The organism is Microcoleus sp. D2_18a_D3 (genome assembly GCF_036702455.1).
Lineage (GTDB): Bacteria > Cyanobacteriota > Cyanobacteriia > Cyanobacteriales > Microcoleaceae > Microcoleus.
This window is the reverse complement of record NZ_JAUBTK010000018.1, coordinates 1-57671: the sequence shown is the minus strand read 5'-3', so window position 1 is coordinate 57671 and position 57671 is coordinate 1. Positions and strand designations below refer to the sequence as shown.

General features: G+C 45.7%; 54 protein-coding genes and 1 pseudogene (1 of these 55 running past the window's edge). 28 read left to right on the top strand and 27 right to left on the bottom strand.

Translation table 11 applies throughout. From position 1 onward, the window contains the following. Both QUB06_RS11180 and fraC read right to left on the bottom strand, forming a co-directional pair. Window positions 1–228 carry the beginning of a DUF5357 family protein gene (locus QUB06_RS11180; protein WP_333435339.1) on the bottom strand. Its footprint begins 771 nt before the window's first position, so only the first 228 of its 999 coding nucleotides appear in the window; its start codon is at window positions 226–228; the stop codon falls past the left edge of the window. Window positions 229–233: 5 nt separating this feature from the next. After that, a complete protein-coding gene (gene fraC / locus QUB06_RS11175; RefSeq protein WP_333290676.1) occupies window positions 234–752 on the bottom strand; it encodes a filament integrity protein FraC in 519 nt (172 codons plus the stop codon). Window positions 753–979: 227 nt separating this feature from the next. Here fraC and QUB06_RS11170 point away from each other — a divergent pair, with 227 nt between their 5' ends. From QUB06_RS11170 to QUB06_RS11150, 5 genes are all read left to right on the top strand, one after another. After that, complete coding sequence (locus QUB06_RS11170; protein WP_333435338.1) at window positions 980–2113, top strand: cob(I)yrinic acid a,c-diamide adenosyltransferase; 1134 nt, start codon at window positions 980–982, stop codon at window positions 2111–2113. A 268-nt stretch (window positions 2114–2381) separates the two neighbouring features. Then, window positions 2382–2570 (top strand): hypothetical protein, encoded by a 189-nt coding sequence (locus QUB06_RS11165; RefSeq protein WP_333435337.1) that lies wholly within the window; start codon window positions 2382–2384, stop codon window positions 2568–2570. A 6-nt stretch (window positions 2571–2576) separates the two neighbouring features. Beyond that, entirely contained in the window at window positions 2577–4556 is a 1980-nt protein-coding gene (locus QUB06_RS11160) for a calcium-binding protein (protein ID WP_333435336.1), read from the top strand. Between the two features lie 369 nt (window positions 4557–4925). Then, entirely contained in the window at window positions 4926–5264 is a 339-nt protein-coding gene (locus QUB06_RS11155) for a DUF6883 domain-containing protein (RefSeq protein WP_333435335.1), read from the top strand. Beyond that, window positions 5248–5529: a DUF4926 domain-containing protein gene (locus tag QUB06_RS11150; RefSeq protein WP_333435370.1), complete on the top strand. Its 282-nt coding sequence runs from the start codon at window positions 5248–5250 to the stop codon at window positions 5527–5529. Before QUB06_RS11155 ends, QUB06_RS11150 begins: the two co-directional genes overlap by 17 nt. A 135-nt stretch (window positions 5530–5664) precedes the next feature. Here the strand turns inward: QUB06_RS11150 and QUB06_RS11145 are convergent, their stop codons facing one another. From QUB06_RS11145 to petN, 4 genes are all read right to left on the bottom strand, one after another. Further along, window positions 5665–5853, bottom strand: coding sequence for a CsbD family protein (locus QUB06_RS11145; RefSeq protein WP_333025464.1), 189 nt, complete (start codon window positions 5851–5853; stop codon window positions 5665–5667). A 91-nt stretch (window positions 5854–5944) separates the two neighbouring features. Continuing rightward, the gene (locus QUB06_RS11140; RefSeq protein WP_333435334.1) at window positions 5945–6181 is read right to left on the bottom strand and encodes a DUF167 domain-containing protein; all 237 of its coding nucleotides are present in this window, start codon (window positions 6179–6181) and stop codon (window positions 5945–5947) included. Window positions 6182–6371: 190 nt separating this feature from the next. Next, window positions 6372–6965: a DJ-1/PfpI family protein gene (locus tag QUB06_RS11135; RefSeq protein WP_333287327.1), complete on the bottom strand. Its 594-nt coding sequence runs from the start codon at window positions 6963–6965 to the stop codon at window positions 6372–6374. Window positions 6966–7057: 92 nt separating this feature from the next. Beyond that, window positions 7058–7147: a cytochrome b6-f complex subunit PetN gene (petN, locus tag QUB06_RS11130; RefSeq protein ID WP_071883976.1), complete on the bottom strand. Its 90-nt coding sequence runs from the start codon at window positions 7145–7147 to the stop codon at window positions 7058–7060. An 82-nt stretch (window positions 7148–7229) separates the two neighbouring features. On the opposite strand from petN, the gene QUB06_RS11125 reads away from it, so the two are divergent. Then, window positions 7230–7709 (top strand): hypothetical protein, encoded by a 480-nt coding sequence (locus QUB06_RS11125; protein WP_333435333.1) that lies wholly within the window; start codon window positions 7230–7232, stop codon window positions 7707–7709. Between the two features lie 76 nt (window positions 7710–7785). On the opposite strand, the gene QUB06_RS11120 is transcribed toward QUB06_RS11125, so the two are convergent. The 6 genes and pseudogenes from QUB06_RS11120 to QUB06_RS11095 all read right to left on the bottom strand — a co-directional run. Then, the gene (locus QUB06_RS11120; protein ID WP_333435332.1) at window positions 7786–8460 is read right to left on the bottom strand and encodes an SDR family oxidoreductase; all 675 of its coding nucleotides are present in this window, start codon (window positions 8458–8460) and stop codon (window positions 7786–7788) included. Window positions 8461–8631: 171 nt separating this feature from the next. Continuing rightward, window positions 8632–9243, bottom strand: a complete 612-nt coding sequence (locus QUB06_RS11115) for a class I SAM-dependent methyltransferase (RefSeq protein WP_333140198.1) — start codon at window positions 9241–9243, stop codon at window positions 8632–8634. A gap of 234 nt (window positions 9244–9477) precedes the next feature. Then, window positions 9478–10521: a biotin synthase BioB gene (bioB, locus tag QUB06_RS11110; protein ID WP_333435331.1), complete on the bottom strand. Its 1044-nt coding sequence runs from the start codon at window positions 10519–10521 to the stop codon at window positions 9478–9480. Window positions 10522–10538: 17 nt separating this feature from the next. Further along, complete coding sequence (bioA, locus tag QUB06_RS11105; RefSeq protein WP_333435330.1) at window positions 10539–11843, bottom strand: adenosylmethionine--8-amino-7-oxononanoate transaminase; 1305 nt, start codon at window positions 11841–11843, stop codon at window positions 10539–10541. Between the two features lie 236 nt (window positions 11844–12079). Continuing rightward, a complete protein-coding gene (locus tag QUB06_RS11100) occupies window positions 12080–13492 on the bottom strand; it encodes an adenylate/guanylate cyclase domain-containing protein (protein ID WP_333435329.1) in 1413 nt (470 codons plus the stop codon). Between the two features lie 251 nt (window positions 13493–13743). Next, window positions 13744–15063, bottom strand: a pseudogene (locus QUB06_RS11095) (adenylate/guanylate cyclase domain-containing protein); the annotation flags it as partial. A gap of 604 nt (window positions 15064–15667) precedes the next feature. Here QUB06_RS11095 and QUB06_RS11090 point away from each other — a divergent pair. Together QUB06_RS11090 and QUB06_RS11085 are read left to right on the top strand one after the other, a co-directional pair. Next, complete coding sequence (locus QUB06_RS11090) at window positions 15668–16417, top strand: class I SAM-dependent methyltransferase (RefSeq protein ID WP_333435328.1); 750 nt, start codon at window positions 15668–15670, stop codon at window positions 16415–16417. A gap of 251 nt (window positions 16418–16668) precedes the next feature. Continuing rightward, entirely contained in the window at window positions 16669–18027 is a 1359-nt protein-coding gene (locus QUB06_RS11085) for an FAD-binding oxidoreductase (protein ID WP_333435327.1), read from the top strand. A gap of 148 nt (window positions 18028–18175) precedes the next feature. Here QUB06_RS11085 and QUB06_RS11080 read toward each other — a convergent pair whose 3' ends face one another. Both QUB06_RS11080 and QUB06_RS11075 read right to left on the bottom strand, forming a co-directional pair. Then, entirely contained in the window at window positions 18176–18559 is a 384-nt protein-coding gene (locus tag QUB06_RS11080; RefSeq protein WP_333435326.1) for a hypothetical protein, read from the bottom strand. Window positions 18560–18907: 348 nt separating this feature from the next. After that, window positions 18908–19798 carry an ABC transporter permease gene (locus QUB06_RS11075; protein WP_333345114.1) on the bottom strand — a complete coding sequence of 297 codons (891 nt, stop codon included), beginning with the start codon at window positions 19796–19798 and terminating at the stop codon, window positions 18908–18910. 117 nt (window positions 19799–19915) lie between these two features. Between QUB06_RS11075 and QUB06_RS11070 the strand changes: the two genes are divergently transcribed. The 7 genes from QUB06_RS11070 to QUB06_RS11040 all read left to right on the top strand — a co-directional run bounded on the left by QUB06_RS11070 (window position 19916) and on the right by QUB06_RS11040 (window position 22783). Continuing rightward, complete coding sequence (locus QUB06_RS11070; RefSeq protein ID WP_333435325.1) at window positions 19916–20173, top strand: hypothetical protein; 258 nt, start codon at window positions 19916–19918, stop codon at window positions 20171–20173. A gap of 73 nt (window positions 20174–20246) precedes the next feature. Next, on the top strand, window positions 20247–20663 hold the full coding sequence (locus tag QUB06_RS11065; protein ID WP_333175417.1) for an element excision factor XisH family protein: 417 nt from the start codon (window positions 20247–20249) through the stop codon (window positions 20661–20663). Continuing rightward, window positions 20651–20986, top strand: coding sequence for a XisI protein (locus tag QUB06_RS11060; RefSeq protein ID WP_333435324.1), 336 nt, complete (start codon window positions 20651–20653; stop codon window positions 20984–20986). Before QUB06_RS11065 ends, QUB06_RS11060 begins: the two co-directional genes overlap by 13 nt. A 228-nt stretch (window positions 20987–21214) precedes the next feature. Next, window positions 21215–21415, top strand: a complete 201-nt coding sequence (locus QUB06_RS11055; protein WP_333332312.1) for a hypothetical protein — start codon at window positions 21215–21217, stop codon at window positions 21413–21415. Continuing rightward, window positions 21406–21816: a type II toxin-antitoxin system VapC family toxin gene (locus QUB06_RS11050; RefSeq protein WP_096831080.1), complete on the top strand. Its 411-nt coding sequence runs from the start codon at window positions 21406–21408 to the stop codon at window positions 21814–21816. Before QUB06_RS11055 ends, QUB06_RS11050 begins: the two co-directional genes overlap by 10 nt. Before the next feature lie 135 nt (window positions 21817–21951). Further along, window positions 21952–22431: a DUF433 domain-containing protein gene (locus tag QUB06_RS11045; protein WP_333435323.1), complete on the top strand. Its 480-nt coding sequence runs from the start codon at window positions 21952–21954 to the stop codon at window positions 22429–22431. Further along, window positions 22421–22783, top strand: coding sequence for a type II toxin-antitoxin system PemK/MazF family toxin (locus QUB06_RS11040; protein WP_333435322.1), 363 nt, complete (start codon window positions 22421–22423; stop codon window positions 22781–22783). The genes QUB06_RS11045 and QUB06_RS11040 overlap by 11 nt, the downstream gene beginning before the upstream one ends. Window positions 22784–22873: 90 nt before the next feature. Here the strand turns inward: QUB06_RS11040 and QUB06_RS11035 are convergent, their stop codons facing one another. Continuing rightward, a complete protein-coding gene (locus QUB06_RS11035) occupies window positions 22874–23401 on the bottom strand; it encodes a hypothetical protein (protein WP_333435321.1) in 528 nt (175 codons plus the stop codon). A gap of 33 nt (window positions 23402–23434) precedes the next feature. Then, window positions 23435–23935: a hypothetical protein gene (locus QUB06_RS11030; RefSeq protein ID WP_333211230.1), complete on the bottom strand. Its 501-nt coding sequence runs from the start codon at window positions 23933–23935 to the stop codon at window positions 23435–23437. 423 nt (window positions 23936–24358) lie between these two features. Here QUB06_RS11030 and QUB06_RS11025 point away from each other — a divergent pair, with 423 nt between their 5' ends. Together QUB06_RS11025 and QUB06_RS11020 are read left to right on the top strand one after the other, a co-directional pair. Then, entirely contained in the window at window positions 24359–25768 is a 1410-nt protein-coding gene (locus QUB06_RS11025; protein ID WP_333435320.1) for an NB-ARC domain-containing protein, read from the top strand. A 55-nt stretch (window positions 25769–25823) separates the two neighbouring features. Then, complete coding sequence (locus tag QUB06_RS11020; RefSeq protein WP_333435319.1) at window positions 25824–26411, top strand: Uma2 family endonuclease; 588 nt, start codon at window positions 25824–25826, stop codon at window positions 26409–26411. Between the two features lie 73 nt (window positions 26412–26484). On the opposite strand, the gene QUB06_RS11015 is transcribed toward QUB06_RS11020, so the two are convergent. The 4 genes from QUB06_RS11015 to QUB06_RS11000 form a co-directional block, all read right to left on the bottom strand. After that, window positions 26485–26829 (bottom strand): DUF433 domain-containing protein, encoded by a 345-nt coding sequence (locus QUB06_RS11015; RefSeq protein ID WP_333435318.1) that lies wholly within the window; start codon window positions 26827–26829, stop codon window positions 26485–26487. 155 nt (window positions 26830–26984) lie between these two features. Next, window positions 26985–28007, bottom strand: a complete 1023-nt coding sequence (locus QUB06_RS11010) for an ATP-binding cassette domain-containing protein (RefSeq protein WP_333081691.1) — start codon at window positions 28005–28007, stop codon at window positions 26985–26987. A 604-nt stretch (window positions 28008–28611) separates the two neighbouring features. Further along, window positions 28612–28800 (bottom strand): hypothetical protein, encoded by a 189-nt coding sequence (locus QUB06_RS11005; protein WP_015175516.1) that lies wholly within the window; start codon window positions 28798–28800, stop codon window positions 28612–28614. A 356-nt stretch (window positions 28801–29156) separates the two neighbouring features. After that, window positions 29157–30080: a histone deacetylase gene (locus QUB06_RS11000; protein ID WP_333435317.1), complete on the bottom strand. Its 924-nt coding sequence runs from the start codon at window positions 30078–30080 to the stop codon at window positions 29157–29159. Between the two features lie 396 nt (window positions 30081–30476). Between QUB06_RS11000 and gyrA the strand changes: the two genes are divergently transcribed. Continuing rightward, entirely contained in the window at window positions 30477–33173 is a 2697-nt protein-coding gene (gene gyrA, locus QUB06_RS10995) for a DNA gyrase subunit A (protein ID WP_333435316.1), read from the top strand. Window positions 33174–33232: 59 nt separating this feature from the next. Here the strand turns inward: gyrA and QUB06_RS10990 are convergent, their stop codons facing one another. Continuing rightward, the gene (locus QUB06_RS10990; protein WP_333435315.1) at window positions 33233–33565 is read right to left on the bottom strand and encodes a type II toxin-antitoxin system PemK/MazF family toxin; all 333 of its coding nucleotides are present in this window, start codon (window positions 33563–33565) and stop codon (window positions 33233–33235) included. Next, window positions 33550–33744, bottom strand: coding sequence for a hypothetical protein (locus QUB06_RS10985; protein WP_242716913.1), 195 nt, complete (start codon window positions 33742–33744; stop codon window positions 33550–33552). Before QUB06_RS10985 ends, QUB06_RS10990 begins: the two co-directional genes overlap by 16 nt. A gap of 146 nt (window positions 33745–33890) precedes the next feature. Between QUB06_RS10985 and QUB06_RS10980 the strand changes: the two genes are divergently transcribed. Beyond that, entirely contained in the window at window positions 33891–34547 is a 657-nt protein-coding gene (locus tag QUB06_RS10980) for a Uma2 family endonuclease (protein WP_333435314.1), read from the top strand. A gap of 221 nt (window positions 34548–34768) precedes the next feature. After that, window positions 34769–36061 carry a ribonuclease D gene (locus QUB06_RS10975; RefSeq protein WP_333435313.1) on the top strand — a complete coding sequence of 431 codons (1293 nt, stop codon included), beginning with the start codon at window positions 34769–34771 and terminating at the stop codon, window positions 36059–36061. 207 nt (window positions 36062–36268) lie between these two features. On the opposite strand, the gene QUB06_RS10970 is transcribed toward QUB06_RS10975, so the two are convergent. The 3 genes from QUB06_RS10970 to QUB06_RS10960 all read right to left on the bottom strand — a co-directional run bounded on the left by QUB06_RS10970 (window position 36269) and on the right by QUB06_RS10960 (window position 39903). Next, window positions 36269–36613, bottom strand: a complete 345-nt coding sequence (locus tag QUB06_RS10970) for a hypothetical protein (RefSeq protein ID WP_333435312.1) — start codon at window positions 36611–36613, stop codon at window positions 36269–36271. 104 nt (window positions 36614–36717) lie between these two features. After that, window positions 36718–37221, bottom strand: a complete 504-nt coding sequence (locus tag QUB06_RS10965; protein ID WP_333435311.1) for a GNAT family N-acetyltransferase — start codon at window positions 37219–37221, stop codon at window positions 36718–36720. Window positions 37222–37371: 150 nt separating this feature from the next. After that, complete coding sequence (locus tag QUB06_RS10960; protein ID WP_333435310.1) at window positions 37372–39903, bottom strand: vWA domain-containing protein; 2532 nt, start codon at window positions 39901–39903, stop codon at window positions 37372–37374. Window positions 39904–40115: 212 nt separating this feature from the next. Between QUB06_RS10960 and QUB06_RS10955 the strand changes: the two genes are divergently transcribed. From QUB06_RS10955 to QUB06_RS10945, 3 genes are all read left to right on the top strand, one after another. Beyond that, window positions 40116–41102 (top strand): AEC family transporter, encoded by a 987-nt coding sequence (locus QUB06_RS10955; RefSeq protein WP_333435309.1) that lies wholly within the window; start codon window positions 40116–40118, stop codon window positions 41100–41102. A gap of 169 nt (window positions 41103–41271) precedes the next feature. Beyond that, on the top strand, window positions 41272–46815 hold the full coding sequence (locus QUB06_RS10950; RefSeq protein WP_333435308.1) for a protein kinase domain-containing protein: 5544 nt from the start codon (window positions 41272–41274) through the stop codon (window positions 46813–46815). A gap of 319 nt (window positions 46816–47134) precedes the next feature. Further along, the gene (locus tag QUB06_RS10945; RefSeq protein WP_333435307.1) at window positions 47135–48790 is read left to right on the top strand and encodes a calcium-binding protein; all 1656 of its coding nucleotides are present in this window, start codon (window positions 47135–47137) and stop codon (window positions 48788–48790) included. A gap of 66 nt (window positions 48791–48856) precedes the next feature. On the opposite strand, the gene QUB06_RS10940 is transcribed toward QUB06_RS10945, so the two are convergent. Beyond that, window positions 48857–49219 carry a hypothetical protein gene (locus QUB06_RS10940; protein WP_333435306.1) on the bottom strand — a complete coding sequence of 121 codons (363 nt, stop codon included), beginning with the start codon at window positions 49217–49219 and terminating at the stop codon, window positions 48857–48859. A gap of 399 nt (window positions 49220–49618) precedes the next feature. Between QUB06_RS10940 and QUB06_RS10935 the strand changes: the two genes are divergently transcribed. Further along, complete coding sequence (locus QUB06_RS10935; RefSeq protein WP_333435305.1) at window positions 49619–50461, top strand: photosystem II manganese-stabilizing polypeptide; 843 nt, start codon at window positions 49619–49621, stop codon at window positions 50459–50461. 462 nt (window positions 50462–50923) lie between these two features. Continuing rightward, the gene (locus QUB06_RS10930; protein WP_333408788.1) at window positions 50924–51697 is read left to right on the top strand and encodes an RNA polymerase sigma factor SigF; all 774 of its coding nucleotides are present in this window, start codon (window positions 50924–50926) and stop codon (window positions 51695–51697) included. A 340-nt stretch (window positions 51698–52037) separates the two neighbouring features. Here the strand turns inward: QUB06_RS10930 and QUB06_RS10925 are convergent, their stop codons facing one another. Continuing rightward, window positions 52038–53204, bottom strand: coding sequence for a pyridoxal phosphate-dependent aminotransferase (locus QUB06_RS10925; RefSeq protein ID WP_333435304.1), 1167 nt, complete (start codon window positions 53202–53204; stop codon window positions 52038–52040). A 237-nt stretch (window positions 53205–53441) separates the two neighbouring features. Between QUB06_RS10925 and QUB06_RS10920 the strand changes: the two genes are divergently transcribed. The 3 genes from QUB06_RS10920 to QUB06_RS10910 all read left to right on the top strand — a co-directional run. Beyond that, complete coding sequence (locus QUB06_RS10920) at window positions 53442–53954, top strand: adenine phosphoribosyltransferase (protein ID WP_190740620.1); 513 nt, start codon at window positions 53442–53444, stop codon at window positions 53952–53954. Between the two features lie 232 nt (window positions 53955–54186). Next, on the top strand, window positions 54187–55227 hold the full coding sequence (locus tag QUB06_RS10915) for an ABC transporter permease (RefSeq protein WP_333435303.1): 1041 nt from the start codon (window positions 54187–54189) through the stop codon (window positions 55225–55227). Window positions 55228–55352: 125 nt separating this feature from the next. Continuing rightward, the coding region (locus QUB06_RS10910) for a leucine-rich repeat domain-containing protein (RefSeq protein WP_333435302.1) at window positions 55353–57671 on the top strand (2319 nt) is incomplete at its 3' end.

Here is a 57671-nt window from a genome sequence, read left to right as displayed (position 1 = left end):
TGAAAGTGTAAAAAATAACCAGCTCATATCAAAAAGCAGAGTTCTCGTCCGCCAGTCAGTGACTGCCGCCACTGTCAGCAAAGCTAAAAAGATGCTGAGCAGTAAAGGAGTCTTCCAGTGGACAACTTTAGGCGGAATCATCGCCTTTTGGATTTTTTTATTGGTTTCCCAAAGGTTATTCGTCAGCTTAGTGAGTTGCTGAGTGACATCAAAAAATTGCTTCATCATAAATTTCAATAGACGCTTTGCAAAAACAACAAGGTTAAAATAACGAGATTGCTAACAGTGTGGGCGATTAAAATTCCCCCAAACTGGGTAGTTACTTGAAAAGTTTTTTTGGGAGGACGGCGGGTGAGGGTTGGCGGCCCTAAAAACTGAGGTTTGGAAGCTTTTTTATTGCCGGCAACCATGTTCTCTATGAATTCTAATCCCTGCCATTTAGCTAGAAAAGTTACTGCTAATACTGAGAGTGCTATCATAGTTATTGGAGCGTAAACATTATCCGCTCTTCCTAATAAGATATAACCGATAAGCTGTTCCCGCAAATCTTTGCTAAGAACGCTTTCTATGCCGAAAAAAACTAACCAGCCTACGCAAGTGCAAGAGAGATTGAGGATGGCTGTATATTCAATGCTGGTTTTGGGGCCGAGTTTAAGTAGTTTTTGCAAAAACCACGATTCGATCGCGATCGCCAAAAACATAATTAAAATTTGCACCAAAACAGTCCGAAATGGGAAAACACTCGCAATCATAAGCCTTTAGGTATATCAGTCCGTGTTAAATTTTAATTGTACAGCACAAACGGAATAATCTTAACCGGAGGTTTGAGCACCAGATTGCGTTAGATCGCTGCTTAAAAAATTGGGGGTTAGGACTTATCGTATAATCTGTTGAGATCCGCCAACAGAATGGAAAAATTAAACATTCAAGGCGCGCGATCGAATACCCACCCCGATACAGACTCAAATAACTGCTGATTATGGTAAGGAATGGCATTGGTATTCGGACAGCCTCATCCCGGTCGGAACGCGCCGCGGGTCAGATTCACGTCTACGACGGCGCTGGTAAAGGCAAGTCTCAGGCAGCTTTGGGAGTAGTGTTGCGCTCGATCGGGCTGGGTATCAATTCTGACTCGCCCACGCGAGTCTTGTTGCTGCGCTTTCTTAAAGGCCCCGGCCGCTCCTACGACGAAGACGGGGCAATAGAAGCCTTGCAACGGGCATTTCCGCACTTGATCGACCAAGTGCGAACCGGCAGAGCCGAATATTTTGGGGCCGAAGCAATCACCCGCTTCGATCGCGCCGAAGCTCAGCGAGGGTGGGATATCGCCAAAGGAGCGATCGCAAGCTCGCTCTATTCCGTCGTGGTACTAGACGAACTAAACCCCGTATTGGACTTGGGTTTGCTGCCAGTTGACGAAGTAGTCCAAACCCTCAAAAACAAACCAGAATATTTAGAAGTCATCGCCACAGGCCGAGCGGCCCCGGAAGCTTTGCTGGAGATTGCCGACTTGCACTCAGAAATGAAGCCCCACTATCACCCCGCAGCGGCAGAGCATCATATTTCCGGTATCGAAATATACACTGGAGCGGGAAAAGGCAAGTCTACGAGCGCTTTGGGCAAAGCTTTGCAGGCAATAGGTAGGGGTATCAGTCAAGACCAATCTCACCGGGTGTTAATCGTGCAATGGCTCAAAGGTGGCACGGGTTATACAGAAGATGCGGCGATCGCAGCTTTGCGCCAAAGCTATCCACAGCTAGTAGACCACCAGCGGTGCGGCCGAGATGCTATAGTTTGGCGGGGGCAACAGCAAGAGCTAGACTGCATAGAAGCAGAACGCGGCTGGGAAATCGCCAAATGTGCGATCGCCAGCGGCTGGTACAAAACGATTATTCTCGACGAACTCAATCCCACAGTAGACTTAGAACTGCTGCCGGTAGAGCCGATCGTCGAAGCCCTGCTACGCAAGCCGCGGGATACAGAAATTATTATCACCGGGCGCTGCCACAAACCCCACGCTTACTTTGACTTGGCAAGCGTACACTCCGAGGTATACTGTCACAAACACTACGGCGATCGGGGCGTAGAACTAAAGCGGGGCGTAGACTTTTAAAGCCCGGAGCGGTACTCGGTTCAATCCGGGTCAGAATTATTAAATGACGGCCCTGCCTGGAAAACCGGAAATTGCCACAAAGCTTTGTTACCAAGTAACAAATCTCCCAATTTCCCTTGTCTTCCCGATCACCCAGATCAGCCTTTTTTAATCTTTAATTTCCTCCCCCGGACGCGATCCCCGACCGCCAATCCAGAATGGAACATTAAGAATATGAGCCGCGTCTTATAGAGCGTGAGCACATGAGACAGTGCACCAGGATTATTAAATGGTGAAGACTTTGAAAATAAAAGCTTACAAGCAAAAAATCCGCGAGGGAGAAAGTCTAGACAGGGTTAACGCCAGTAGGCTAGACTTGCGGCTGGCAAACAGGTTAAACTACAGCGGAATCCAAACATTCGGTGTTCTAGGCAGTGTCTGTAGTCGCACCAGCGATGACCAACAAGTAGAGGAGTGAAGCTTTATGACAACGTTAGATGACAATCCTAATCAACTAGATTTAAACCTTCCGGGACTAGGCCCGGATACAGTATTCGCCGGAGAGGGGGCGGATTTCGTAAGAACTTCCACCCTGGGCGGCAGCTTAATATTTGGCCAAGGCGATAACGATACTCTGATTTCAGTTGGCCCGAACGATACCATATACGGCGGCGACGACGAAGATTCAATCAGATCTCAGCGCATTCCGGCTTTGCTGTTTGGCGACGCAGGCAATGACACCATAATCGCTGAAGCCCGCGCTACCCTGGCCGGCGGCGAGGGAGAAGACATCCTCCAAGGTACTGTCGAAGCTAACCTGATGTTTGGTAATCAGGGGGAAGATACGATGCTGGGAGGGGCGCAGAGAGGAGACTCCCTCTACGGCGGTAAGGACAATGACAAGATCGGCTTCTTCATCGCAGGCGGTGGCAACAACCTCTCTTTAGACGGTGGTTTGGGTATTGGCTTCGCTGGCAATGAAGGCAGCAACTTCTTGCGGGGTGATTTGGGCGACGACTTAGTTGTAGGTATCAATGTAAGAGACAGTCTTTATGGCGGTAGAGGCAACGACACCCTAAGAGGTGTGGCCAGCAACAGCTACCTGTCGGGCGATCTGGACGACGACATCTTATTCATTACCAACCGTACCCAGACAAGCCCGTTTGCTCAGGGCAGCGTCATTACGATCGGCATTGAGAGAACCACCTTGATTGGTGGTGGCGGCAACGATTCTCTCACCGGGGCGATCGGCGAGTTTGAAGCCGGCAGAAACTTCTTTGAGGGCGGCGACGGCAACGACACGATCACGGTTTTTGCCACGCAGGATACCGCGCTGGGAGGTGCAGGCGACGACTTCATCGAGTCATCCAGGGTATCGAATCTAACTTTGAGCGGAGGCGCCCAGAGTTCCTTTGGAGGCTTCGCGGGTCGCAACTTGCTCGACGGCGGAGTGGGCAATGATACGATCGTTGCAGCTTTTGTGACGGATACAATGGTCGGCGGTGAAGGCAACGACAACCTGAGCGGTACCTTTACTAACGCAGCCGGTGGAGATGGCAACGATACTATCGATGCTACCAAGGCCATTTTTGCTGGTACTGGTACTGCTTTGATTACTCTCGATGGCGCGCTGGGCAACGATTCGTTAATTGGCTACACCAATCCTACTACTGGCAGCAGCTTTACCGTCACCAACCTCATGAATGGTGGCGAGGGAAGTGACACCATCATCTTTGGCACCCAGTTTGATAAAGTGATCGGCAACTTTGCGGGTAACGACTTCATCTCCTACGCTAGCGGCGTCAGCTTTGACGATATTACAGCGCCAAACTTGATTAGCGATACCTTAGGCAGCAACTTCATTATTGGTGGCAACGGCACTGATGTCATCACTACTGGTAACGGGGATGACATCCTGTTCGGCGACTCATCCAGTGCCGACTCCCTCGCTGGGGACGATACCTTAAATTCCGGCGCCGGAAACGACACCATGCTGGCCGGCTTTGGAAACGACTATTTGATCGGCGGCGACGGTAACGACTCTCTCGGCGGCGGGCCTGGTGCTGACACCCTGATTGGCGGATCGGGTAATGACAGTTTCTACTACAACAACTTCGGCGAGGGCGCCGATGGTACTAACCCAGACCAAATCGGCGATTTTACGAGCGGTCAAGACAAGTTTATCTTCCAAATCAATGGCTCCAACGGCTTCCCCAACTTGAGGGTACGGGATAATACGAATCAACTTTCATCGAAGGCGTTCTTGGTGCTTGAGAGTGGGTCTTACGATGGCACTTTTGGTCCAGCCGGGGCGGGCGCGTCAGAGCCGTTCGTCTTTTATCAAAATGCAGACGGACGACTAGGATATGACTCTAACGGTGTTAGTAATGCTGGCGGAGTAGTTACGCTGGCAATTCTGAATGGCAGACCGGGCATTACGCTTACTGACATTACCCTGATTTAATTTGGGTAAAAGTGGGTGGGGTGGATTCTGAAACATCGCCCTACCAACTCTCAAAACTAATTGTGCTTTGTTTCGAGCTGGGGATATCCATCCCTGGCTTTTTTGTGGGCATGAGCATGGGGCATCGGCCAAACAGGGCATTGGCCAAAAAGCATCTTCGCCAAACAGCATCTTCGCCCTGGGTAGCGGAGGGATCGGGTCGAAAAGTAGAATCTGTAGGTGCGGGTTCACCCATGAATTTTGCCACCCCTCAATAATTTTGATAAACCCGCCCCCCAACTCAAAGACGATATAATTGACATATGAGTAAAAGTCGATTATTGTAGCCGACTAATATTCTCTTTTGTCCTTCAAAAACAGTTATTAATAGTGAAACTGCCCAATGGTCATCTAGCAGATTTAGGCAATAAAATAGAAGAATATTCTCTAAATCCGAATCATCAAGAAGGAAAAAATAAAGCTGTTTTGTTGGCCAGTAAGTTAGGCATTACCCTAAAAAATGCTGAAATGCTCAAACAGGCTTTAAAAGAAGCTGCTATCAACGAAGATGTTGTTATTCAAAAAAACAATGAATACGGCACACATTACAACATGAAATTATTGCTGAAAACCGAAGTAGGTGAATCTCTGATTCTAGCAGCTTGGATCGTCCGCTTAGGTGAAAGTTTCCCCAGATTAACAACAAGTTGTTATCCCGTCAAAAAGTGAGGTAAAAACAAGGAAAACAATTAAAGACCTAGATATTGTTGCTTTAACAGAAGACTTAGAAGCAACCCATTTTGAAACAAAACAAATCATTAAATTATATAAAGGACAAGTAGGAACAGTTGTGATGGAATTTGAGGGCAGTGCTTTTGAGGTAGAATTTTCTCATCAAGATGGCACAACTTATGCAATGGAAACAATTCCCGCTACAAAATTAATGCTTTTGCATTATGAATTACTAGAATCTGTAGGGGTAGTTAGCCGATGAATTTTGCCAGCAATTATCGTTGGTAAAACCCGCCCCAAGATATTGGTACAAATGATTTAGGCTAATTATAAAAAATCCCGCAAACTATATGTTTGCGGGATTGAGTAGGCAGGAAACTTGTAGCGAATACTGTTACTAAGCTCGGTCTACAATCTCTTTTGCTTTATCTTTGAGGTCTTCTTTCAGGTGAATTGCTGATGCTTCATCCTGCTTGGCTTGACCTTCTAATTTATCTTTCTGATTGCCTGTAACTTCGCTAGCAGCTTCTTGGATTTTGCCTTCAATATTCTTCGCTGTGGCTTCGACTCTATTTTCAATGCTCATAATTTTATATTCTAACTCTACAACTACTAATATATGATTTTAAAGTTGAGTCTGTATCTCTCTTTAGATAGATTTGTTATTACCTTTATTTCTAAGTTAAAGGTTCGATTGGAATTTCCACAAGTTTATTTCGGGAGGAAAAACCCGATTTAATGCCGATCGCAGATTTCGGCACTTTAAACTTTTTCGCCAACAGCATGATTAATTCTTGGTTGGCTTTACCCTCGACTGGCGGCGACTTGAGATGTATTGTGAGGCTGCCGTCGGGTTGTTCCGCGATGCTTTGCTGTTTGGAATTCGGTTTAACTTTGACTGTGAAAATTTTCATGTGACTAATAACTAATAACGGGAGCATCTCAATGAAAGCAGCAAAGCTCGAAATTGGAATTAGGAGTCAGGAGTCAGGAGCCAGGAGAAAAGAGTCAGAAGGAAGAAGAAAGAAGTGTTTTTGCAAATATGAGATGCTCCCCTAATAACTGATGACTAATGACTAATGACTAATAACTAATGACTAATAACTAATGACTATCTGAATGTTCGATCTTCGTTCCCAAAACTTTCAGGAATTCAGCCAGCCAGTTAGAATGTGCTGGCCACGCGGGGGCGGTGACTAAATTGCCATCGACTACGGCTTCGGTAACGGGAACTTCTGTATATTTGCCGCCGGCCCGGAGTACGTCAGGGCTGCAAGCGGGGTATGCGGTGCAGCGTTTGCCTTCGAGTACGCCGGCGGCAGTTAGGACTTGCAAGCCGTGACAAATAGATGCGATCGGCTTTTTGCTGTTGGCAAAGTAGCGGGTAATTTGCAGCACTTGTTCGTTGAGGCGGATGTATTCTGGGGCGCGTCCTCCCGGGATAATCAAAGCGTCGTAGTCGGCCGGGTTGATTTCGTCAAAAGTCGCGTTTAAAGTGAAGTTGTGACCGGGTTTTTCGCTGTAGGTTTGATCGCCTTCAAAGTCGTGAATTGCGGTGCGAATTGTTTGACCTGCTGCTTTGTCCGGGCAGATGGCGTGGACGGTGTGACCTACCATTTGCAAGGCTTGGAAAGGAACCATTACTTCGTAGTCTTCTACAAAGTCGCCGACTAGCATTAATATTTTTTTGGCAGTCATGTTTACAACTCCTGTTATTTTGATTTGGTTAAATAGCATTGACCAAAAATGCGGGGCAGTTAAAAAGCTTGCCCCGCAAGCTATTCTGGAATCTAGAAACCGTTGCGTCCCCAAATGACCATTGAAATTGAGAAGGAGAACAGAACTAGCACCGAAACCCAACCGAGTGACAAAATATCCATAGCTATTTATTGAACAAACTGTACAAAGTGACTCCAAACCTTATGATAAGTCAATTTGAGCCATTTTAAGAATGAGGGCGCCGTGAAGGACTCGTCAAATTTTAGTGCCGCTGAACGGGTAGAATCTTTGAAGGCAGGGAGTGTTGCTGCTTTGTCTTGTTTGCTGGGTTTTGGGGCGATCGCCCTTGGTAATAGCTTAATTCTGGCGCATAGGTTGGATTCTCTGGCGAGTTTGCAGGTAAGGGAAATTGACCTAAATTTTGCCTTCAGAGGGGCGATCGCACTTTTGGGCGGTTTTTTGTTCGGCGTGACTTACCGCTATGCGATTCGCCGAGATGTTAACCCGCAGCTTAAATCTGGTGCGGTGTTGGCTTTTGGGTTGGTGCGGGCTTTTGGACAATTGGATGCTGGATTGTTTTTTGAACCCGGGAAGATGCCCGCCCTACAGGAGTTATTGCCGTTTGCTGTTCGCGGTGCCGAGAGTCTAGTATTGTTTGCGATCGCGGGTTTGGTTTTGGATTGGGCGATCGGGCGATCGTGGATTAAGCCTTTCGATTCTTGAGATTTGCAAGCGCGGGAGTGGGGGCGGGTTTACGAGACGATCGGTCACAGGCCGAGATTGTTGGTAAAATCCGCCCCTACAGGTTTAACACCTCAAATTCTGGATTGCCGTAAACCATCTGTTTATCTACCGCCGACACAACTTTATTGTTAGCAGCATCAGAAACTAAACACTGACAAACTAGCTGCGCTACATCTGCCCGGTGAATCGTTCCAGAAACTCGACAATCTTCTGTTAAAATACCGTTGCCGGTTGCAGGTTCCGATTTGAGTCCGCCGGGACGAATCACTGTATAAATCATCCCGCTTTCTATCAAATGATTTTCGGCTTTTTCTTTCTCAATTAAAACCGGGCGCAAAGTTTCTAAAGCTTGGGGCGGCAAAGCGCCGGCACTGTTACCGCTACCGATGGATGAAACTAAAATAAATTTTTGCACGCCTGCTTTGAGGGCCGCATCAATCAAGTTTTTGTTGCCCCAATAATCGGATAGTTCTCGATCTTTTGGCAAGCCGCCAATTGTGCTGATTACGGCATGAATTGGCTCACCGCCAGCCATCGCAGCTTCCATAGCTGCTGCATCCAAAGCATCGCCCGTCAAGACTTTGATGCCCATTGCTTCTAATTCGGTGCTGGTTGCGGGCGATCGCAAAAGTGCTGTTACTTGCATCTTTTGTGCTGTCAGACATTTCGCTATTTCTAAGCCGACTCCTCGACTAGCACCAGCTAAAAAAATGTGGGATTTCTCTGTCATATCAATTTTTATTTAAGGGGTGCACCAAGTGGTTTATTTGAATGTAGATTATACAACAATCCTCTGTCAATTGGTGAATAAGTTTTTTTATTTAACCGCAGAGGGCGCAGAGTACGCAGAGGAAGAGAGGGGAATGATTTGCAATTACCTATTCCCAATTTCCAATTTACGTTAGATTTTTTTGCCCACCATTACTACCCAAGATTGAGCTTCGCGGGGTAAGCCGGGGGGGCGATAGTAGTGATTGACAATTGCAAATCCTGCTTGTTCCAAACAAGGCGCTAAAGTATGATATTCCCATCCGGCAGTATAGCGTTTTCCGGTTGGCCGCTCGTCGTATCCCTCCCAATTTCCCCGGCACATTGACATGACAATTGCACCGCTAACAACTAAGGCTTTGTGCAAATCTTGCAGCACTTTCACCATCTCGTCGCTGGGAACGTGAATCAGGGAAGCATTGGCAAAAATACCGTCAAATTCTGCTTTTGGCAAGTCGAGATTCAGAAAAGATTGCTGCCAAACTTCGCATCCCGATAACTTCTTAGCTATTTCTACAAAAGCTGGAGTTGCATCTAAGCCTACAACTGTGTGTCCTTGGCTCTTGAACGCTACTAAATCTCGTCCCGGCCCGCATCCTATATCTAAAATTTTACCGGGATTGCGGGGCATAGCAGCGGTCAATGCCTCGCGATTTTGCGATACGTCGTGATGCCAAGTTCCTTCTCGGAAAGATTCGGCAGTTAGCTGGTATTCTGCGATCGTAATTTCTTCGCGTTTGTCCACAATTTCCCCCTCTTGTATTATTTTAGATTTTAGATTTTAGATTTTAGATTGAAGAATGTTAACCGTAGAATAAGGGTTTCTGGCTACAATCTAAGAACCTACGGCTGATACATTTGCTACGTCAGAAACCCGGTTTCTCTTCCCCATGCGTAAGCGTGAAGTAGAGATATTGGGTAGGGACACGGCACGGCCGTGTCCTACTCTATTTCATCCGATTGAAAACTACTATAATAGTTAAACAACCAGGGTTTTTTGTTCGGATTTGGTAACTGCTGAATCAACTTCTAAAAGAGAACCTTCCGGGGATTCGATCGCAAATCCTGCATCTCGAATCATGTCCCAATCTTGATGGGCAGCTTGTCCGGGAGTTGTCAGATAATCGCCAACAAAGATAGAATTAGCGGGGTAAAGTCCGAGAGGTTGCAGCGATCGCAAATGCACTTCTCGTCCCCCAGCAATCCGAATTTCTTGGCTAGGAAGCAAAAATCGGAACAAACAGAGAATTCGCAAACATTGGCGGGGAGTTAACCTGTTCACATCTGCAAATGGTGTCCCCGGAATCGGAATGAAAAAGTTAACCGGCACGCTAGTAACGCCCAAATTGCGAAGCGAAAGCGCTAAATCGATCGCATCATCATCCGATTCGCCCATCCCCAAAATTCCGCCGGAACAAGTTGTGATCCCCGCTGCTTTTACGTGTTCGACGGTTTCCACGCGATCGCCAAAAGTGTGAGTGGTGCAAATATCCGTGTGATATGATTCGGAAGTATTGAGATTGTGATTTACGCGATCGACTCCAGCTTTAGCCAGCCGATGAGTTTGCTCCTCGCTCAACAATCCCAAACAAGCGCAAATTTTTAGGTTATAATTTGCCTTCACAGTCTCGACAGCATCCAAAACGCGATCGAAAGTAGATGCGCTAGGTTGGCGGCCAGAAATCACCAAACAAAACGTACCAGCTTTTAAATCTGCTGCGCGTTGGGCGGCATCTAGAATTTTATCCTTAGCTAAAAGCGGATATTTCTCAATTTCCGCAGTCGAAATTTTTGACTGAGAACAATAATGGCAATCTTCAGGACAAAGACCACTTTGAGCATTTAACAAATAGTGCAGCCTGACTCGGTTTCCCCAGTAGTGGCGGCGCACCCGATAAGCTGCGTTTAGTTGTTCCAGCAAAACCTCATCCGGTGCGCGCAATACGGCTAAAGATTGCTCGCGAGAGATACATTTGCCCGCCAGCGCGTCGTCAGCCAAATCGTTCCAATTGGGTAAATTCATTACTAAAATTAAAGGGTTTACAGAGTATCCAAAACCTGACGAATCACCCGATAAATCGATTCTAGTTCATCAGGAGAAATGCAGTAGGGAGGCATCAAGTAAAGCGTATTTCCCAAGGGGCGGAGCAAAAACCCCGCTTCGAGAAATTTGGCTTTCAATACAGGAGCGATGTCATTAAAATAACCGGAAACGCTTTCGGTTTTCACATCCATTGCTGCGATGGTGCCGCAAGTCCGAATCCGTTCGAGTTTAGGATGATTTCTCAGCCATTGATTCAGGTATTGGCGGTGCAGTTTTTCCATCCCTTGATAAACATTTGGGTTTTGCTCCAAAAGCTCCATAGATGCTACACTCACCGCACAAGCTAAAGGATTTCCGGTGTAAGAATGACCGTGAAAAAAAGCTTTGTCCGATTCATCTCGCCAGAAAGCTTGATAAATATCCTCCGATGCCATTGTGACAGCAAGTGGCAAACAGCCGCCAGACAATCCTTTAGACAAACACAGGATATCCGGTGAAGTTGCAGATTTAACAGAGGCAAACAGTTCGCCCGTGCGGCCAAAACCAGTCATTACTTCATCGTAAATCAACAATACATTAAACTGGCGGGCAAGTTGTGCGATCGCCTGCAAAAACTCAGGGCGGCACATTCGCATTCCCCCGGCACCTTGCACCAAAGGTTCAATAAAAATTCCCGCATAGCCACCCTGCTTTAACAAAAACTCCAATTTCTCTAAACTCCCCGCCTCCTTGCTTTCCACCTCCTCATCGCCGTCAAAAGTCGCCGGAAAAGGAACAACATCCCCAGCAAACATTAAAGGTGCAAAAGATTCCCACCACAGCGAACTTCTGCCAGCAGACATCGCGCCCACAGTATCGCCGTGATAACCTCCCTCAAAACTAATAAAGCTAGTGCGGTTAGTTTCTCCGAGATTGCGCCAATATTGAAATGCCATTTTCAGAGCAACTTCAACAGCAGTCGAGCCGTTATCAGAAAAGAAAATCCGCGTTAAAGAAGCAGGCGTATGAGTGAGCAATTTACTCGCAAGTTTCTCGGCAGGTTCGTGAGTAAATCCGGCAAAGATTACGTGTTCTAACTTTTGGGCTTGTTCGTAAAGAGCCTCTGCCAGAACTGGATGGCTGTGGCCGTGAACAGTCACCCACCAACTAGAAATGCAGTCAAGAATTTGCCGCCCGTCTGCTAATTCCAGCACCGATCCTTTGCCGCGAATTACCTTCAGCGGCGGGGCAGCCGTTTTCATTTGCGTGAAGGGCTGCCAAATCGGTGAATTTGAAGAATTCTGTTCCTGATTCGCAGTCATTTTTGCCCCGATTACTAATATTAATCTGCCTTTTAATATAGCAATAATAACGCCCTTATGAACTTTTTATTTTTGATTTTTTCTTCTTCTCTTCCTACCCTTCGGGAACGGCTTCGCCGAACGTGTCCTTCGCGTCTTCGCGGTTCGTTAAAAAAAATCTAGTTGGGTGTCGATGCCCCATGCCTGGGAACGTCAGCCCATACCACGTATTCGCCGGCAATGGTTAAAATTGTCAGTTACAATTTTCTGCCTTTGAGCAAATAAGTCGTCATAGATCCTTTGCCTTTAACATTAATTTTACCCCGCTTTTCCAACAAATACTTATCGCACAGCAACTCATAAGTTGAGTTGCTAACTTGAATTTTACCCGGAAGTCCCTGAGATTCCATGCGGCTTGCTGTATTCACAGCATCTCCCCACAAATCGTAAATAAACTTTTTAGTGCCGATGACACCTGCTACAACAGGCCCAGTATTAATGCCAATGCGGATATTGAGAGGTTTACCGCATTCGTCGCGAAATTTCATAATTTCTTGCTGCATTTCTAAGGCCATTTCGGCAATAGATTCGGCGTGATTTGTACAGGGAAGTGGCAAACCGCCTGCTACCATATAATTGTCGCCGATAGTCTTAATTTTTTCTAAGCCATATTGTTCGCTTAAGCGATCGAAAGATGAAAATATTTTGTTAAGCAACTCGACTAATTCTTCAGGAGACGTGCGCGAAGATATTTCGGTAAAGCCCACAATATCAGCAAACAAAACCGTAACCTCGGCAAATCCATCCGCAATATTTATCTGACCTTGTTTTAGGCGATCGGCAATCATTACCGGTAAGATATTTAGTAATAAACGTTCCGACTTTTCTTGTTCGGCGCGCAATACTTCCTCAGCTTGTTTCCGCTGTGCAATTTCCTGGTAAACTCGGTGAAACATTTGATTGAATGCGACCATGAGTTCTCCCAACTCGTCATCCCGCTTGACAGACAGAGAGTAGAAATCAGGTTGTGCTCGATCTTTACTCAAAGCGTCTCCGGCAGCGATCAAGTCATCGCGCAATCTCAAGAGAGGTGAAATTACTGTCACCCCTAAAAAAAACATAGTCACAGAAGTGACAAAGGCTGATATAATGATGACTAGAACCGCAATCCGCCCGATAAATGCGTAGAGTTCCGGTTGAACGGTGGAAGCATCGTGGCGAACAATTAAGATGTAATCGCCTCCAAAATGTCGCTCCGTCCAAGCAATATCGTAGCGCTTGCCATCGAAATTGTGATGGTGAACTATACGAGCTTTTTTTAGTTGCTGTAAACTGATTTCTGGCGGTTCGCCAAGTGTATATATTAGCTCACCGTTAGCTTGGTAAATAGATACTCCTAAGACTACTTGAGAATCTTTAATAAGATTTTTTACTTTTTCTTGCAAGAAAGTGCGATCGGAAATGTCTTGCTGTAGCAAAAACTCTAGGGAATCAACAGTCGCCCGAGATACCTGTTCCAGTTGACTTAAAAGTTCATTTTCGCGCCGAAAATAAGAGGGAACTAAAATAATTCCCTCTATGACAAGAATGCTAACAAATACCCACAAAGCTATTTGCCTAGACAAGCGAGATTTGAAAAATTTCAAAAATGAGAAAATCCGCAATAACATAAAACTTACTATTTTGCAAATGGCTAATGTAGGACCTAGGAAAAAAAACCGGGTTTCTGCTAATCAATTTTGGGTGTGTCAACGAAGCAACCGCGCAGAAACCGGGTTCTCAAATCTCCTGTGTAATTCCTGTAATTGTCAGTAGTCAACAGCCAGCAGCTATTAACTGTTAGTTCTTGGCTGACGACTAACAACGAATTACTGATGACTCTCGACTAACTAGCAGACCCCTTAATAATATAATAAACAAATTAAACCGAAACTGCGCTGACTAGCCTGCCTCCAAGCAGATAAGTATTCATATCGCCCTTGCCTTTGACGTGGATAATTCCTCTGTCTTCAAACAGATACTTATTTCTCAAGATATCGTAAGTTGATTGTGTGACTTGAATCGCGCCGGCAATCCCGTGGGATTCCATGCGGGATGCTGTATTGACGGCATCGCCCCAGAGGTCGTAAATGAATTTTTTAGTGCCAATGACTCCCGCAATTGCAGGCCCGGTATTGATACCGATGCGAAGGTTAATTCCTGCATGATGTTTGGCATTAAATTTTGCTAATTCCTCCTGCATATCTAAAGCCATTTCCGCAATACTTTCGGCGTGGTTGGTGGTGGGGTTGGGCAAACCTCCGACTACCATGTAAGCATCTCCAATGGTTTTGATTTTTTCCAACCCATACTTTTCCGTTAAACCATCGAAGGCTGAAAAAATTTCGTTGAGGAACTTGAGCAATTCTTCGGGAGATATTTGTGCTGAAAGCACGGTAAAGCCTACGATATCTGCAAACAAAATCGTGACTTCTGCGAAGCCGTCAGCAATACTGCTTTGACCGTCTTTTAACCTAGCAGCAATGGATTCGGGTAAAATATTGAGCAGCAGGCGATCGCTCTTTTCCTGTTCTTTTACCAATTCTACATTAGTTTCTTGCAATTGTGCCGTGCGTTCCCTGACGCGCTGTTCTAATTGTTTAGCATTTTGGCGCAACCGGCTGATAGATAAAGTTAATCCAGTCACCCCTAAAACTGAAAGTCCTACTAACAGTAAAAACAGGTTTTTAAGTTCACTTTGAGTAGTTTGAGTGATAGTAGCGAGAGGTTGACTAATTTCTAATATCCCCCGCACATCTCCTACTTTCCAATCACTTTTAGGACTGTCGCGGTGAGTATTGTGACAGTTAATGCAGCTAGAACTTAGAATATCTGCCTCGGCATATCGAAAGGCTGGCTTGCCGCGAAAAGTATCAATTCGGAAAAATTTTTCTTTCGGGTTTTTCGTCAAATAGGTAATAGCTTGCCGTTCAAAATCGTCTCGGACTCCGCCTTCTTTTCGCCGCCAGGGAAACGGGTAGTCGCTGTAGAGACGAAGCGATACTTCGGGATTTTTCTTGGTGATATTTTTTCCGAGTTCTATTAAGAAAGTGGCCGGTACCGGAATTGTTACTTTTGTCGGCTTGTAGTCATGAGTAAAGTTAATCGCTTTAGTGGCGGTGAGAGGAGTGACAACATCGGAACTGTAAAGGGTGCGGGATTCTTTAATAGCTTGGGCATAGAGGGTGGCATTTTGGAGGGCTTGCGATTCGATTAGGGTGGAGGAAAGACGAGACATATTTGCCATCGCTACTCCTACACCTACACAAAATAAAATTGTCACCGCAAGCAGAATTCGCTTATAAATTAATTGGCTGATGGCAGCCCGAATTCGAGAACTCAACTGGCGCATGGTATCCTCAAGTGTGATGTTTAATCTTGATGGGAATTTATGCACTACTAACATAACACTGCTTTTTCAGACTGTTTTGCTGGCGTCCGGGGTAAAGCAAGACTCTCTGGGTGTAACGGAGGGTGAATCGATTTTAGATTTTAGATTTTAGATTTTAGATTTTAGATTAAAGCATTCACCCCACGGATAAATTCGGGGGGCAAGTTTCATCGGATACAGGTTTTTTATTTCTGGACGGATGAATCTGGGGGCTTGTATCGTGGAGGCTTTCGCTTAATTATTGTTTACCGCGAGGGTTTCGCTTATCCGTAAGAATACGCATAACTTTATAGTGGTTTTCTGTTGAGTGAAGTACAGATGATCGGGTAAGGACACGGCGGTGGCCTCTCCCTACTTCATGCAATTTTTGCTTTATATCGGTTAGGATAGCAATTGTAGTCTATGGTTGGCGATCGTGAATTCTGACTCTACTGCCTCACCTGCGCGCAAGGAAATTTTGCCGGGAGAAGTTTTCGTCAATACTGCCAATTTTGATACGGGTATTCGGCGACTTTTACCTAAATATGACGAAATGTTGGATGTATTAGCAGGCTGCATTGCTAACGCAAACCACCGCATTTTAGAACTCGGCTGCGGTACGGGGGAACTCACTTTAAAAGTTCTGCAACGCTACCCGTCTGCGGAAATAGTGGCTGTCGATTACTCGCCGCGAATGCTAGATTTTGCCCGCGCCAAAATAGAGTCGGCAGGATACGCAGCCCGGTGGACTGGCATAGAAATTGACTTTGGAGAATGGGCGAACAATCCAAATTTCTCAGGCTTGGGCGATAAATTTAATGCTTGCATTTCCTCTCTGGCAATTCACCATCTTGAGGATGACATGAAGTTGAAATTGTTTCAACGCATTCGCGAAAGTTTAAATGCTGGTGGCTGTTTTTGGAATGCCGATCCTCTTTTAGCAGAATCAGCAGCAATGAAAGATATTTATCAAGCGGCGCGAGAAGATTGGGCGCTAAATCAGGGGGAAACCTTAGCACAAATTCGCGCAAATGTGGGGACGAGTGTCTCTTACGGCTATTCTAATCCCGATCGCCTAGCTACACTTTCGGCACAGTTGGAAATGCTGGTAAAAGCTAGATTTGACACTGTTGCAGTTCCTTGGAAATACTACGGTATGGCGGTGTTTGGCGGATTTGTTAATTGAGAAAAGCAGTCCGGGAGGCAGAACTTCTATATGTAGGGTGCGCGAATAAGCACCTTACTGCTTAAAGAAAGATTGCAATTAGTATTTTATGTTACTAAGTTCTGCTTGAGAAAATATATAATATGAATTCCGGTTGCATTGGAATGATTAAACCGCAGAGAACGCAGAGAACGCAGAGTCAGAGAACAGAGAGATGAATAATTCCGATGCTAAGGGATTTGATATAATACTGCGAGCATAAAGGAAACAAAATGACTGCAACTGCGATTCAAAGTATTGACTGGGATGCTTTTTCTTCGGAACTATCGGGAATCGAAATAATTAGCGATCGCGCGCAAGTTGTCAAGCTATCTCAAGACTATTATCACTTCAGTCCTGTTTTGCAACCTCTCTTAAGTGATAAAACAGGAGATTTAGTAGTTCGTCCCGCCAGCGAAGCGGAAGTTTTGCGGATTGCTGCAGCCTGCGTCAAATTCAAAATTCCGCTAACTGTCAGAGGTGCAGGAACGGGCAATTACGGGCAGTGCATTCCCCTCAAGGGCGGCGTCATTTTAGATACCAGCAAAATGAACAGTATCCGCTGGATAAAACCGGGTTTAGCTTGCGTAGAACCGGGGGTGAAAATGTCGGTTTTCGACAAACAAGCGCGAGAAACTGGTTGGGAATTGCGGATGGTTCCCTCAACCTATCGCACCGCAACGATTGGGGGATTTATCGGCGGCGGTAGCGGGGGAATTGGTTCGATAACTTACGGGCAATTGCGCGATCGGGGAAATCTTCATGCGGTTCGAGTCGTTACAATGGAAGATGAGCCCCGCGTCATGGAATTGCGCGGCGATGAAGTGCAAAAAGTCAATCACGCTTACGGTACAAATGGAATTATTACTGAGTTAGAAATTCCCCTCGCCCCTGCTTATGCTTGGGCGGAAATCATCGTCGCTTTTGACGATTTTATGACATCGGCTAACTTCGGTCAAGCTTTGGGCGATGCTGACGGAATTATCAAAAAACTAATTTGTGTTTGTGCTTGGCCGATTCCTGCTTATTTTGCTGCTTTCCGCGATGCAATTCCTGAAGGTAAGCACTGCGCTTTGTTAATGATAGCTGAATCTTGTCTGGAACCGCTGCAAGATTTGGTGCGCCAATATGGCGGGACAATTTGCTATCAAAAAAACGCGCAAGCAGCGAGCAAAGGTGCAGCAATTGCTGAATTTACTTGGAATCATACAACTCTGCACGCTCGCAGCGCTGACCCGTCTCTGACTTATTTACAGACGCTTTTTCCAGCAGATAAAAATTTGAAGTTAATTGAGGAACTGTACAATTATTATGGGGATGAGGTGATGATGCACTTGGAGTTTTTGCGGATGAATGGCAGGGCGATCGCCGCGGCTTTGCAAATAGTTCGCTACACTACGGAATCACGGCTCAATGAAATTATTCGCTATCACGAAGAGCAAGGCGCAATGATTGCTAATCCTCACACTTATATATTGGAAGATGGAGGGATGAAAAGTATTAATGTGGAACAGTTGCAGTTTAAAGAGTTGGTCGATCCTTACGGTTTGCTTAATCCGGGTAAAATGCGGGCGTGGTTGGAACGGGATTAAGGGCGATGGTTTTTAGATCGTTCGGCGGTTGAAACCGCTGCTAGACAAACGAAGTCCGCCTACGCGGACTAAGAAATAAAATTAAAACTCGGCGGTTGAAACCGCTGCTAGACAAACGAAGTCCGCCTACGCGGACTAAGAAAGCAATTTAAGGGACGGGGGCGGTAATTTCTGCAGGTGCGATCGCCCCTGGTGTAGGTACAGCTTGGTTTTCCAGTAGTAGGCGCTGTTTGTTGCGAAATTCTGCGGCCGCATCGTTCAAATTTTGGCGCTGTTCGGTATTAAATTCTTCCATGCTGCGGCCGCCGCCCAATTTCGATCGGTGAATTAAATCAAATATTCCCCTTCCGCTGCTGTCGCCGGAAAAGGGGTCGGTATTGTCTTGAGTTTGAAAGTCTTGCAGCGGTTGGGCATTATTTAAACCGCTGGCTTGAGCGAAGCTTGCTTGAGGCCAGAACAGAGCACAGGATGCGATCGCGCTTGCAGCAATCCCAATCATCAATTTGCCCGATTTGGAAGTTTTGGTGTTCATAATTTATTTGTTGAACTTTCAAAAAAACAATTCTATCTAAACAATATTCTGACTTGTGAGTAAATATTATATTACTTCACTGGGGCTAAGGACAGGGCAATGCCCATTGGTGTCAACTTAAGCTTTTAGTCCCGCAGTCCTCTCGCTTACCCGGCAGTCCGCCAGGGAATGAATTCCCTGTCTCATAGCGAAAGTCCTCTGAAAGAGGACTGAAGAAGTCATTAGTCCTATCCAAGAGGACTTTGGCTTTGAGAGTCTTGTTTCAACCCCTGACTGACTATCGGTTTTAGCTTAAGTTGACAGGACGAAAGGCATCCTAGAATTGACGGTGCGGGTTAAACGATCACCCTAAGCAAACCTGCGTCTCAGCAGCGGTTGAATGCTCAGCAGCGCCACCAAATCAAACGCCAGCAGCACTAATAGGGCTCCTCCAAAGGTGACATTACCCCAAGGAGCGTGCATCACGACACTGGCTAGCGACCAATCGCTGTGCAGGTACAGGTAGCGGATCGGTTCGATCGCGTAACTCAGAGGATTGAGAGTCACCACAACTTGCAGCCACTCTGGCATAAATGACAGTGGCGCGAGGGCTGTGCTGGCAAATAACAGCGGCAGGTTAGTAACAAAAATTACCGCAATTAATTCTACGTGGCCGGGGAGAGCGAAGGCTAAACCCAGACTCAAGCCGGTGACGCCCAAAACTAACAGCAGGACAATTAGGGCGATCGCCCCCAGTCCGGCAATTCCGGGGAATCCGGCGCCCAAAAACGCCCCCGCTGTAACGATTGTGCCGGTTTGGATAAAGCTGAGGGTGACGATAAAAATAGCCGAAGCCAGGACGATCGAAAATCTGGAAGCCAACGGCGCGACTAACAAGCGGTTGAGAAATCCGAACTCGCGATCGAACATAATCGGCAAACCAGCATTCAGCGCCCCGGCAAATGCCGTAAAAACGATTACACCAGCGCCGAGAAATTGTCCGTAATTCTGGCTTTCGCCGAACAAGCCGGCGGGTGCATTTTCAAACAGAGCTCCGAACAAAACCAACCACATCAGGGGCTGAATAATGCCTGCAACTAGCGTCGAGGGGCGGCGCTGCAATTGAATAAACAGGCGCTTGGTTAAGGCGAGTGTTTCTTGGATGAAGTCGCCCAGCAGGGAAGTGGAAGTGTCAGCGGATGCCGTGGAGAGTGGCCGCTGCTGGTTGAGGTTGTTGGGGGATGTAACAGTACCGCTCATAATTGCTTGCGCTGATTTTGATTAAATCTAACTCTCTTTACAGTAGCAAGTCTGGAGGTATTGGTGGTGTTGGGCGGGCGATCGCTTTTTGTGTGGAGTTTTGGTAAACTGAATATCATGTTATCGCACACACCAGACCTCGCCGAACAAATTAATGATTGGGAATTAATCGAATTGTGGGTAAATCCGATTGTTTTCCCCCCTCTAATTTTGATGTTAGTAAGTGGAAAAAATGGAGGTTTTTGTATTTATGACCCATCAAAAAACTATAAGTCTCTGTTTCTGAGTTCAACCTATGATGAGGCTCATTCATGGCTTTTGGAAGATGAATATGAGCGCTGCGATGGTCGATTTTTCGCGGCGGAAATTGCTTGATTTTTTCAGGGATATCTAGGGCTAAAAATTAGCATGAGCTCTCATCAATAATTAAAAATTAATTTATTCCAATATGCCAGCCAAAGACCTGTATCACAATGTTGTCAAAAATGCCCTCATCAAAGACGGATGGAGAATTACCCACGATCCCTTGAGATTAAAATGGGGAATTAAAGATATGTACGTCGATTTGGGCGCAGAGCGGATTTTAAGTGCTGAGAAGGCTGGACAAAAGATAGCTGTAGAAGTCAAAAGTTTTGTGGGCGCATCAGACATGAATGACCTGGAGAATGCGCTGGGTCAATATTTAGTTTACCGTTCTGTTATCGCTAGAACTGAACCAGATCGAAAGCTCTATCTAGCTATTACACAATCAGTTTTTAGTGAACTATTGTCTGAACCACTCGGTCAAATTATTAGAGCAGATTATCAAGTATGTTTAATCGTTTTTTCTGAAAAAAATGAGGAGATAGTACAATGGGAACCTTAGAAAATTATCGTCGCATTATCAAAAAAATTCTGACTGAATATGCTCAAATACCTTATGCTTATGGAGATATTCAGATCGAAACGGTTTTTGATAGCCATTCAGACCGTTATTTGCTAATAATCTTGGGACGTGAAAACGATATCAGAGTTCACGGATGTTTAGTTCATGTTGATATTATTGAGGGAAAAATTTGGATTCAAAGAGATGGAACTGAACAGGGAATTGCCAATGAGTTAGTAGCGGGGGGAATCCCCAAAGAACAGATTGTTTTGGGATTTCGTTCTCCCAATATTCGGCAGTACACGGGATTTGCTGTCAGTTAAATAGTAGTTTTGGGAGCATGGTAGGCTAGATCGATATTGCCATAGGGGAAAGATTGGGTCGATCGCACTTACTCTGACAGTGTTATTCTAGACCAGGAAGATAGAGAATGGCAAGAATTAGAGGCAGGAGATGCAATTGACTGCTAAAGTAGAGTATGAGTAGTTACTTATTAAGGGCGATCGCAGTAGCTCGATCGATTAACCAGCAACTATCGGAGTGTTTGATTTATGCTAATTGAGAAGATCGTTCAAGAACTACAAGACATTCCCGAAGACAAACTTGCAGAAATCTATGACTTGATTCACTACTTTCGCCTCGGATTAGGACGAGAACAGCCACAGCCTCGCACGCCTGGTTTACTGACAGGAAAACTCGGTGATGCTTTTTTTGAGCCCCTACCAGAAGAGGAACTCGAACAATGGGAATAAGCTATCTCATTGACACCCATATCCTGTTGTGGTGGCTTTTTGACGACCCCAAACTCAATGCCCAATGCCGCGACATCATTCGCAACCCGGATTTTAATATCATTGTCAGCACTGTTTCAGCCTGGGAAATAGCCACCAAATATCGCATCGGTAAACTTCCCGAAGCCAAACAGATTGTCGGGGAATATTCGCAAATCCTCCACCGATCGCAATTTATCGAACTAGCTATAACTTCAGCCCATGCCCTTCGCGCTGGCAGCCTGCCTATTCCCCACCGCGATCCGTTTGACCGGATGATTATGGCACAAGCTGAACTCGAAAATTTACCAGTTATTACCTACGATACAGCTTTTCATACGGGACTGATTGAAGTTATTCCCGCCGCCGAATCAAGAGCATGAGCATGGAAAGGGCGATCTCACTTTTTAGCGATAGCAGACGAAAGAGAGTTAATGGGGATGGGATAAGGGCGATCGCTCTTGCTGTGACAGTGCTATCCTAGATAAGAGAGCGATCGGAATAGGGAGGAAAAAATCTTGTCAACTATCACCGATATAGGAACTCTAATTAGCCGTCAGCCTGACATACATGGTGGCTGTCCAATTATTGCCGGAACGGGTGTTACAGTCCGGCGCATTGCTATGTGGTACAAGCAAAGTTTGAGTGCAGAAGAAATTGCCGATCGCATCGGGCATTTAACTCTAACTCAAGTCTATGCAGCTTTGACTTATTACCATGCTAACCGAGAGGAAATTGATGCTGATATTGCAGCGGAAGCAGCAGAGGGCGATCGAATAGAAGCATTGAATTCTCAGCGTAAGATTCAAAAGCAGCCGACGGATATAGATTTAGAAATACCAACACTAGCCAGCTATCCCAGTCGCCGAGAATTTATGAAATTACCGCTGGAAGAGAGGGGAAGGATTTTAGAAAGACAAGCTGAGGCAATGTTGCAACATTACCAGGAAGATAGAGAATGGCAAGAATTAGAAGCAGGAGATTTAATTGACTACTAACTCTCCTTCTCCTAAACGGGGTGATATTTGGTTGGCTAATTTTGACCCAACACTGGGAGCCGAAATCAAAAAAATTCGTCCGGCTGTAGTGGTAAGTTCTGATAATGTTGGTAAGTTACCAGTGAAACTGGCTGCACCTATCACAGATTGGAAAGAATATTATGCTGGTAATATCTGGCACGTTAAGATTGAGCCAGATATTGCTAATGGTTTAACGAAAGTTTCGGCAGTAGATGTGTTGCAATTGCGGGGTATGGATGTACAAAGATTCATTCGTAAAATAGGAGAACTTTCGACTACTGATATGGAGGAAATTGCCAGGGCGATCGTGGCGGTAGTAGAGTATCAGTAGTTATTTATCAAGAGCGATCGCACTTAGCTTAAGTAAGGGCGATCGCAGACTTACAACTTAGCATTCCCAGGTTACGCAGTCAGAAGGCAGTTATGGTTTAGCAGCTTTAACCACATCCTCAACCATTTTAATCGCCTCTTTGATTGCAATTTGACCGCTTTCTACGGCCCTAATTAAATCCTGAGCGTCTTTCGGGCTAATTAAATCGAGCCTGACGGGTTCTTTCAAGGAAACAATAAATTTAGTTTTATCGCTGTCTTTCAGGTTATAGGCTCTTTCTTTCTCTTCAATATCTGTTAGCTGTTTTTCTAAGTTTTTAAGTATTTCTGCTTGTTTTCCCTGGTCAAAATTGCCATCAAATATTCGTTTTACCCCTACAAGAGCAGCAGCACCTAAAGCTGCACCGCCAACAACTAATCCTACGGGAGGTGCAACGACCCACAACCCAAATAGAACTGGTACACCACCGAAAGCTGCCACCGCCGCACCAGCACCGGCAGCCCCCACCACACCAATGCCAATATCTGCTAAAATCCCTAATTTATCATGTGGATTTTTTTTCAGTTGCTCTATTGACTTCAGAATTTGCTCTTTGGTTGGCGTTTTATTTGCCGACATATTAGACCTCAATTTTTTTGCTAATTTTGGCAGTTAAGCAGTGATGACGTTGCGGAAAATTGTATTGAAAACGTCTATCAGTAATTGAAAAAAATCTTTGGCAATCTCAATAATCTCTTGAACAATTCCAATAATTCCATCAGACACCTCTTTGCCTCGATCGAGTCGGTGGCCGGCTATTGCACCAATTGGGATACCCAGCGCTGTTGCCAAAGGTTCTAATAACGGGCCTACAAATGGTATCGAACTTGCCAAAATTCTTACAGCGACACCAACAGCAACCCCTATCGCTAAATGGGGATGCGCTTTAACAAATTCTATGATTTTAATAAGGAGAATTTTGCCGATAAGTAAAACTTTGTTAGCAGCTTTTTTCGTGTATGTGGCGAGTTCATGCAGCCGGATCGAGACTTCATGCGGCAAGCCGATATCATTTAACCACACATACAAGTCGCTGCTAGTCATTGCATCAGCATCGACTTGCCAGAGAGCCATTTTTAAATTAGCTTGCGGTAGGGATAATGCACTAGACATAATTTTTTATCCTTTTGGAAATTACCAAATTTTTACGAACATTTCACGAGGCGAAAAGCCCCTAAACCTCTTGCAATTATTAAAAAAGCTGGTTGATAAAAAAGCAAACCCAGGCGGATTAACATCGGCACTCCTACCCATGTCAAAACTAAGGGCAAAACTAATTTATGAGCCTTTTTATTTACTTCTTTGCTCACGGACGCAACCACATTTTAAGCAATTTCTTGCTTTAATGCCCCTCATTAAAAAGTTTAACTTTAATTTTTATGTATTGTCCAGTAGGAGAATGTCACAATTGGCCAGTAGTTGATAAAATTAGCTAGCCGTTAAAAGTCACATTTTGCCCTCCTAAGTCAGAAAAAGTCAGAAAAAGTCAGAAAAAGTCTGATACAATAGATAAAACTTCCTACACCTACCCAATAAATGGATGTTCAAGAACTCTTAAGGTTGGCCGATGGCTTGGTGTTCACTAAGACGGGCAAACACCTAGACGATCGGCAACAGGCAGTAGTACGGGGAACGTGGCAAGGTAAAAGATACTCCGAAATTTCTAAAGAGGTTCATTGTACTGAACGCCATGTCAGAAATATTGCCTCAAAGTTATGGCAAACTCTTTCAGAAATATTAGATGAAGATGTAATGAAATCAAATTTGCGCTCCACAATAGAGAGGTATGAAATTTCTCAATCTTCTAATTTTGTAAACTTTAACCTTGTACAAAACAAAGGTAGCATCAACGTTTGCACAGAAGCCTCACAGCCTCCCAAAACTTCACAAAATTCACCCCCAACGCAAACCTCAACTAAAGACGATACCGAACAAAAACTGCGACTCGATTTAAGAGATGCACCGGAACTCAAAACCTTCTACAACTGCACCTCCCAACTCACCGCCCTCGAAAACTCGATCGCCCACCAAAACTGCCGCCTCCTCACCATCACAGGCATGGCAGGCACCGGCAAAAGTGCGATCGCCCGTAACCTCATCCCCCAAATTCAAACTCAATTCGATCGCATCATCTGGCGCAGTCTCCGCACCTCCCCACCCCTCGAAACAACCCTCAAAAATATTATTCAATTTCTCTGCGATCGCACCGATATTAACTTTTCCACAAACACCGATGATCAGTTGTCAATCCTAATAGAAGGATTGCGCGAAAATCGCTGTCTGATCATCCTAGATGACGTGCAGCAAATTCTCAGCAGCGGGCAACTTGCAGGAAATTATAAACCCGGATATGAAAATTACGGAACCCTTTTTAAACTCATCGGCGAAATTCCCCACAATAGCTGCTTAATCCTCAATAGTTGGGAACCTCCCTCAGACATCATCACATTCACCGACGATAATTCAGCAGTACGTTTATTGCAGTTAACCGGTTTAGGTGAAGCAGCAAAAGAAATTCTTAGAGAAAAAGGTTTGTTGGATGAAGAAACCTGGCCCGAATTGATTAACCTTTATCAAGGTAATCCCCTATGGTTAAAATTAGTCGCTCAAACCATTAACAACTTATTTGGCGGTAGAGTCTCTCAATATTTAAGCTATCAACCAGTATTTTTAGGTGACGAATTGACACCGATATTGCAGCAGCATTATCAGCGGTTGTCGGAAATAGAAAAACAGGCGATTTCGCAACTTAGTAATGAAATCGAACCTGTTTCGTTTCCCCAATTTATGGCAAAATCTCAAGGTTCGCAGCGCGAATTATGTCAAGCAATTCAATCTTTAGCAAGACGGGGAATGATCGAAAAATTGAGCTATGAATCTGAAACCGTTTTCACGATTCCACCTGTGTTAAAACAGTATGTTAAACTGGTTGCAGAAGAGTCTTAAATATCTAGCTCAATGAGATAAAACCACGATCGCAACTCCTACCAAACCTAAACAAATGCTCACTTTCGATCGATTCATCAAGCAACTTCCAGATGAAGACGGACGCTATGAACTGGTTAATGGAGAAATTGTCAAAATCTTACCAACAATAAGACTGCACGAAAATGTAGCTGATTTTATTGAAAATACGTTCCAAAACGAGGTAAAACGACTCAACCTGAATTACAGGGTATCTGGCAGAATTGTGGTGAGGACTTTAACGCCTCATGGTAAAGAACAAGGCCGACATCCTGATATTACAGTAGTAGACAAAACCCTCTGGGAATCTCAACCTTTCGCCCTCTCGGCCCTAACTGAACCCCCACAATTAGTTGTAGAAGTTGTCTCAACAAATTGGGAAGATGATTATATCGACAAGCTGGATGAATATCAGCGGCTGGGAATTTCTGAATATTGGATTGTCGATTATTTAGCTTTGGGTAGTAGAAACTATTTGGGCAACCCGAAAGAGCAGACTGTTTTTGTTTACCTGCTTGATGAAAATGGGGTTTATCAAATGACTGCTTACCGAGGGAGCGATCGCATTATATCCCGAACTTTCCCCGAATTAGCATTGACAGCAGAGCAAGTATTGGATGTATGATATCAAATCCACCTTGAATATCGGTTTATCTCGCTTGTCTGCGAAGGCAGACTTCGTTTGTGTAGACGCGGTTTCAACCGCCGAAATACTCAAGATTTTTTTTTGCTAACAAGCGCGATCGCACAACGGTCAAATCGGGTTGAATATCCAACAAACGCTGACGGACGGAATCTGCTAATTGCTCGCGATAATTGAGATCAGCTTCTACTGCTTCTTGGTGTCGGAGATAATAGCCGATCGCACTATAGACATCAGACAACGACACAGTTGAATAACGCTGCACAATAGATTCCGGCGACGCACCATCCTGAAAAGCTCTAATCACCAATTCCAGCAAAACTCTTGAGTTTCCCACCCGAATAGCACCTGTTGCATCTTCTCGGAAAGGAGGCGCTTCAACTTCCAAAACAAGATTCATCTATTAATATCCCCCAAAATTACGAGCGTATTTCTTCACTCTCCTCTTAAGATTATATAGCAGAAGGAAGAAGGTTTTCTCTTCCTTCTTCCCTCTTCCTTATATCCGTTACATCCGTTACAAAATCCGTTGCCGAACTTCCCTCTTCCTTCAAACTACGATCGCATCGCCTGTTTTTGCTCAGCCTTCAAATCGCGGTTGCTAGCAGCAGCCAACTCCGCATCCAACAGCGTCTTACCAGTCGCAGCCAAATACACATCATCCAAACTCGGCCGAGATTGAGCAATCCCAAAAGTAGGCAATCCCGCATTTTTTAAAGCTTGCTGAATTGTTACTAACGCATCGCTTTGCGGTGTTACTACTAAATTCAGAGAATTTCCTTGGGCCGCGTTGACAATTACTTCCTGCACAAAAGGCAGAGATTGCATCAGATTTTTAGCTTTTTCAGCTTCTTCGATCGGCGAAAACTCGCGAATCCGCAAAGTCACCCGATCGCCTCCAACCCGATTTTTCAACTCCTCCGGCGTACCCTCAGCAATCACCGTACCCTTGTCAATAATCGCCACGCGATCGGCCAAAGCGTCAACTTCTTCGAGATAGTGACTCGTAATCAAAACCGTCGTACCTTCCTCCCGCAAGCGCCGCAGGAAATCCCACACTACCACCCGGCTTTCAATATCGAGCCCGACAGTCGGTTCGTCTAACACCAAAACATCCGGCTGGTGAAGCAACCCAGCAGCTAAGTCAAGGCGTTTGCGGATACCGCCGGAATAAGTGCCCGTCTTTTTATTTTCCCAATCCTCCAAACCGAGGAGTTTCACCATTTCGTCAATCCGCCCTTTAATCGTATTGCGCGGCAAATGGTAAAGCGCTGCTTGCAGTTGCAGGAGTTCCCGCCCCGTCAGCACCTTATCGAGAGCAACTTCTTGGGCGACATAGCCTAGTCTTTGTCTGGCAATTCTCGGCTGGCTGACAGCAGAAATGCCAGACACTTCAATACGTCCGCTATCGGGCGCACTCAAAGTACAAAGTACCCGCAGGGTTGTGGTTTTGCCTGCACCGTTGGGGCCTAGCAAACCAAATATTTCCCCCGGTTCTACCTTGAAGGAAACATCTTTAACGGCTTCTACAGTGCCGTAGCGTTTCTGAAGATTTTCAATTAAAACGGCGGGAGCCATATATTTTGGGGATGAACTGGTTGTTAATATTTTGACACTTCTGAGCTCAAATTGCCGGAATGGTCGATCGACCTATACGACTCGGTGTGCTTGTAACGATCGCCCACTCCTCCTCAACCGGAAACAGCTTATAGTTTTGATTTTTAATACCCGTTTATAAAATATCAACTTTCTAACGGCTCTCAACCCTGATATTCATCAGTTTTCCCACTCTCCAATCTTCAATCTCACCTCAAAAAAATTATGAGTTTTGAGTTAATTATAACTTTTCAGTTAACAACTCAAAACTCACAATTGTTCAACAAGTAGAGATGCACCCGAAACCTGTTATTTTATAATTATCTCTACCTATAGGCGGATGTGTAGCGAGATTTTGATAATTAACACACTGGTCAAACACATCACACTTTCGAGCCAACTATTAAACACAAAAAACTTCCCTAATTGGCAAGTTCTACTTGTAACGAGTTCCCAAAAAATGTAACTGTAGGCCCGTGATCTCTACCCCGATAGTTATCAGTAATCACCAACTCTTTAATCGAAAATCGAAAATCGAAAATCGAAAATGGTATTAACTCCCCTAAAGGGAGTGGCTGCCACCTCTTTAATCGACAATTTTTACCCAACCGCGGCGAACGTTGTACAGCAGTCGGTTGATGATGGCATACTCATCTTCATTCAGTGTTCTTTCTAAGAGTGCCGATCTGAGCTGTCTCCGGTCGTGGCGAGTCACGACGCTGGAGAACATGACCTGACCAAATAACTCTTCGAGTGTCATTTGGGATACTGACATGATAAACCTCCTAGTTGATTGAGACAGATAAAATTTTAACAGGCTTGTTGTATTTGTATTATCCACTCTGGGAGAGACTTCAAAGGCGATCGAAAACATTGACACGGTGTGATTTTTTGGTTAAAAATCTGTGACCGAGACTTTGATCGGCAGTGACTTGGATCTCTTAAATTGGTGATGCTTGTCACGGAAGTCAGAAGTCAGTTGACAGTTGACAGTTGACAGTTGACAGTTTATCGAGGGCAGAAGCCCGATCGCACGATCGCCAAATAATCGCTTCGCCGATCGCCCTCAAAAACTCTCCATCCCGTCCTCAGCGCTTCTCAACCTCATTTTCCCCTATGCCAATTTTCCAGCTAATTGAGGCATCGGTCAATAGTCGCCACAACAGACTCGGCCAACTCTTTCAGCGCGTAACCCCCCTCCAAACCAAAAGCTATGCGGCGGGTGAGTTGCAGGCAGTATCCGGTGAAAGTACCGAAATCTGACGGCATCAGAGTCATGCTCGCCAGCGGATCGGACGCAGTAGCGTCATAACCGGCGCTGACAATCAACAAATCCGGTTCAAATTTGGACAAAAAAGGCACGACAAGAGATTCAAAGGCGCTCAGGTATTCAGCTATGCCACTGCCGGGATAGAGGGGAATGTTCAGCACGTTGTCGTAGGCACCGCGCTCCTCGGCATCTCCTGTTCCCGGATAGCACGGAGATTGATGCAGGGAACAGTAGGCAATTTGCCGGCAGTTTTCCACCAAAGATTGAGTGCCGTTGCCGTGGTGCACGTCCCAGTCGAGGACAGCGACGCGGTTGATTCCCGGCTGTTCCAGGGCGTAGTGAGCGGCGATCGCAGCATTGGAAAACAAGCAAAAACCCATCGCGCGGGCTTTTTCGGCGTGGTGTCCCGGCGGCCTGGCCAGCACAAAAGCCGGTTCCCCCGCAGCCACCACTCGATCGACCCCATCGAGCCAAGCACTCGCCGCTAGCAGCGCTACATCGTAACTTTCAGCAGAAATCGGCGTATCGCCGTCGAGGTAGCCGCCTCCCCCATGAGCCAAATGTTCGACTTCTTTGATGTATCTTTGCGAGTGAACTTTTTTGATAGCCGAGAACAGTTGTTGTTCGCGGTGCGGCACTGGGGTAGGCAGTTGCCACTCAATTTGATCCGCCCAAGGAGCAGCTTTCAGAGCGTTGACGATCGCCGTTAAACGTTCTGGTCGCTCTGGGTGAAGCATTCCAGTCTTGTGCAGCAAGAAATCTTCGGAGTAGATGACGGGTAGCATCGGCTGATTTTAGATTTTAGATTTTAGATTTTAGATTTTTAGTTGGCTTTAAGAATGCCTTCGGTTTTGTGAAATTAAAATTTCGATCGAGTAACCATTTTAATTTCTTATATGGTCGTCAAAAAAACTCACGAAAGCATGAAAAGCGACCGCCTAAAAAAAACTTTCTAGCTTTTGCCAACTGCTGACAAAATCACCAACTGACAAATTATCAATTGTGCTTGTTTCGTCCCTTAAATTTTCTGGCAACTTTCCCATAAATTCCAAGGCAAATTGTGATATAATTTCAGGAGTAATTTGCAATATTTGGCAGGTCTACTGAATCCAAACCGATTTTATCGCATTTTTGAGATTTATAGCCGTCAAATTTAAATTTTTAACGGAGTTTTTCAACCTATGAGCACCTCTGAGTCGCGGATAATCCCGACGGATCTGGGTAATGAGATGTCGCGATCGTACTTGGAATACGCCATGAGCGTAATAGTCGGTCGGGCGCTACCAGATGCCAGGGACGGTCTCAAGCCCGTTCACCGACGCATTCTCTACGCCATGAACGAATTGGGCTTGACTCCCGATCGACCTTTCCGCAAATGCGCCCGCGTCGTGGGGGAGGTGCTGGGCAAGTATCACCCGCACGGAGACACAGCGGTTTACGACGCCCTGGTGCGGATGGCTCAGGATTTTTCCATGCGGGAACGCCTGATCAACGGCCACGGCAACTTCGGCTCCGTTGACAACGACCCGCCCGCTGCCATGCGGTACACCGAGTGTCGCCTCACAGCTTTGACGAGCGACTCCATGCTGCGCGACATCGACTCGGAAACAGTTGATTTCGGCGACAACTTCGACGGTTCCCAGCAAGAACCCCTCGTACTCCCGGCACGCATCCCCCAAATTTTGCTCAACGGTTCCTCCGGGATTGCTGTAGGGATGGCCACCAACATTCCGCCGCACAATTTAGGCGAAATAATTGACGGTTTAGTAGCACTAATTCACAATCCAGCAATTACTGACCTGGAATTGATGCAGTACATCCCCGGCCCGGACTTTCCCACCGGAGGGCAAATTCTGGGGAGATCCGGCATTCGCGATGCTTACACCACCGGGCGCGGTTCGATTACAATGCGCGGAGTCGCCGGCATTGAAACCATCGAACATCCCGGCCGCCCCGACAAAGAAGCAATTATTATCACCGAATTGCCTTACCAAACAAACAAGGCAGCGCTAATTGAGAAAATTGCCGAACTTGTCAACGACAAAAGATTAGATGGAATTTCCGACATTCGCGACGAAAGCGATAGAGACGGAATGCGGATCGTGATCGAACTCAAGCGCGATGCCTATCCCCGCGTCGTGCTCAACAATCTCTACAAACAAACACCGCTCCAATCCAACTTTGGAGCCAATATGTTAGCGCTAGTAAACGGGGAACCCCAACTACTTACGCTTTCCCAATTCCTCAATGTCTTCCTAGACTTCCGCATTGAGACTATTACTCGCCGGACTCAATACGAACTCCGAAAAGCAGAAGAACGCGACCACCTTCTGCAAGGGTTATTAATTGCCCTAGAAAACTTAGATGCAATTATTCACCTAATTCGCGCCGCTGCCGACACCGCCGCAGCGAAACAAGAATTGATGGATAATTACGGTCTTTCCGAACAGCAATCAGACGCAATTCTGCAAATGCAGCTCCGGCGTTTGACAGCATTAGAAGCGCAAAAAATTCAGCAAGAACACGAAGAACTGCGAGCTAAAATCGAAGATTTGGAAGATATCTTAGCGCGCCGGGAACGCATCTTAGAAATCGCCGAATTTGAAGCAGTCGAAATCCAAACCAAAATCGCCACTCCTAGACGCAGCGTCATCGAACACGCCGAAGGAGAAATCGATGAAAGAGATTTAATTGCCAACGAACAAGCAATTATTCTGATCACAGAGCAAGGCTACATCAAGCGGATGCCTGTCAGCACTTTCGAGGCCCAAAGTCGCGCTACTCGCGGCAAAGCAGGCGCGAAAATGAAAGAAGACGACGGAGTAGAACATTTCCTTTCCTGCTGCGATCACGATAGCGTTTTGTTCTTCAGCGACAGGGGCGTAGTTTACTCTGTCAAAGCTTATCAAATTCCCGTCTGTTCCCGGACAGCCCGCGGCACTCCCGTGGTGCAACTGCTGCCGATTCCTATAGAAGAAAAAATCACTTCTATGGTGTCAGTTACAGAATTCACCAGCGAAGAATACTTGGTCATGCTGACTCGCGGCGGCTACATTAAGAAAACCGCACTTTCCGCTTTTGGCAACATCCGCACTAATGGATTAATCGCGATTTCTCTAGAAGAAGGCGACCAACTGCGCTGGGTACGGAGAGCAAAAGTGGGTGACAGCATCATCATCGGCACGCGCCAAGGGATGGCAATTCATTTCCGCACTAATCACGAACAGTTGCGCCCTGTCGGCCGCGCGACGCGGGGTGTCAAATCAATGAAATTGCGATCGGGCGATGAGTTGATCAGCATGGACATTTTGCCCAGTTCAATTGTTGCCGAGATTGCTGAATTGGAAACTGAAGACTCCGAATTTGAGGGAGCTAATATTGCTCAATTAGAAACGGACGAAGCGGAATTTGAAGGGGCAGAAAGTGCTGAATTGGAAACGGAAGATGAAGAATTAGAATTGCAAGCCGAGGAAATTGAAGGCGAAGAGGTCGAAGAAATTTCGACAGTTAGCAGCGAAGTTCCTTCAGTGTTGGTAATCACCACCAACGGCTATGGCAAGCGGGTTCCAGTTTCTCAATTCCGCCTACAAAGACGGGCTGGCAAGGGATTGACGGCTACTAAATTCAAGTCAAAAAAGGGTAAGGATCAGGTAGCTGCGCTGCGAATTGTCAACGAAGATGACGAGTTGATGATTATTACCAACCGAGGTATTATTATCCGTCAGGCTGTGAGTGCAATTTCTACTCAATCGCGCACAGCAACGGGTGTGCGGGTGCAGCGGTTGGATGAGGATGATTCGATCGTAGCTGTGGCTTTAGTGCCGCCTGCTGGTGAAGAATCGGCAGAAGAATCGGAATCTGAGGAAGTGGCAGAATAGTCATAGGTTAATAGTTTGTAAGGTGCGCGCTGCGTACCTTACTGCTTAAATGTACAGAATTACCGCTGAAGTATCTCGACTATCTTAGCGATCGCCTCATTCAACTTCTCAAGTTTAACCTGACCCGCTTTATATAGTATGATGCCTCGGTCTGTTGTAAACAAGCGATTAGGTCTAATGTTGCTGTTTTGGTTGAGTCCCCCCTCACTAAAGTCGCTACTTTGAAGGGCAATAGCATAACGATCGCTAATAATCTGGCTAGTAATCTGACAAAGAATTAGATCCTTTCCCTCTAAAGTGGCTAGAATTAAAGCTGGTCTGCGCTTGGCTTGCGTTAAATCTGAAAATGGGAAGGGAACCACAACCACATCACCTTTTACAAATGTTGCCATGCTTCATCCTCCTCCGCTCTCAACCAGTCTTTTTGCAGGGAAGATTCACTTAGGAGGCTATTTTCTAGCTGGTCTTTTTGATATTTGTTTTTGAGAAATAGCAGAAAATCCCAAACCTCTTCTAATATGAATTCTGGAATATTTTCCATTTCTTGCAGTAATAATTCTTTAGCACTCATTGTATTTACCTCTTATAAAAATAAGACAGGAATTTCTTGAAAATAATCTTCCCACCTCTACAATCATACATAGTGACAAGTAAAAAATCAACCATCTATCGTCAAAAGTCTTTAGTCAAAACTAAAATAAATTTTCCGGTGAGGTAATGATGAGTCAACTCCCAACCAAACTACTAACTGATACCTGGGTTACAGCGACTTGGGATGAATATATAGAAATTATTAAACAGCCGGAGTACGATCGAGCAAAATGCTACTACTACAACGGACAGTTGAGGATTGAAATGGCAGCAGTCGGGGCTGATCATGCTGATGACAACGGAATTATCGTCATCTTAATCAATTTATTTGGCATTGCTAAAGGTATAAAAATGAGGCTGCTGGTCAACTGTAGCTACGCCAAAACAGGTGTCAGAGGTGCTCAACCCGATGCTTCTTACTACATCGGAGACCGGGTACAAACGGCACCTCGCGGCAGTTCAGTAGTGAATTTAGATAGCGCAGTTTCCCCAGATTTAGCAATTGAAATTGCCGACAGTTCTCTCGTGGACGATTTGGGGACAAAAAGAATGATTTATGAAGAATTAGGAGTGTCTGAGTATTGGGTAGTAGACGTACAAAAAGCGCAAGTTATTGCTTTCAAAATCATTGCTAACCGGGGAAGCGAACGGCTGACGGAATCTCAAATTTTGCCGGGGCTAAAAGTTGCTTTATTAGAGGAAGGTTTGCGCCGCAGTCGCCAGACGGACAATACAGAAGTAGGCAACTGGTTTTTAGAGGAAGTTCGCGGGAATCCTCAATAGTGCGATCGACTGCATTCTTTTTTTTAAACTGGAGGCTAGAAACCCGGTTTCTACGAGTTTTGTGAACAGGAACGAGAAATATAGGAAGAAACCGGGTTTCTGAGGTTTGCCTGTCTCCAGGACACGGCAATGCCATGTCCGGCGCTTGAATCGTTGACAATCGAGCCGATAATTGCTATAGCATAATAGACTCATAAAGTTAATAGCAAAAGTCTGTAAAAATGCCTTATTTAACAGCAGAAAACGACATCAAAGCACTCATCACTAAATTTTCCCAAGCTAAAATCCTGTGGGTGGATACAGAAATAGCAGACTATAAATCCAACCCCAGATTATCTCTGATTCAGGTGTTAGCTGACTCCACAGATTCGAGTGGAGATGGCACTTTTATACTAGATGTCTTGGATAAACCTGAATTGGCCAAAGATTTCATCAACCAAATCATGGTCAATCCAGATATTGAAAAAGTCTTGCACAACGCCAGCTATGACATCCGATTTCTAGGCAATGACGACGCTCAAAATGTCACTTGCACATTGAAAATGGTGACAAAGATTCCGACTTACATTCTGCCCTTACCTAATCGACAACTCAAAACTTTAATAGAAACACTTTGCGGCATTGCTTATGTAGATAAAACAGAACAAAGCGGCGATTGGGCAAAGCGCCCCCTCACCCAGCAGCAGCTAGAATATGCCAAGATGGACGCGGTTTATTTAGCTGGAGTGCATCGCCGCCTGGTAGAAATCCTTGCCCAATGTTACCCCGAACCCGCAACGGAAAACTTGACAGCATTGGGCGAAAAATATCAGGAAATAGAATCTCGGTGGAAGCCGCTAGACTCAGAAATTGCTGAAGTCAAAGAACGATTTAAAGCGGGGATGATGGCGCAAAAGCTCAAAGATAGTTCTTATTTTGAGCTTTCTAGTTCGATAACGATGAAAGTTGATTTTATGACGCTGGCCAGACTGACGCAAACTGAGGGAATTGAGTTGAATTTTCCGGTAACGCTGACGAAAGAAATTCAAAAACAGTTAGGCGAACTCATCGCCGATCCCTCTTTGGAAGTTGAGGATATTGCTAGTTGGCGGTTGAATTCTAATGTACAGCAGCGGCGAAAATCTACTAAGAAAAGTGCGCCGGAACCGGAGAGTGAGGATTTAACAGCATTGGGGGAAAGGTACAAAGAAATTTTGCCTGAATGGAAGTTGCTGGATTCAGAAGTTGAGCATCTGAAAGAGCGCATTAAAAAAGCAATGTTGGTGCAAAATAAGGAAAATACTCCCCATTTTAAGTTATCGAGTTCCTCGATTTTGAAGGTAGATTTTGCTAAATTGGCAAAACTTGCGCTATCTGTGGGAGTTGAGTTAGATTTTATGGTGACGCTGACTCAATACATCCAAAAGCGGTTAGGGGAAGCGATTAACAAAATTGATGTGCAAATTGAGTATATTACGAGTTGGCGGATGACGGCTAAGACTGTGGAAGATGAAGATGAGGAAATTCCCTTTTAAGAGGGCGGGCACGGGGGCACCGCCCCTACAGTATAAACAAATTGCGTTTCATTTTTGCTGTTTGTGCCGCGACTAAGGAATGAGAATTAAATAGCTACACAAGGAAAGTGGGGAGTAGGGGTTGGGCGTCCCGCCCGCCTTTTTTGGACGGGCGGGACGCCCATCCCACAATAACAATTAAAATTGTAAGTTATTTAATTCGCGATCCTAACCTTGTTCTTCCAAGTAGTCTGCAACGGCTTGCAAATCTTCCAATCCTCGGTTCAAGCTGTTAAGCATAGCTTCCCCAGTTTCAGTATCAAAGTTGAGTTTAGGATTTTGCACAGCTAACTCTTGAATTGCTTCTAGCCATAGTGAAAGCGGTACCTGGCGAACAGCTTCCCGTAACCCCATATTTGCCAATACTGCAAGATAAAAACCTGTCAAGTCTTGCCCTCCATAGCCATAGAAACCATGTCGCAGTTCTAGCTTTTGGGGGGTGTAGGCTGCATATTGATCGAAAGTGATCGGTGTGCGATCGAGTTTTGGTTGTGGGAGTGGTGGTGTATCCATATCAGTAAAAACGGGAGGTAAGGAACTAGAGACAGAGTGCGATCGCTATACCCGCTGTTTATTGCTCAGCTAGTTTGTGGCGATAGCCTCTCCACATGACGTAATTAACTTGATTTCCCTTCTAAATCCATAGAAATTCCGCAAACTGCGGTGTCGATGTTCTCCGCTGAAGGTGGAAGTATCTGAAATCCATGCTTCTTGTACCATTTGACAAGGTTGGGATTATTGTTGATGTCTTTTTGAATTAAAGAACCGTAGATCCGCCTAACTCCCCGTTGACGAGCTATCGCTATTGCAAACTGTAACAGGTGAGTTCCCAACCCTTTTTGACGGTAATCGATTGGCTTGGGCTTGACTAGAAGCCTCCAAAGAGCTGCCAATAAGTGCGGGGGAGTGTGAATTATATCATTGTGAATCAAGAGATCGCCTATCATCAATTCACCAGGCGGATCAAAAACGCAATTAATCATACCAACTTCGCTGTTACGGTACAGGAGCTTGGCAATAAAATATCGGTCTTTGTCCCCGTCTACTTTCAGGCGATACTCTCGTCCCTCGCGATCGAGGAGAATAATAGGTTCCCTGCTTTCCGAGAAACTTTTCAGCATAATTTACTTTGAGACAACTTAATGACAAACATTGGGATAATTAGGACAGTCTAAATAGTTTAGTCTTTATTTGTTACTATCGGCTGCGCCTTTGCGGTTAATTTCAATCAACCATATTTAACCAAGGTGGGCAAAAGCCCACCCTAATTCCTACTTCCCTACCGTGAAATACTCATTCTTAGCATACACGCTAATAATGCAGTCTCCCACTTCAAAAAACATCCCCTCTTGCTCATCTTTAGAAAATTGCAAGTTGCAGTATTTAGAGTTAATTTCCTCAGCAGTCGCCGCTTTTGCATCCATTTCATCCGGGATAAGTCCGGTAGAACCGATATAGAAAACCAGCGGTGAAACTTTTTCGCTGTACACTTTTTCAGCATAAGCTTCCAGTCGCTCATTCGCATTAGCTAAAGCAGCGACAAACTCCTCTCGCTTGACATCTTCTCCCTGCCATTTCGCTTGCAAAAGGCGCAGCAAACTATCTGCACCCACTTTGGCTAAAGTAGCGCTCACAATTCCGTTATCCTCCAACCCCAAAAACTCATCGAAAATCAGTTTCATCAAGTCGTCAACTTTGGTGATTTTTGTTCGGGATGACAGCGTTTTGTGTGCGAAGACAACAGGCTCATCTAAGGTGATGTCAAAGGTCGGTTTTGCTAGCTTTTCGCCCGTGTTTTTGTGGTAAGCTTCATAAAGGCGATCGAGAAATTTGTTGGCAGAGTGCAATTTGCCGAAGTTGAGGATGTTTTTGCTGCCGATGTCGATTTTGTAGCTGACTCGCGAATCTACTGAACCGTTGGCGATCGCACTTTTTAAATCTGTGTATTCCGTCGTCGTCGGAAAGTTGATGTAAAGGTTTTTTGACAGATAATGCTGTTTCAATTCTTCCAATTGTTCCGAAGTGTAAGCCTCGGATTCTTCCTTCAAATGAGCCGAGAGAATGCTAGAGAGAATTTTGATTTCTGCCAGTTCCTCAAACACTCCGTCAAGGCTGCCGTAACGCCCGTCAAAAGGCACTAGCGGCAAAGTCTCTAACTTAATATCGTACTCAGAACGGAAGTCAAATTCTTGCACGGGCGAACCGTCTTTTTCCAGGACACCGCATTTTTTGAGCAAATCAAACACTGGTTTGCTGCTGATTTTGGTTCGCAGCGACTTAATATTAACTTCGCCGTCGCTGACAAGGGTATAATTGTTGAAATTATTGAGGTCTGTAACTAGAATTCCCGCCACTTCTGCGATTAAAGTTCCATCCTCAACTTTTACCAGCTTAGCTTTTCGGGTAATCAGCATATTGATGGTAGCAGTATTTTGATTGATGGCAAATGAACCCATTTGCACGTATTCGCCACCATCTAAGAATTCTGTTTTCAGCCAAGGCTTGACAAGGTTGCCGTTTTCGTCTCGCTTTCCCTCAATTCGCTTCAAACCTTTTCGCTGATAATTTTCTTGCAAGTGTTTCAAGTTGATGATGATGCTGTTGCTGTTTTCCTCCAATATCTTGATTAACTCCAGCAGGGAAATTTTATCGCTGACTTTTACCCGATCGCCAATTTCATGATTTTTCAACACTTCAGGCGCAAAAACAGCCTGTTCCAAATCTTCCGTAAACTCGGCTATTTGGGCATTTGTCAAAGCTTTCGCGTGTTTTTCCGTCAAAGTAGCGTCGAAGGTGCTCGCCAGCGCATACTTAGCCGTATTTAAATTGCCGTCAGCCCGGTTAGCTTTCGCAAAAGCAAACACCGACTCATCAGTTTGAGCAGCGGGAACATCTAGTTTGTCATACTCATCTTTGGCGACTTTCTGATATTTGTAAAACAGTCCCCGATCCTCTGCTTTCAGGCCGCAGATTTTCAGCGTGCTCGATGAACCGTTGATTTTCTGGCCGCTTTTGGAAACAAAAACTTGATAATCGTATTCCTTAATTAACGGTTCTTCCAGCGGAGGTGCCACCGAACTGCCTAACAGTTTTGTGCTGTCGTAAAGAGCATCATAAACCATTTTGACTTCGCCAGCGCGGATGCAATTTCCCGATAATGTGTTGGCGATTTTGGAGAGCAGTTTGAAGTCAGCAGAGGCATAGGATATCGTGTTGGCAAACACATCCATGTCTTTGAGTTCTTCGCAAATTTCCCCTAATTTTGCAGCTTCCGAATTGGCACTGGGGTCATTTGCATAGCCGTCTGTGTGCAAATTGATCGCTGTCATTTCTCCGGCTTTAACCAGAGATTTAGCGAGTTGCATCGACTGCGATATGCAGGTACAGCCAGCCGTGTGGATTTTTTGAATCTCTTTGATGTATTGAGAGTCAAACTTCAGCACTTCTTGAATGGGAATTCGCTGGAAGTGACAAATTACGTCCCCTTTGCTAGCATAGGAAATCAGGCTGACAATTAGCTGGTAATTGTTGTATTCGTCTAAGGTCAAAAGCTTGATTAGGGTTTCTTTCAGCGGTTCTAAGTCATAATACATTGAGCCGGAACGGTCGATGATGATGATGCTGTGAGCGACGGATTTTTCTGGGATATCGCCTGGTGTTCTTTCTAAATTAATGCGATCGACTACATAGAATGCCTTGGCGTTTCCGGCAAAATTGTAGAGGGTAAATTTGGTGCGAGTATTCGAGGCTGCTTGGCTGCTGGAACTTTTGACTTGAGACGATTGTTTTGCTTGCCGTGCCATAGTTTTCACCTATGTTGATTTATTCCTCAACATTATTGTTACACGCGCTTCTGTGGATGTCAAGGGCTGTCGAGAAAATTATCTGCGAGGTTGAATAACCATTAATATTTAGCGCTGCGCTGCAAGGGAAAACTGCGGCGGTAGGGTAAATGTGGGCTTTTTTGGCAAAAGTAGTGGATCTGCGTAAATATTTAGTAAATATTTAGTCCATCATGCTTTATTTAGAAAATCCGCTGCTCAAACTTTATCTAAATCTGATCGGATGGGTGACGTTGGGATTTTTTCTCGGCCGCCTGCTACCGAGAAGCTATTCTACATATTTAGCCAAGTTTCTTTTCTTCTTTGGCACGCCATTGAGCATTGTTGCTTTTATCCGCCGCGCCAATTTGTTGGGCGCTATTTGGATGGCGCCGCTGATAGCTTGGGCGGCAATTCTAGCAGGTGGAGGACTCGCTTGGATTTTGATAAATTTCGGTGTCGGCGAGGAACGTTTCAAGACTCTTAATCGGAGCGCCAAAAACAGCCCGGAACGCAACACCGCTTGGAGTTTGCCCACTCAAGGCAGCTTCTTATTGGCAACGATGGTTGGTAATACGGGTTTTTTAGGCATTCCCGTCAGCTTGTCCTTATTAGGCGCGGAACACTTTGCCTGGGCGTTGTTTTACGACTTGCTAGGCACTACTATGGGAATCAATATACTGGGAGTTGCTATTGCTTCTCACTGCGGTAAAAGCGATCGCCGTCAGAGTTGGTTAAGTCCCCTGCGGGCAATTTTTCAGAATCCGGCACTGTGGGCTTTTGGTGTAGGATTTGTCTCGCGCAGCTTGCCGCTGTCGGCACAAATCGCAGAGTTGTTAACAACAGGCGCTTGGACTGTCATTACTTTAGCTTTAATTACGATCGGGATGCAGTTGAGCAAGTTGAATTCCTTGCACAACCTCAAACAAGTTTTGGCTTGTCTGGCGATTAAAATGTTGTTAATTCCCTTGGTAATTGGCACGGGATTAACGTTTTTTGGCATCGCGGGCGCACCGCGACTTGTGCTAGTGCTGCAAATGGCGATGCCTCCTGCTTTTGGTACTACATTGTTGGCCGAAGCTTTCAATCTCGATCGCGAATTAGCCGTAACTGCGATCGGCATCGGCTGCGTTAGTTTATTATTCACTATTCCCCTATGGATGAGGCTATTTAATTTTTAATAAAAATAGGAATTGCTCAGTTTTTAAACGGCCTTAGTTCAGTGATCCCCATCACAAACATTGAGCGATATATGTCATCTTGATTTAAAATAACAATCACGGGACTTGGAAACTGTATTGGCTTCTGCTAATGTGGAAATAGCCCGCTAATGACGGGAACAATAAAAGTATGGCAAGTATAAATTTTACAAGTATAAATTTTAGATTGACAGGTTATCAAACTCTCGCTCCCCTTTACTCAGGAACTCGCACCCTAGTTTATCGAGCTTTCCGTATTGACGACAAACAGCCAGTAGCCATCAAAGTCTTGCGGAACGAGTATCCCAGCTTCAGGGAACTGGTGCACTTTCGCAATCAGTACACGATCGCCAAAAACCTCAACTTGCCCGGGATCATCGAAACCTACAGTTTGGAACCCTACCAAAACAGCTATGCGTTGGTAATGGAAGACTTTGGGGGAATTTCTCTGAAAGAATGGACGGAAAAAGGGGAAACTCGGCCGTCTCTGAGCGACTTTTTGCAAGTGGCGATCGACCTGAGCAATACATTAGATATACTCTATCGCCACCGGATAATTCACAAAGACATTAAACCAGCCAATATTTTAATTAATCCCCACACAAAACAAGTTAAACTTATTGACTTTAGCATAGCCTCTTTGCTGCCAAGGGAAACTCAAACCCTGATGAATCCTAACGTGCTAGAAGGGACACTCGGCTATTTGTCTCCCGAACAAACGGGAAGGATGAATCGCGGCATTGACTACCGCACTGACTTTTACTCTTTGGGGGTGAGTTTTTACGAATTGCTGGCGGGAAAATTGCCGTTTCAATCCAACGATGCGATGGAATTGGTACACTGTCATATTGCCAAGCAACCGCCATCACTGCATGAAATCAATCCCGAAATCCCGCCGGTTCTCTCGGAGATTGTCAGCAAATTAATGGCAAAGAATGCCGAAGACCGCTATCAGAGTGCGTTGGGACTGAAATTCGATTTAGAATTTTGTTTGAAGCAACTTGAAGAAAACGGTAGGATACAGAGTTTTACGCTCGCCCAGAAGGATGTGTGCGATCGCTTCCTCATCCCCGAAAAACTCTACGGTAGAGAGACAGAAGTTAAGAGACTTTTAGAAAGCTTCGAGCGCGTAGCGCATCCACCGGAGAATCGCGTTGCCAAACCTCCTCAATCCCACGCCAGTTCCTGCAACGCGGAGGATCGGGGCAACGGACTGGTTCCGCAAAGTTCGGGGGGAATCATTGAGGGCGAAATGATGCTAGTAGCAGGATTTTCTGGCCTAGGCAAAACCGCCGTCATCAACGAAGTTCACAAGCCAATTACCCGTCAAAAAGGCTATTTCATCAAAGGCAAATTCGACCAATTTAATCGCAACATTCCCTTCAGTGCCTTCGTACAAGCATTGCGGGATTTGATGGGACAATTGTTCTCAGAATCCGACAGGCAATTAGCTCAATGGCGCACCAGGATTTTAGAAGCGATCGGCGGCAACGGTCAAGTTTTGATTGAGGTAATCCCCGAACTAGAAATTATTATCGGCAAGCAACCTCCGGCACCAGAACTATCGGGAACGGCAGCCCAGAATCGCTTTAACTTATTGTTCCAAAAATTTATTGCTCTGTTTGCAACCAGCTCGCATCCGTTAGTGATGTTTCTCGATGACTGGCAGTGGTCTGATTTAGCTTCATTACAGTTGATAAAACTGCTGATGGAAAACAATAGTTATTTACTGGTATTGGGAGCTTATCGAGATAATGAAGTTTCACCTGTTCATCCCTTCATGTTAACATTAGACGAACTGAAAAAAACTGGAAAAACTGTCAATACAATTACCCTCGCTCCTCTAGCATTCTCCGATACAAATCAGTTAGTCGCAGATACGTTGCAGTGTAACCATGTTGCGGCAAAAATGCTGACAGAATTAATCTATCGTAAAACCCAAGGCAATCCCTTTTTTACCACTCAGTTCCTCAAGGCATTACACGAAGATGGGCTGATTGTATTTAATCCCTATCGGGGCTATTGGGAGTGCGATATTGCTCAAATCAATGTGCTATCTCTCACATCGGATGTAGTACAATTTATGGCGCAGCAGTTGCAGAAATTGCCTGCCCAAACTCAAGAAATTTTGAAAGTTGCGGCTTGTATTGGCAACTCTTTCGATATTAATACCTTAGCAATTGTTTCAGAAAAATCCCAAGTCGAGGCGGCAGATGCTTTGTGGAAAGCTTTGCAAGAAGGATTAATTCGGCCGCAAAGTGAAGTGTATAAATTTTATTTGAACCATGATGATGTAGATAATACGAATACTGACAACATCGCAAATGTTGGGTATCGTTTTCTGCACGATCGCGTCCAACAAGCCGCTTATTCCCTGATTGCGGACAACCAAAAACAAGCTAGCCACTTGAGAATTGCCAGACTGTTGCTAGAAGCTTCATCTGAGAACCGAGAAAGTGACCTTTTCCAAATTGTTAACCAGTTCAACCAATGCCTTGAAATCGTTGATTCTTCAGAGGAAATCCTGACGATCGCCAAGCTCAACCGCATTGCTGCCACAAAAGCTCGCGAAACCACTGCCTTCGCAGCAGCCAGAGAATACGCCTCGATAGGTATCTCCCTCTTGGGGGAGGATGCTTGGCAGGCAAATTACGATTTAATGCTAGCTCTGAGAAACTGTTCGGCAGAAGCGGCTTATCTTTCTGGCAGCTTTGAGGTAATGAACAACTCTATTGCCGATATTCTGAGCCATGCTCGCACCCTTGAGGATCGGTTAGCAGCTTATGAAGTCAAACTGCAAGCCTTAAAAGCCCAAAATCAGTTGCAAGAGGCGATCGACTTGGGGCTAAAAATTCTCAATTTCCTCGAAATTTCCCTCCCTAAAAACGCCACACCCTCTGACATAGAACAGGCATTTAACGAAATGGAAACAGCGCTCGAAGGCAGAAGTATTTCTGAGTTGATCGATCTTCCTGAAATGGGCGATCGCGCAATTCTCGCTGCCACCCGCATTCTCGCTAGCCTGTGTCCGGTTGCTCACATGGCGCAATTCAACCTATTGCCAATTCTGCTTTTTCAGCAGGTGAAATTGGCACTGCGCTATGGAAATGCTCCGGCTCACACCCACGCCTATGCAGGCTTAGGCCTCATTCTTTGTTGTTTGCGGGATGATATTGAAATAGGGTATGAGGCAGGAAAATTAGCCCTCGCTTTGTTGGATAGGATTGAAGCAGAAGCATTTCGCTCCGCCTCAACATTTGTCGCTACCTACTTTACCCTACCCTGGAAAACTGCCATCCAATCAACTTTTAATTTAATGCTAAAAGCTTACACCAGTGGAGTGAATACTGGCGATCTAGAACACGCAGCCTATGCGGTTGAACGATACGGTCAATTAGCGTTCTTTAGCGGTGCAGTCGAACTTTCCCATCTGGAAACTCAAATGGATGGGTTTGCCGAATTTATGCGAAAACAACATCAAGATAGCATCTTGCAAATTCATAATATAACTCATCAAGCCGTTTTAAACTGGCAAGGAAAATCAACAGATCCTTTGATGCTCGCTGGAGCCGTTTATGATGAAAGGAGCGTGCTGCCTCAGCACCACAAGCAAAATAACCGCTTGGGGCTAATTTATTACTATCTCCACAAACTTATCCTTGTCTATTTGTTCGCCGACGATTCACAGGCTGCTGTAGATTGTGCCATCAAAACAATACCGTATCTGGATGGTGGCTCTGGCTCAATTCTACTCCCGTTATTTCATACATACGACTCGCTGGCACGTCTCCGAAATTACGGGGATGTTTCACCAGAGAAACAACAGCAGTACCTAACAGAAGTTGCTGCCAATCAAAAGAAAATAAAAAATTGGGCGAACTACGCCCCTATGAACTATTTGCACAAACACGATCTTGTAGAGGCAGAGCGGTATCGCGTGCTGTTAAGAAATTATGAAGCAGCGGATTTCTACGATCGCGCGATCGTCGGAGCGAAAGAAAACGAATACATCCAAGAACAAGCCCTCGCCAACGAACTAGCAGCTAAATTCTACCTCGACTGGGGCAAAGAAAAAGTGGCGCAAGCTTATATGCAAGAAGCCTACTACTGTTATGCTCGCTGGGGTGCGAAAGCCAAAATCGATGACTTAGAAAAACGCTATCCCCAACTTCTTGCTCCCATATTGCAGGCAAGAGAAAATCGTTTTGGAATCAGCGAAACTTGCCTCCAAAAAATCAATAAATCGTCAATTTTACATCAAACCTTCCACACAAGTCTATCTAGCAGCAACAGTATTTACGAAGCCCTGGATTTTGCGACTATTCTCAAAGCCTCTCAGGCTCTATCGAGTGAAATTCAATTAGAAAAATTACTGGCTGCACTGATGTCTGTGGTGATGGAAAATGCCGGGGCAACCAAAGCAGTTCTGCTGTTGGTTAAGGATGGGAATCTCGCCATCGAAGCTGTAGCTTCCTTCCATCAAGATGTCATCTCAATGTCTGTACCGCTGTCACCTAGCGACGAGGTTCCCGCTGCTGTGCTTAACTATGTTAAGCGGACTTGGAAAACTGTGGTTTTGGATAATGCAGCAGTACGAAACGATTTTATTGCCGATCTGTATTTGATGCTGAAAAAGCCCAAAAGTGTGCTGTGCACGCCGATTTTAAATCAGGGTAAATTAATCGGGTTGCTCTATCTAGAAAATAACTTGACAGTTGCTGCATTTACAGACGATCGCACTGAAGTCATCCAACTTTTGTGCGTCCAAGCGGCTATCTCTATAGAAAATGCTCGATTGTACCAAAAATCTCAAAGTTATGCACAAGAATTAGAGCGATCGCTCCTTGATTTGCAGGAAGCACAGTTACAGATCGTGCAAAGCGAGAAAATGTCCACCTTGGGCAATCTAGTAACAGGAATAGCCCACGAAATTAATAATCCTGTCGGCTTTATTAGCGGCAATATTGAGGAAGCAACTATCACGATTAAAGATTTGATTAATCACTTAAAATTATATCAAGAAAAACTGCCCAATCCTGGCAAAGAAATTGAAGAAGATGCTGAGGATATTGATTTAGAGTATGCCTTAGAAGATTTGCCAAAGATGCTGTTGTCGATGAAAGTGGGGTGCGATCGCATTCGCGGCATTAGCACCAGCCTCCGCACCTTTTCCAGAGCCGATAAAGACTACAAAGTTCCGTTTAATATCCATGAGGGCATTGACAGCACCATCTTGATTTTGAAACACCGCCTGAAAGCCAACGAACACCATCCCGCGATCGAAGTCGTCACAGACTACGGCAATCTCCCCCAAATCGAATGCTTTCCCGGTCAACTGAACCAAGTCTTTATGAACCTGCTTGCTAACGCGATCGATGCTCTAGAAGAATCAAACCAAGGACGCAGTTTCGAGGCTCTTAAAGCAACTCCACACTGTATCACAGTTCGTACCCGTCTGTTGGGCGATCGGCACATCAAAATTCAGATTGCTGATAACGGTGCGGGAATGACAGAATCAGTGAAACAGCGTATTTTTGACCATTTGTTCACAACGAAGCCAGTAGGAAAAGGTACTGGGTTAGGATTGGCGATCGCCCGCCAGATTGTAGTCGAAACCCACGGTGGAACAATTAATGTCAATTCTACTTTGGGGGGAGGAAGTGAATTTGAGATAGTGTTACCTATTAGCGCATAAAAGTTGACTGTTGACTGTTGACTGTTGACTGTTGACTGTTGACTGTTAACTGTTGACTGTTAACTGTTAACTGTTAACTGTTAACTGTTAACTAATGACTAATGACTAATGACTAATGACTAATGACTAATGACTAATGACTAATCGGGCATTATACCAGCCCCGATCGCAACGGCGGACACGGGCAAAACTTCCCGCGCCCAAGACCAGATTGCCAAAATCTCAATTATGCTAACCTAGGCAAGCAGCAATCCCTTGTCACGAAGGCGATTAACCTAATTTCAAACAATTTATTTTATTGAGGACCGGTGTATCCCGTATGACAAACCTGATCGGCACAGACAGCAACGACTTTATTCTAGGGACTCCGCTGGGCGATCGAATTCGCGGCTTAGATGGCGATGACACGCCTCTGGGTGCGGGAGGAGATGACACCCTAGAGGGCGACGGCGGCAACGACCAGCTTCTTGGAGGTGACGGATCAGATTCGCTGATTGGCGGTGAAGGAAATGACGAACTTATTGGCAACCAAGGCCGCGATTCTGCTTCCGGCGGCAACGGCGACGACTCGATTCGCGGCGGTTTGGGCAACGACATCCTCGACGGCAACGACGGGATAGACAGCGTGTTGGGAGATGCAGGGGACGACTTAGTTAGTGGGAACGCAGGCTTTGATGTGATTGCCGGCGGTACTGGCAACGACACCCTCACAGGGAATGACGGCGACGATTCCGTGTTCGGGAATGCTGATGACGACTTTCTCTACGGGAATTTTGGGAACGATTCTCTCAACGGCGGTAGCGGCAGGGATCAACTGTTGGGCGGTGAGGGCAACGATTACTTGAGTGCCAGCGACGGCGACGACACTTTGTACGGCAATGCCGCCAACGATTCGCTCTTGGGAGACGCTGGTAATGACCAGATATTCGGCGGCAAGGCTGACGATACAGTTTTTGGCGGCACCGGTTCCGATACCCTTCGCGGCGATGAAGCCGACGACTCGGTACTGGGAGATGAAGGCAATGACTTCCTGTTTGGTGGCAAAGGTAATGATGGTATCGACGGCGGTTTTGGCGATGACTCCTTGGCTGGAGGTATCGGCGACGATACAATTTTGGGAGGTTTCGGCAATGACAATTTATTTGGGGCAGAAGGTAATGATTCTTTAATCGGAGGCGAGGGTTCGGATACTCTGACTGGCGGCAGCGGCAGCGATGTCTTTGGATTGGGAGCCGGGCCTGGCAGTTTGGCTTTAATTACTGATTACAATGACACAGAGGATTTCTTTGGACTGCCGAGCAATTTATCTTTCGCTCAACTGCAAGTTCGGCAAGGTAACGGTGCAAATGTCAGGGATACAGTAATTACGACGCTCGACGGCAAGCTTTTAGCAATTTTGATCGACACTCCGGCGGCGCTGATCGAGGCGAATGATTTTATCGCTGTGACTGGGACGGCTACCCCCAGACCAACTAGGACTACAGTTACAACCACAGTTACAACCACAACTACAGATATAACTGGGGCTGCAACGGAGGCTGCAACTGATGCTCCAACTCCAACTCCAACTCCAACTCCGACTCCGACTCCGACTCCGACTCCAACTCCAACTCCAACTCCAACTCCAACTCCAACTCCAACTCCGACTCCCACAGCAGCACCGACGCCAACTCCAACTCCAACTCCAACTCCGACTCCCACAGCAGCACCGACGCCGACTCCCACAGCAGCACCGACTCCGACTCCCACAGCAGCACCGACTCCGACTCCCACCGCAGCACCAACTCCGACTCCAACGCCGACTGCTTCGAGAATTCCGATTCCGCCGACAGTTAGCGTGCCTGATTCGCCTCTGCTATCAATTAGTTCGATCCCTCCGACGCCCGGACTATGGCCAATGCCGCCTGGTCAGACGCCGATATTCCCGACGGTGCCGAACCCGATACCCTTACCTCCTACACCTTACGGGTTCTAGGTGCGATCGCGCAGCTCAGTTATGAGTTTGTGAGTTTTACATAAACTCATAACTCATAACTCAAAACTATTTCACGTCTTGGGGAGTTTCGGCCGAGTCTTGTGGCGACTCGGCTGGAGAATCTTCTAGAGGAGATAATTGTTGGCTGTACCCCAAGAGCGATCGAAGTTTCATGCGGTGGATGTAAGGCCAGCCGCCATTGGCTTCAATATTCCTGAGCAGTTTGTAAAGTGCTTGGCGGTTGTCGGGAAAAGACGCTTGAAACAAACCGTCCCGAATTTCCCGGTGCGAAGCTTCCAGCCTCCGCAGCAGGGCCAAAAGCAGCAGACTGTCTCCCTGACAACTTTCGGCTAAAGTCCGAATCGCCTCTGTCAGCGAGTGCATTTGAGACTGCAACTTTTCTGACTCTAAATCTTTGCCGTTGTCCATACCGCTGCTTCCTTTGAAATCTACAAGGCCTTTGTCCCCAGCCTTTTGGTCAATCGACTAATCGAGCTAGTCGCGATCGCCATTCGGGGTCATAAGCAAAGTAACTTAAGTAGGTTGACTTAAGCAATATTAATTTGCAGTCCAAGTCAGGAAAAGAGCACAACCCGTCGTACCATGTGTATTGGGCTGCGATCCGAACCTTTGAGAAATCATAAGTTCATGCTTATTTTCACGGCGCACTAGCTTGATTTTTTGAGTCAATGCCGGTCTCGGTGAAGCGAGCGATCTGGATCTAAATGCTGCCCTAAGCGCTGGCCTAGCCTGCCGGCGGGCAATTATATTTTGCTCGAACTAGGGCTTTTTCTTAATATAATCCGATGGTGGATATTGAGGTTTGCAATGAAATATCGTGCTTTAATTGTTGCACTTTTAGCATTTTGCATGAGTGCGCTGGTTGCTTGTTCTTCTGCTTCTGACACGACGGTGGCGACTACTGAGTTGCTCACCTACGACGAGATTAGAGGTACTGGCTTGGCTAATAACTGCCCTAGCTTGGCAGAAACTTCTCGGGGATCGATCCCCATCGAAGCGGGTGCCACCTATAAACTGACTGGTTTGTGTTTGCAGCCCACAACTTATTTTGTGAAGGAAGAACCAGCAAACAAACGCCAAGAAGCGGAATTTGTGCCTGGTAAATTGCTGACACGGTTCACGTCGAGCATTGACCAAGTTCAAGGTACGCTCAAGGTCGATACTGACGGAACTCTGACTTTCACAGAAGAAGACGGCTTGGATTTTCAAGCTATTACGATTCAATTACCGGGCGGAGAGCAAGTACCTTTCTTGTTTACCATTAAACAGCTAGTGGCCAGTTCCGATCCCGGAGTGGTTGCTATCAATACTTCCACCGATTTGAGAGGGGAGTTTAACGTTCCTTCTTACCGCAGCGCAGGCTTTTTAGACCCTAAAGCTCGTGGGGTAGCGACTGGCTATGACAATGCTGTAGCGCTTCCGGCTACTGACAATTCCAAACGTGTGCGGGCTAATGTTAAGGTTGCTGACACCCGTACCAAGGCGGGCAAAATTTCTCTCCAAGTTGCTAAAGTCAACAGCGCCACTGGCGAAGTTGGCGGGATTTTTGAGAGCACACAGCCTTCGGATACTGATTTGGGAGCTAGACCGGCTCTGGACGTGAAAATTCGGGGTTTGTTTTACGCTCGCATTGAGCCTTCTGTATCGTAAAATTGGCTTTCTGGATCGATCGAACTTGAGCAGTTTCTGGTACTAAAGGTACTGCTCGCTCTTCATTAGCCAACAGTCTTGAGCAACATAACTTAGGACTGTTGACTAATGACTAAATTTATGATTGAATTGTGGTCAGTCGCAAGTTATTAAGTTGGGATTTTTTATTAATTAAAGTTTGGTATTTACAGCGCTTTCAGCTTATAATATAATTTTCAAAAATCCTGGTTAACTTCGGGATTCGGTCGAAAGCCTTCTAGCTGGTAAAAGTCTGCCTTATGCCGAAAACCGTCGGATAATCCCGCTGAATCCCTGCACCTTCGGAAAGTTAAACAGGTGTGTCCGCTATCACACCTATTAAGTGCTAGGATTACACTACCTAAAAGTGAATTTTTTTAGACTAGATTAGAAGCTAGATCTAAAGCAACCTCAGTCCTCTGCTCTACCAACCCTTATGTCACCATGTCTACCACAGTGCCGAACGAGCTAAAAAGCGAAAATTTGCAATTGTTGCGCGAGTACCAAGTTTCTGGATCGAATGAAATCCGCAATCAGTTAGTTAAACTGAATATTGGACTGGTCAGAAAAGAAGTTTACCACTGGATCAACCAGTGCGGTGAAAGCTACGACGATTTGCTGCAAGTCGGATGTATTGGGTTGATCAGGGCGATCGAGCGGTTTGATATCGCCAAGGGACACGCTTTTAGTTCCTTTGCAATTCCCTACATACGGGGCGAAATTCAACACTACTTGCGGGACAAAAGCCCTTCTGTGCGATTTCCCCGCCACTGGCAGTCCCTGGAACGCAAATCTGTAGCAGCGATCAAGGATTTGCAAGTGCAGTTAAACCGCAAACCTACGGATGCTGAAGTAGCAGCAGCCCTTGAGGTTTCTGTACAAGAATGGCAAGAAATTAAGTTGGCCCATCTCAACAGATCGCCTCTGAGTTTGGACGCGCCGATGCAAGATGAAGATGAGGGGGCGACTTGTCTGGGAGAATTGGTGCCCGATAGCAAGTATCGGAGTTTTCAGTTGGCGCAAGAGGATCAAATTCGCGTACAGCAAGCTTTGGCGATGTTGGAACAACGGACTCGCGAGATATTGGAGTTTGTTTTTCTCTACGATTTGACGCAGAAGGAAACCGCTGAACGCTTGGGTATCAGTGCGGTGACTGTTTCTCGGCGAGTTAAGAAGGGGCTGGATTTGCTCAAAGAGATTATGACTAAACAGCTTTAGTGATTAGTCATTAGTCATTAGTCATTAGTCATTAGTCATTAGTCAGCAGTCATTGGTCAGCAGTCATTGGTCATTGGTCATTGCTCAGCAATAGTCCTACATATAAATTATCAGCTATCGTCTGTAGGGAAACGGCACTGCCGTGTCCGGCCGGTAGTGAGAGCGAATGAAGGATAATTTATATAAGAGAATTACTGTAGCAAGACTTTTTAAAATTGGTATTAGTCAACAGTCAGCAGTAGTCAGTCAACAGTCAATAGTCAACAGCGATCGGTAATTAGTCAGTTGCTACCAAGAACAAATAACAAATGACTAATGACTAATGACTACTAACTAATTTTTAGAGGCTGCGGACAAATTTATCGAGCCTTTCTACGGCTTTTTTAATGGTGCCTAAATCGGTGGCGTAAGACAAGCGAATGTGGTCGTCTGCACCAAACGCAATCCCTGGAATAACTGCTACTTGCTGCTGTTCTAAGAAAGCGTCGCAAAATTCCAGAGAATTCATTCCAGTCTTGCTGATGTTGACAAACATATAGAAAGCACCGTCTGGTTTAATACAGCTAATTCCAGGGATAGCATCGAGTAATTCAAATATTACCTGACGCCTTTCGGCAAAAGCTAGACGCATTGTTTCGACAGATTCTTGGCTGCTTTCCAAAGCTGCGATCGCGCCGTACTGTGCAAAGGTACACACATTTGAGGTACTGTGACCTTGAATGGTGCCGGTGGCTTTAATTAATTCGCTCGGCCCGGCCAAATAACCGACTCGCCAGCCTGTCATCGAGTAAGCTTTAGCAAAACCGCTGCTGATGAGAGTGCGATCGAAGATTTCTTTGCCCAGCGAACCGATGCTGACGTGTTGGGCGCCGTCATATATAATTTTTTCGTAAATTTCGTCAGAAACGACTAAAATATCTCGATCGACTATCACCTCGGCCAATGCTTTGATTTCCGCCGGAGTATACACCATTCCCGTCGGGTTAGAAGGCGAATTCAGTACAAATAACTTGGTTTTGGGAGTAATCGCTTTACTCAGTTGTTCCGGTGTAATTTTATATCCTGTAGAAGCATCAGTCCGTACAATTACTGGCTTGCCACTAGCGAGTTTCACCATTTCAGGGTAGCTTAGCCAGTAGGGAGCCGGAATAATTACTTCCTCTCCAGGCTCGATCAGAGCCATCATCAGATTGTAGAGCGAATGCTTGCCGCCGTTGGTGACAATGATATTTTCTGGTTGATAGTTGAGATTGTTGTCGGATTGGAGTTTGCGGGCGATCGCAGCTTTTAACTGCGGTTCCCCAGACACCGGGCCGTACTTAGTCTTCCCCGCGTCTAAAGCTTGTTTTGCCGCTGCTTTAATGTGTTCGGGGGTATCAAAGTCGGGTTCTCCCGTACTCAAACTACAGACATCAATCCCTTCGGCCTTCATGGCTTTAGCCTTAGCGGCGATCGCCAAGGTTATAGAAGGAGGAACCTCACCCACTCGTGCTGCCAACTTAATCATTGGATTTTAGATATTAGATTTTTGACTTTAGATCATAGGGTGACAAATGTTGATATTCAACCCTGTTGTTAGGGAATTATGACATTTGTTTACATAGTACGTAAAGGATTAAGCAATTAAAGAATAAAAATTAAAGAAGCTCTTAGTTTTAATTTTTATTTTTTAATTTTTAAATTTTGACGTTATTATTGTACCATTTTTGATGCCTCGTTACCCTCAACCCGGATCTGCAAGCTTATGGATCTCAAATCTCTGATTCGCGACATTCCTGATTTCCCGAAGCCGGGAATTATGTTTCGAGACATTACAACTTTGCTGCGCGACCCGCAAGGGCTGAGCTACACCATTGACAGCTTAGCGGAAAAATGCTCTGCAATGTCTGTTGACTATGTGGTGGGCATGGAATCGCGGGGCTTTATCTTTGGCGCGCCGTTGGCTTATAAAATGGGAATAGGCTTTATTCCTGTCCGCAAACCGGGGAAACTGCCAGGTGCGGTTCATTTTGCTGAGTACGAGTTGGAGTACGGTGTCGATCGACTGGAGATGCACCGAGATGCGATGACATCCGGCAGCCGGGTGCTGATTGTGGACGATTTAATCGCCACTGGCGGAACAGCGGCGGCGACGGCTAAATTGTTAGAGCAAGCTGGCTGCGAGCTTGTCGGTTTTGCTTTTATCATTGAATTGCAGGCTTTGGGCGGCAGGCAGAAATTGCCGGATGTGCCAATCGTCACGCTAGTGGAGTATTAGTTAGTTAACTGTTGACTGTTGACAGTTGACTGTTGACAGTTGACTGTTGACTGCTGAGTAAAAACTACAGACAAATAATATCCTTGACCTTTGCATCGGAATTATTCATCTCTCTCTTCTCTTTCTCTGCGATCTCTGCGTTCTCTGTGGTTAAATCATTCCGATGCAACCGGAATTAATATCATTCACAATTCTTCAAATCTAAAATCTAAAATCTAAAATCTAAAATCCTATGACTTCTATTAAATTGAATCGAAATTGGCGAATGTTGAGTTCTCTGTTTAGCAGCGAGACATTTACTTATGTTTTCAAGCGACTGTTGCAGGCACTTTTAACGCTATTTTTGGCATCGATGCTTTGTTTTGCAATTATTGAGCTAGCACCGGGAAATTACTTGGATACTTTGAGCCAAAATCCCAAGATTTCGCCGGAGACACTCAAGCAACTCGAACAGCAGTTCGGCTTAGATAAACCAGCTATTGTGCAGTATTGGCTATGGCTGCAACAAATTGTGACGCGGGGGAATTTTGGCACGAGTTTTGTGTATCAGCGATCCGTAGCTTCGCTGCTGTGGGAACGGGTACCGGCGACGTTATTAATGGCGATCGCATCTTTGATTGTAACTTGGGCGATCGCGATTCCCTTGGGAATAGTCGCCGCCGTCAATCAAAACCGCACAGTCGATCGAGTTCTGCAAGTAGTCAGCTACACGGGACAAGGATTTCCGAGCTTTATCACAGCGTTGCTGCTGCTATTTTTTGCTCAGAATACTTCGCCTCTGTTTCCCGTCGGAGGAATGACAAGTATCGACCACGCAGACTTACCTTGGTGGGGTCAAATCCTCGATTACGGCTGGCACTTAATTTTGCCAACTGTCGCCCTCAGCGTTACTGGTTTTGCTGGTTTGCAAAGATTGATGCGCGGACAATTGTTGGACGTGCTGCGTCAAGATTACATCCGCACAGCACGGGCTAAAGGTTTGCCGGACGATCGAGTAATTTACATTCATGCTTTGCGGAATGCTGTTAATCCGTTGATTACGCTATTGGGTTTTGAGTTTGCTAGTTTGTTGAGCGGTGCGTTTATTGCGGAATTTTTCTTTAATTGGCCGGGTTTGGGAAAGCTGACTTTGGATGCGGTGAACAATCAAGATTTGTATTTAGTAATGGCAAGTTTGATGATGGGTGCGACGATGTTGATTGTGGGGAATTTGTTGGCGGATTTGCTGCTGAAAGCTGTCGATCCTCGGATTAAGCTGGAAGATTTGAAATAGAAAACTTAATTCAGTAACAAAAGGTACGCAAGAGCGATTTGTAATAGTCAACAGTCAACAGTCAACAGTCAACAGTCAACAGTCAACAGTCAACAGTATTCCCATTACCCATCTCGGAGTGTTTTATGTCAGAAAAACAACCAAACGAGTCAATGGTTTTTAGTAGCTTTGCCGACTGGTGCAGGCATATTGACAGCCTTTCACAACAGGCAAGGCACACAGTTAAAGTGTTGTTAAAAAAGGCTGGCACTGATGACCCTGAAGCAGCGGAGCAGATACTTTCAAGCATGACAACACTCGATCTGTGCGACAATAGAATTACCGACATCAGCTCCCTCGACTCGCTCACCAATCTGACAACACTCGATCTCGGCAAAAATCAAATTACCGACATCAGCTCTCTCGACTCGCTCACCAATCTGACAACACTGTCTCTCGGTGGCAATCTAATTACCGACATCAGCGTCATCGGCTCGCTCACTAATCTGACCACACTGGATCTCAACAGCAATCTAATTACCGACCTCAGCTTCCTTGGCTCGCTCACCAATCTGACCGCACTGGATGTCCACAGCAATCGACGAATTACCGACATCAGCGTCATCGGCTCGCTCACCAATCTGACCACACTGGATCTCCGCTTAAATCAAATTACCGACATCAACGTCCTCGGCTCGCTCACCAATCTGACCGCACTGGATCTCCGCTTAAATCAAATTACCGACATCAGCGTCCTCGGCTCGCTCACCAATCTCAACACACTGTCTCTCAACAGCCATGAAATTACCGACATCAGCTTCCTCGGCTCGCTCACCAATCTGACCACACTCAATCTCGGCGGCAATCAAATTACCGACATCAGCTTCCTCGGCTCGCTCACCAATCTGACCACACTCAATCTCGGCGGCAATCAAATTACCGACATCAGCATTCTCGGCTCGCTCACCAATCTGACAGCACTGCATCTCGACAGCAATCAAATTACCGACATCAGCTTCCTCGGCTCGCTCGCCAATCTGACAACACTGAATCTCCGCTTAAATCAAATTACCGACTTCAGCTTCCTCGGCTCGCTCACCAATCTGACAACACTGAATCTCCGCTTAAATCAAATTACCGACATCAGCTTCCTCGGCTCGCTCACCAATCTGACAACACTGAATCTCCGCTTAAATCAAATTACCGACATCAGCTTCCTCGGCTCGCTCACCAATCTGACCACACTCAATCTCAACAGCAATGAAATTACCGACATCAGCTTCCTCGGCTCGCTCACCAATCTGACAATACTCGATCTCTACAACAATCAAATTACCGACATCAGCTTCCTCGGCTCGCTCACCAATCTGACCACACTGTCTCTCAACAGCAATGAAATTACCGACATCAGCTTCCTCGGCTCGCTCACCAATCTGACCACACTGTCTCTTGACAACAATCAAATTACCGACATCAGCTCCCTCGGCTCGCTCACTAATCTGACAATACTCGATCTGTGCGACAATCAAATTATCGACATCAGCTCGCTCGGCTCGCTCACCAATCTGAGAATACTGTCTCTTGACAACAATTACATTACCGACATCAGCTCGCTCGGCTCGCTCACCAATCTGACAGCACTGAATCTCAGCACCATTGAAATTACCGACATCAGCTCTCTCGGCTCGCTCATCAATCTGACCAGACTCGAGCTGTGCGACAATCAAATTACCGACATCAGCGCCTTGCGTAAGCTCACCAATCTGACAGGAGTGAATCTCTACAACATTCAAATTACCGGTTTGTGCGTGTTAGGCGAACTCGCGCAGAAACGTCTTACTCTCTCGACTAGGCCAATTGATGCTCAAAAAGCCACAGAAGCCATCAAAGTTGCCTACGCCGCTATTGGGCTAGAACAACCCTCCGTTATTATTTGCACCAGTCCCCGCGACGCTTTTCTCCAAATCTTCAACTTGCCCAAAGGCGACGATTCACAAAACTGCTCAAACGAATACAGCAATAGATTGGGAAAAAATCTAGACCGGAAATGGATGTCCCGTGTGGGAGAATTTGCAAGTCCGGCGGTGTGGGAGTATGAGTTCAAGCGCATAAGGATCGAGTCCGAAGCAGACAGCACACTGAGTTCGCTAATGAGGGAATTAGTTGACGAATTTGAGCAATCGGAACGAACGATGGGGAATGTTTTTCCCGATCATTTGTTAGGCCTGAAATACCCTGAAACCCCCACGAGTTTGTGTAGAACAATCTATTTGACTGAACTTTATATCTATTCACTAGGCATCAATCTTTCCCAAAAGGCACAAGAAATACTTCGCTCGCAAAACCTGCTTTTCGAGCATTGCGGTTGGATATTTGACTTTGAAAAGTTTTGCGCGGTGTGCGATCGCCCCCGCCACCTGCGTTTTGACAGTCAAAACCGCTTGCACGCGGAAGGAGAACCTGCG

What these genes read in the sequence shown, in the direction of transcription:
- fraC (WP_333290676.1), bottom strand. Translation starts at nt 752, where the DNA reads ATGATTGCGAGTGTTTTCCCATTTCGGACTGTTTTGGTGCAAATTTTA.
- QUB06_RS11170 (WP_333435338.1), top strand. Translation starts at nt 980, where the DNA reads ATGGTAAGGAATGGCATTGGTATTCGGACAGCCTCATCCCGGTCGGAA.
- QUB06_RS11165 (WP_333435337.1), top strand. Translation starts at nt 2,382, where the DNA reads ATGGTGAAGACTTTGAAAATAAAAGCTTACAAGCAAAAAATCCGCGAG.
- QUB06_RS11160 (WP_333435336.1), top strand. Translation starts at nt 2,577, where the DNA reads ATGACAACGTTAGATGACAATCCTAATCAACTAGATTTAAACCTTCCG.
- QUB06_RS11145 (WP_333025464.1), bottom strand. Translation starts at nt 5,853, where the DNA reads ATGAGCATTGAAAATAGAGTCGAAGCCACAGCGAAGAATATTGAAGGC.
- QUB06_RS11140 (WP_333435334.1), bottom strand. Translation starts at nt 6,181, where the DNA reads ATGAAAATTTTCACAGTCAAAGTTAAACCGAATTCCAAACAGCAAAGC.
- QUB06_RS11135 (WP_333287327.1), bottom strand. Translation starts at nt 6,965, where the DNA reads ATGACTGCCAAAAAAATATTAATGCTAGTCGGCGACTTTGTAGAAGAC.
- petN (WP_071883976.1), bottom strand. Translation starts at nt 7,147, where the DNA reads ATGGATATTTTGTCACTCGGTTGGGTTTCGGTGCTAGTTCTGTTCTCC.
- QUB06_RS11120 (WP_333435332.1), bottom strand. Translation starts at nt 8,460, where the DNA reads ATGACAGAGAAATCCCACATTTTTTTAGCTGGTGCTAGTCGAGGAGTC.
- bioB (WP_333435331.1), bottom strand. Translation starts at nt 10,521, where the DNA reads ATGAATTTACCCAATTGGAACGATTTGGCTGACGACGCGCTGGCGGGC.
- bioA (WP_333435330.1), bottom strand. Translation starts at nt 11,843, where the DNA reads ATGACTGCGAATCAGGAACAGAATTCTTCAAATTCACCGATTTGGCAG.
- QUB06_RS11100 (WP_333435329.1), bottom strand. Translation starts at nt 13,492, where the DNA reads ATGTTATTGCGGATTTTCTCATTTTTGAAATTTTTCAAATCTCGCTTG.
- QUB06_RS11085 (WP_333435327.1), top strand. Translation starts at nt 16,669, where the DNA reads ATGACTGCAACTGCGATTCAAAGTATTGACTGGGATGCTTTTTCTTCG.
- QUB06_RS11080 (WP_333435326.1), bottom strand. Translation starts at nt 18,559, where the DNA reads ATGAACACCAAAACTTCCAAATCGGGCAAATTGATGATTGGGATTGCT.
- QUB06_RS11075 (WP_333345114.1), bottom strand. Translation starts at nt 19,798, where the DNA reads ATGAGCGGTACTGTTACATCCCCCAACAACCTCAACCAGCAGCGGCCA.
- QUB06_RS11070 (WP_333435325.1), top strand. Translation starts at nt 19,916, where the DNA reads ATGTTATCGCACACACCAGACCTCGCCGAACAAATTAATGATTGGGAA.
- QUB06_RS11065 (WP_333175417.1), top strand. Translation starts at nt 20,247, where the DNA reads ATGCCAGCCAAAGACCTGTATCACAATGTTGTCAAAAATGCCCTCATC.
- QUB06_RS11060 (WP_333435324.1), top strand. Translation starts at nt 20,651, where the DNA reads ATGGGAACCTTAGAAAATTATCGTCGCATTATCAAAAAAATTCTGACT.
- QUB06_RS11055 (WP_333332312.1), top strand. Translation starts at nt 21,215, where the DNA reads ATGCTAATTGAGAAGATCGTTCAAGAACTACAAGACATTCCCGAAGAC.
- QUB06_RS11050 (WP_096831080.1), top strand. Translation starts at nt 21,406, where the DNA reads ATGGGAATAAGCTATCTCATTGACACCCATATCCTGTTGTGGTGGCTT.
- QUB06_RS11035 (WP_333435321.1), bottom strand. Translation starts at nt 23,401, where the DNA reads ATGTCGGCAAATAAAACGCCAACCAAAGAGCAAATTCTGAAGTCAATA.
- QUB06_RS11030 (WP_333211230.1), bottom strand. Translation starts at nt 23,935, where the DNA reads ATGTCTAGTGCATTATCCCTACCGCAAGCTAATTTAAAAATGGCTCTC.
- QUB06_RS11025 (WP_333435320.1), top strand. Translation starts at nt 24,359, where the DNA reads ATGGATGTTCAAGAACTCTTAAGGTTGGCCGATGGCTTGGTGTTCACT.
- QUB06_RS11020 (WP_333435319.1), top strand. Translation starts at nt 25,824, where the DNA reads ATGCTCACTTTCGATCGATTCATCAAGCAACTTCCAGATGAAGACGGA.
- QUB06_RS11015 (WP_333435318.1), bottom strand. Translation starts at nt 26,829, where the DNA reads ATGAATCTTGTTTTGGAAGTTGAAGCGCCTCCTTTCCGAGAAGATGCA.
- QUB06_RS11010 (WP_333081691.1), bottom strand. Translation starts at nt 28,007, where the DNA reads ATGGCTCCCGCCGTTTTAATTGAAAATCTTCAGAAACGCTACGGCACT.
- QUB06_RS11005 (WP_015175516.1), bottom strand. Translation starts at nt 28,800, where the DNA reads ATGTCAGTATCCCAAATGACACTCGAAGAGTTATTTGGTCAGGTCATG.
- QUB06_RS11000 (WP_333435317.1), bottom strand. Translation starts at nt 30,080, where the DNA reads ATGCTACCCGTCATCTACTCCGAAGATTTCTTGCTGCACAAGACTGGA.
- gyrA (WP_333435316.1), top strand. Translation starts at nt 30,477, where the DNA reads ATGAGCACCTCTGAGTCGCGGATAATCCCGACGGATCTGGGTAATGAG.
- QUB06_RS10990 (WP_333435315.1), bottom strand. Translation starts at nt 33,565, where the DNA reads ATGGCAACATTTGTAAAAGGTGATGTGGTTGTGGTTCCCTTCCCATTT.
- QUB06_RS10985 (WP_242716913.1), bottom strand. Translation starts at nt 33,744, where the DNA reads ATGAGTGCTAAAGAATTATTACTGCAAGAAATGGAAAATATTCCAGAA.
- QUB06_RS10980 (WP_333435314.1), top strand. Translation starts at nt 33,891, where the DNA reads ATGATGAGTCAACTCCCAACCAAACTACTAACTGATACCTGGGTTACA.
- QUB06_RS10975 (WP_333435313.1), top strand. Translation starts at nt 34,769, where the DNA reads ATGCCTTATTTAACAGCAGAAAACGACATCAAAGCACTCATCACTAAA.
- QUB06_RS10970 (WP_333435312.1), bottom strand. Translation starts at nt 36,613, where the DNA reads ATGGATACACCACCACTCCCACAACCAAAACTCGATCGCACACCGATC.
- QUB06_RS10965 (WP_333435311.1), bottom strand. Translation starts at nt 37,221, where the DNA reads ATGCTGAAAAGTTTCTCGGAAAGCAGGGAACCTATTATTCTCCTCGAT.
- QUB06_RS10960 (WP_333435310.1), bottom strand. Translation starts at nt 39,903, where the DNA reads ATGGCACGGCAAGCAAAACAATCGTCTCAAGTCAAAAGTTCCAGCAGC.
- QUB06_RS10955 (WP_333435309.1), top strand. Translation starts at nt 40,116, where the DNA reads ATGCTTTATTTAGAAAATCCGCTGCTCAAACTTTATCTAAATCTGATC.
- QUB06_RS10950 (WP_333435308.1), top strand. Translation starts at nt 41,272, where the DNA reads ATGGCAAGTATAAATTTTACAAGTATAAATTTTAGATTGACAGGTTAT.
- QUB06_RS10945 (WP_333435307.1), top strand. Translation starts at nt 47,135, where the DNA reads ATGACAAACCTGATCGGCACAGACAGCAACGACTTTATTCTAGGGACT.
- QUB06_RS10940 (WP_333435306.1), bottom strand. Translation starts at nt 49,219, where the DNA reads ATGGACAACGGCAAAGATTTAGAGTCAGAAAAGTTGCAGTCTCAAATG.
- QUB06_RS10935 (WP_333435305.1), top strand. Translation starts at nt 49,619, where the DNA reads ATGAAATATCGTGCTTTAATTGTTGCACTTTTAGCATTTTGCATGAGT.
- QUB06_RS10930 (WP_333408788.1), top strand. Translation starts at nt 50,924, where the DNA reads ATGTCTACCACAGTGCCGAACGAGCTAAAAAGCGAAAATTTGCAATTG.
- QUB06_RS10925 (WP_333435304.1), bottom strand. Translation starts at nt 53,204, where the DNA reads ATGATTAAGTTGGCAGCACGAGTGGGTGAGGTTCCTCCTTCTATAACC.
- QUB06_RS10920 (WP_190740620.1), top strand. Translation starts at nt 53,442, where the DNA reads ATGGATCTCAAATCTCTGATTCGCGACATTCCTGATTTCCCGAAGCCG.
- QUB06_RS10915 (WP_333435303.1), top strand. Translation starts at nt 54,187, where the DNA reads ATGACTTCTATTAAATTGAATCGAAATTGGCGAATGTTGAGTTCTCTG.